46 protein-coding genes and 1 riboswitch are annotated in these 46,053 nt (G+C 73.7%); of the genes, 16 read left to right on the top strand and 30 right to left on the bottom strand.

Annotated elements, in window-relative coordinates; all coding sequences use genetic code 11:
- Positions 1 to 213: 213 nt before the first annotated feature.
- The 7 genes from PV350_RS14325 to PV350_RS14295 form a co-directional block, all read right to left on the bottom strand.
- Positions 214 to 984 (bottom strand): SGNH/GDSL hydrolase family protein, encoded by a 771-nt coding sequence (locus PV350_RS14325; protein ID WP_499510386.1) that lies wholly within the window; start codon positions 982 to 984, stop codon positions 214 to 216.
- Between the two features lie 37 nt (positions 985 to 1,021).
- Positions 1,022 to 2,047 (bottom strand): hemolysin family protein, encoded by a 1,026-nt coding sequence (locus PV350_RS14320; RefSeq protein ID WP_499510385.1) that lies wholly within the window; start codon positions 2,045 to 2,047, stop codon positions 1,022 to 1,024.
- A complete protein-coding gene (locus tag PV350_RS14315; RefSeq protein WP_500334102.1) occupies positions 2,044 to 3,408 on the bottom strand; it encodes a hemolysin family protein in 1,365 nt (454 codons plus the stop codon). Before PV350_RS14315 ends, PV350_RS14320 begins: the two co-directional genes overlap by 4 nt.
- A gap of 181 nt (positions 3,409 to 3,589) precedes the next feature.
- The gene (locus PV350_RS14310) at positions 3,590 to 4,021 is read right to left on the bottom strand and encodes a GNAT family N-acetyltransferase (RefSeq protein WP_499510383.1); all 432 of its coding nucleotides are present in this window, start codon (positions 4,019 to 4,021) and stop codon (positions 3,590 to 3,592) included.
- A gap of 72 nt (positions 4,022 to 4,093) precedes the next feature.
- A complete protein-coding gene (locus PV350_RS14305) occupies positions 4,094 to 5,023 on the bottom strand; it encodes a TIGR03621 family F420-dependent LLM class oxidoreductase (protein WP_500334099.1) in 930 nt (309 codons plus the stop codon).
- A gap of 60 nt (positions 5,024 to 5,083) precedes the next feature.
- Complete coding sequence (locus PV350_RS14300; RefSeq protein WP_500334097.1) at positions 5,084 to 7,651, bottom strand: ABC transporter permease; 2,568 nt, start codon at positions 7,649 to 7,651, stop codon at positions 5,084 to 5,086.
- Between the two features lie 10 nt (positions 7,652 to 7,661).
- Entirely contained in the window at positions 7,662 to 8,447 is a 786-nt protein-coding gene (locus PV350_RS14295; RefSeq protein ID WP_499510380.1) for an ABC transporter ATP-binding protein, read from the bottom strand.
- 243 nt (positions 8,448 to 8,690) lie between these two features.
- Between PV350_RS14295 and PV350_RS14290 the strand changes: the two genes are divergently transcribed.
- From PV350_RS14290 to PV350_RS14280, 3 genes are all read left to right on the top strand, one after another.
- Entirely contained in the window at positions 8,691 to 9,281 is a 591-nt protein-coding gene (locus PV350_RS14290; protein WP_499510379.1) for a DUF3558 domain-containing protein, read from the top strand.
- Between the two features lie 131 nt (positions 9,282 to 9,412).
- Positions 9,413 to 9,640, top strand: coding sequence for a toxin-antitoxin system HicB family antitoxin (locus tag PV350_RS14285; RefSeq protein ID WP_499510378.1), 228 nt, complete (start codon positions 9,413 to 9,415; stop codon positions 9,638 to 9,640).
- Positions 9,637 to 10,008 (top strand): fic family toxin-antitoxin system, toxin component, encoded by a 372-nt coding sequence (locus PV350_RS14280; RefSeq protein ID WP_499510377.1) that lies wholly within the window; start codon positions 9,637 to 9,639, stop codon positions 10,006 to 10,008. Before PV350_RS14285 ends, PV350_RS14280 begins: the two co-directional genes overlap by 4 nt.
- Before the next feature lie 29 nt (positions 10,009 to 10,037).
- On the opposite strand, the gene PV350_RS14275 is transcribed toward PV350_RS14280, so the two are convergent.
- The 10 genes from PV350_RS14275 to bioB form a co-directional block, all read right to left on the bottom strand.
- A complete protein-coding gene (locus PV350_RS14275; RefSeq protein ID WP_500334094.1) occupies positions 10,038 to 12,041 on the bottom strand; it encodes a YehQ family protein in 2,004 nt (667 codons plus the stop codon).
- Positions 12,038 to 13,213, bottom strand: coding sequence for a VWA domain-containing protein (locus PV350_RS14270; RefSeq protein WP_500334092.1), 1,176 nt, complete (start codon positions 13,211 to 13,213; stop codon positions 12,038 to 12,040). Before PV350_RS14270 ends, PV350_RS14275 begins: the two co-directional genes overlap by 4 nt.
- Positions 13,210 to 15,579 (bottom strand): DUF5682 family protein, encoded by a 2,370-nt coding sequence (locus PV350_RS14265; protein ID WP_500334090.1) that lies wholly within the window; start codon positions 15,577 to 15,579, stop codon positions 13,210 to 13,212. The genes PV350_RS14270 and PV350_RS14265 overlap by 4 nt, the downstream gene beginning before the upstream one ends.
- Complete coding sequence (locus PV350_RS14260; RefSeq protein WP_499510373.1) at positions 15,579 to 16,709, bottom strand: ATP-binding protein; 1,131 nt, start codon at positions 16,707 to 16,709, stop codon at positions 15,579 to 15,581. The genes PV350_RS14265 and PV350_RS14260 overlap by 1 nt, the downstream gene beginning before the upstream one ends.
- Positions 16,706 to 20,338 (bottom strand): WGR and DUF4132 domain-containing protein, encoded by a 3,633-nt coding sequence (locus tag PV350_RS14255; RefSeq protein ID WP_500334088.1) that lies wholly within the window; start codon positions 20,336 to 20,338, stop codon positions 16,706 to 16,708. Before PV350_RS14255 ends, PV350_RS14260 begins: the two co-directional genes overlap by 4 nt.
- A gap of 125 nt (positions 20,339 to 20,463) precedes the next feature.
- Complete coding sequence (locus PV350_RS14250) at positions 20,464 to 21,027, bottom strand: TetR/AcrR family transcriptional regulator (protein WP_499510371.1); 564 nt, start codon at positions 21,025 to 21,027, stop codon at positions 20,464 to 20,466.
- 40 nt (positions 21,028 to 21,067) lie between these two features.
- The gene (locus tag PV350_RS14245) at positions 21,068 to 21,745 is read right to left on the bottom strand and encodes a class I SAM-dependent methyltransferase (protein ID WP_499510370.1); all 678 of its coding nucleotides are present in this window, start codon (positions 21,743 to 21,745) and stop codon (positions 21,068 to 21,070) included.
- 143 nt (positions 21,746 to 21,888) lie between these two features.
- Entirely contained in the window at positions 21,889 to 22,620 is a 732-nt protein-coding gene (bioD, locus tag PV350_RS14240) for a dethiobiotin synthase (RefSeq protein ID WP_499510369.1), read from the bottom strand.
- On the bottom strand, positions 22,617 to 23,909 hold the full coding sequence (locus PV350_RS14235) for an adenosylmethionine--8-amino-7-oxononanoate transaminase (RefSeq protein ID WP_499510368.1): 1,293 nt from the start codon (positions 23,907 to 23,909) through the stop codon (positions 22,617 to 22,619). Before PV350_RS14235 ends, bioD begins: the two co-directional genes overlap by 4 nt.
- The gene (bioB, locus tag PV350_RS14230) at positions 23,902 to 25,119 is read right to left on the bottom strand and encodes a biotin synthase BioB (RefSeq protein ID WP_499510367.1); all 1,218 of its coding nucleotides are present in this window, start codon (positions 25,117 to 25,119) and stop codon (positions 23,902 to 23,904) included. Before bioB ends, PV350_RS14235 begins: the two co-directional genes overlap by 8 nt.
- Before the next feature lie 147 nt (positions 25,120 to 25,266).
- On the opposite strand from bioB, the gene PV350_RS14225 reads away from it, so the two are divergent.
- Positions 25,267 to 26,415, top strand: a complete 1,149-nt coding sequence (locus tag PV350_RS14225) for an 8-amino-7-oxononanoate synthase (RefSeq protein ID WP_499510366.1) — start codon at positions 25,267 to 25,269, stop codon at positions 26,413 to 26,415.
- Positions 26,416 to 26,417: 2 nt separating this feature from the next.
- On the opposite strand, the gene PV350_RS14220 is transcribed toward PV350_RS14225, so the two are convergent.
- Positions 26,418 to 26,669 (bottom strand): DUF397 domain-containing protein, encoded by a 252-nt coding sequence (locus tag PV350_RS14220; protein ID WP_499510365.1) that lies wholly within the window; start codon positions 26,667 to 26,669, stop codon positions 26,418 to 26,420.
- 15 nt (positions 26,670 to 26,684) lie between these two features.
- Positions 26,685 to 27,536, bottom strand: a complete 852-nt coding sequence (locus tag PV350_RS14215) for a helix-turn-helix domain-containing protein (RefSeq protein ID WP_499510364.1) — start codon at positions 27,534 to 27,536, stop codon at positions 26,685 to 26,687.
- Between the two features lie 287 nt (positions 27,537 to 27,823).
- On the opposite strand from PV350_RS14215, the gene PV350_RS14210 reads away from it, so the two are divergent.
- On the top strand, positions 27,824 to 28,258 hold the full coding sequence (locus PV350_RS14210) for an ATP-binding protein (RefSeq protein WP_499510363.1): 435 nt from the start codon (positions 27,824 to 27,826) through the stop codon (positions 28,256 to 28,258).
- A gap of 12 nt (positions 28,259 to 28,270) precedes the next feature.
- Here PV350_RS14210 and PV350_RS14205 read toward each other — a convergent pair whose 3' ends face one another.
- The 4 genes from PV350_RS14205 to PV350_RS14190 all read right to left on the bottom strand — a co-directional run bounded on the left by PV350_RS14205 (position 28,271) and on the right by PV350_RS14190 (position 30,926).
- Positions 28,271 to 28,915: a GNAT family N-acetyltransferase gene (locus tag PV350_RS14205; protein WP_499510362.1), complete on the bottom strand. Its 645-nt coding sequence runs from the start codon at positions 28,913 to 28,915 to the stop codon at positions 28,271 to 28,273.
- Between the two features lie 77 nt (positions 28,916 to 28,992).
- Positions 28,993 to 29,466, bottom strand: coding sequence for a C40 family peptidase (locus tag PV350_RS14200; protein ID WP_499510361.1), 474 nt, complete (start codon positions 29,464 to 29,466; stop codon positions 28,993 to 28,995).
- A 3-nt stretch (positions 29,467 to 29,469) separates the two neighbouring features.
- Positions 29,470 to 29,624: riboswitch (cyclic di-AMP (ydaO/yuaA leader) on the bottom strand.
- Between the two features lie 348 nt (positions 29,625 to 29,972).
- Positions 29,973 to 30,278 carry a hypothetical protein gene (locus tag PV350_RS14195; RefSeq protein WP_499510360.1) on the bottom strand — a complete coding sequence of 102 codons (306 nt, stop codon included), beginning with the start codon at positions 30,276 to 30,278 and terminating at the stop codon, positions 29,973 to 29,975.
- A gap of 6 nt (positions 30,279 to 30,284) precedes the next feature.
- The gene (locus PV350_RS14190; protein ID WP_500334082.1) at positions 30,285 to 30,926 is read right to left on the bottom strand and encodes an ATP-dependent Clp protease proteolytic subunit; all 642 of its coding nucleotides are present in this window, start codon (positions 30,924 to 30,926) and stop codon (positions 30,285 to 30,287) included.
- 84 nt (positions 30,927 to 31,010) lie between these two features.
- Here PV350_RS14190 and PV350_RS14185 point away from each other — a divergent pair, with 84 nt between their 5' ends.
- The 9 genes from PV350_RS14185 (at position 31,011) to PV350_RS14145 (ending at position 36,592) form a co-directional block, all read left to right on the top strand.
- Positions 31,011 to 31,304 (top strand): type II toxin-antitoxin system Phd/YefM family antitoxin, encoded by a 294-nt coding sequence (locus tag PV350_RS14185; protein ID WP_500334080.1) that lies wholly within the window; start codon positions 31,011 to 31,013, stop codon positions 31,302 to 31,304.
- A 103-nt stretch (positions 31,305 to 31,407) separates the two neighbouring features.
- The gene (locus PV350_RS14180) at positions 31,408 to 31,545 is read left to right on the top strand and encodes a hypothetical protein (protein WP_499510357.1); all 138 of its coding nucleotides are present in this window, start codon (positions 31,408 to 31,410) and stop codon (positions 31,543 to 31,545) included.
- Between the two features lie 112 nt (positions 31,546 to 31,657).
- Positions 31,658 to 31,960 carry an urease subunit gamma gene (locus tag PV350_RS14175; protein WP_499510356.1) on the top strand — a complete coding sequence of 101 codons (303 nt, stop codon included), beginning with the start codon at positions 31,658 to 31,660 and terminating at the stop codon, positions 31,958 to 31,960.
- 10 nt (positions 31,961 to 31,970) lie between these two features.
- The gene (locus PV350_RS14170) at positions 31,971 to 32,282 is read left to right on the top strand and encodes an urease subunit beta (RefSeq protein ID WP_499510355.1); all 312 of its coding nucleotides are present in this window, start codon (positions 31,971 to 31,973) and stop codon (positions 32,280 to 32,282) included.
- The gene (locus tag PV350_RS14165; protein ID WP_500334078.1) at positions 32,275 to 33,996 is read left to right on the top strand and encodes an urease subunit alpha; all 1,722 of its coding nucleotides are present in this window, start codon (positions 32,275 to 32,277) and stop codon (positions 33,994 to 33,996) included. The genes PV350_RS14170 and PV350_RS14165 overlap by 8 nt, the downstream gene beginning before the upstream one ends.
- 16 nt (positions 33,997 to 34,012) lie before the next feature.
- Positions 34,013 to 34,687, top strand: coding sequence for an urease accessory protein UreF (locus tag PV350_RS14160; RefSeq protein ID WP_499510353.1), 675 nt, complete (start codon positions 34,013 to 34,015; stop codon positions 34,685 to 34,687).
- A gap of 11 nt (positions 34,688 to 34,698) precedes the next feature.
- Entirely contained in the window at positions 34,699 to 35,394 is a 696-nt protein-coding gene (gene ureG, locus PV350_RS14155; RefSeq protein WP_500334076.1) for an urease accessory protein UreG, read from the top strand.
- Complete coding sequence (locus PV350_RS14150) at positions 35,391 to 36,152, top strand: urease accessory protein UreD (protein ID WP_500334074.1); 762 nt, start codon at positions 35,391 to 35,393, stop codon at positions 36,150 to 36,152. Before ureG ends, PV350_RS14150 begins: the two co-directional genes overlap by 4 nt.
- The gene (locus tag PV350_RS14145) at positions 36,149 to 36,592 is read left to right on the top strand and encodes a type II toxin-antitoxin system PemK/MazF family toxin (protein ID WP_499510350.1); all 444 of its coding nucleotides are present in this window, start codon (positions 36,149 to 36,151) and stop codon (positions 36,590 to 36,592) included. Before PV350_RS14150 ends, PV350_RS14145 begins: the two co-directional genes overlap by 4 nt.
- 68 nt (positions 36,593 to 36,660) lie before the next feature.
- On the opposite strand, the gene PV350_RS14140 is transcribed toward PV350_RS14145, so the two are convergent.
- Together PV350_RS14140 and PV350_RS14135 are read right to left on the bottom strand one after the other, a co-directional pair.
- Entirely contained in the window at positions 36,661 to 36,972 is a 312-nt protein-coding gene (locus tag PV350_RS14140) for an antibiotic biosynthesis monooxygenase family protein (protein ID WP_499510349.1), read from the bottom strand.
- A gap of 276 nt (positions 36,973 to 37,248) precedes the next feature.
- Positions 37,249 to 37,857: a LysR substrate-binding domain-containing protein gene (locus tag PV350_RS14135; protein ID WP_500334072.1), complete on the bottom strand. Its 609-nt coding sequence runs from the start codon at positions 37,855 to 37,857 to the stop codon at positions 37,249 to 37,251.
- A gap of 462 nt (positions 37,858 to 38,319) precedes the next feature.
- On the opposite strand from PV350_RS14135, the gene PV350_RS14130 reads away from it, so the two are divergent.
- Positions 38,320 to 39,921: an alpha/beta hydrolase gene (locus PV350_RS14130; RefSeq protein ID WP_500334070.1), complete on the top strand. Its 1,602-nt coding sequence runs from the start codon at positions 38,320 to 38,322 to the stop codon at positions 39,919 to 39,921.
- A gap of 81 nt (positions 39,922 to 40,002) precedes the next feature.
- On the opposite strand, the gene PV350_RS14125 is transcribed toward PV350_RS14130, so the two are convergent.
- The 4 genes from PV350_RS14125 to PV350_RS14110 all read right to left on the bottom strand — a co-directional run bounded on the left by PV350_RS14125 (position 40,003) and on the right by PV350_RS14110 (position 43,112).
- Positions 40,003 to 40,365 carry a cupin domain-containing protein gene (locus tag PV350_RS14125; RefSeq protein ID WP_499510346.1) on the bottom strand — a complete coding sequence of 121 codons (363 nt, stop codon included), beginning with the start codon at positions 40,363 to 40,365 and terminating at the stop codon, positions 40,003 to 40,005.
- A 9-nt stretch (positions 40,366 to 40,374) separates the two neighbouring features.
- Entirely contained in the window at positions 40,375 to 41,205 is an 831-nt protein-coding gene (locus PV350_RS14120) for a TIGR02452 family protein (RefSeq protein WP_499510345.1), read from the bottom strand.
- Between the two features lie 26 nt (positions 41,206 to 41,231).
- Positions 41,232 to 42,302, bottom strand: coding sequence for an NAD-dependent epimerase/dehydratase family protein (locus tag PV350_RS14115; protein WP_500334067.1), 1,071 nt, complete (start codon positions 42,300 to 42,302; stop codon positions 41,232 to 41,234).
- 93 nt (positions 42,303 to 42,395) lie between these two features.
- On the bottom strand, positions 42,396 to 43,112 hold the full coding sequence (locus tag PV350_RS14110; protein ID WP_499510343.1) for a lysophospholipid acyltransferase family protein: 717 nt from the start codon (positions 43,110 to 43,112) through the stop codon (positions 42,396 to 42,398).
- 244 nt (positions 43,113 to 43,356) lie between these two features.
- Between PV350_RS14110 and PV350_RS14105 the strand changes: the two genes are divergently transcribed.
- Positions 43,357 to 44,544: a S1 family peptidase gene (locus PV350_RS14105; protein WP_499510342.1), complete on the top strand. Its 1,188-nt coding sequence runs from the start codon at positions 43,357 to 43,359 to the stop codon at positions 44,542 to 44,544.
- Between the two features lie 12 nt (positions 44,545 to 44,556).
- Here the strand turns inward: PV350_RS14105 and PV350_RS14100 are convergent, their stop codons facing one another.
- A complete protein-coding gene (locus PV350_RS14100) occupies positions 44,557 to 45,930 on the bottom strand; it encodes an MFS transporter (RefSeq protein ID WP_500334065.1) in 1,374 nt (457 codons plus the stop codon).
- Positions 45,931 to 46,053: the final 123 nt, after the last annotated feature.

Raw genomic sequence — 46,053 nt, 5'->3', positions numbered from 1 at the left:
CAGCCGTTCCCATTCAGCATCGCTCAAGTCACCCCGCCCCATGTCCACATCAACGACGCGGACGGCGAGTAGTCACATGATCGTCCGGACAAGTCCTAGACCCCGCACATGACGAAAGCGCCCCGCCGTCCCCTGGGCCGGCGGGGCGCACTCGCGGGTCGGGCCGTGGTCAGGCGTTCCCGCACTGTTGCCCGGGGCGGGACGGCGCCCCGCTCAGAGCTCGAACGGCACCAGTTCGGCGCGCTTGGGCGGCAGGCCGTCGCCGGAGGAGCGGCCGGTGAGGCGGCGGCTGATCCAGGGGACGAGGTGCCGGCGCGTGAAGCGCAGGTCGGCGGCGCGGCGGGCGGGCCACGACAGGGGCACGTACGTGGGCAGCGCCTCGGTCCAGTCGAACTGCGGGGTGTGGCCGAGGGTCTGCCAGACCGCCTCGGTGACGCGGCGGTGGCCCTCGCCGTCCAGGTGCAGCCGGTCGTCCGCCCACAGCCGCGGGTCGCCCAGCACAGGGGCGCCGTACAGGTCCACCACGAGCGCGCCGTGCCGGGCGGCGAGGTCGTCGACAAAGCCGAACAGCTGCTCCATGCGGGGCAGGAACCGCGTCGCGACCGGGCCCCGGCGGGCCGGGCTGCGCATCAGCACCAGTTGCCGGCAGTTCGGCGCCAGCCGCTCCACGGCCTCCTCCAGCAGCGCGCACACCTTCGCCACGTCGCATTTGGGACGTAGCACGTCGTTGAGCCCGCCCACCAGGGTCACCAGGTCGGCCTCCATCGAGGCGGCGGTCTCCACCTGCTCGTCCACGATCTGCTGGATGAGCTTCCCGCGTACCGCGAGGTTGGCGTAGCGGAAGCCCGGGGCGTGGGCGGACAGGCGCCCGGCGAGGAGGTCGGCCCAGCCCCGGTAGGAGCCGTCGGGGAGCGCGTCGGACATGCCTTCGGTGAAGGAGTCGCCGATCGCGACGAAGCTGGTGTGGGTGGCGTTCATCTGCATGGCGCGCGTGATCCTACCGGCCCCGCGGGCCGTCGCTTCAGGCGGCCGGTGCGTGGCCCACGAGCTCCTTCAGCACGTCCTCCATGGTGACCAGGCCGATGCCCCGGCCCTGGTCGTCGACGACCGCCGCCAGGTGCGCGCCGCTGGCCCGCATCGCCGCCAGGACGTCGTCCAGCGGGGTGGCGGCGACGACCCGGGTGATCCGGCGCAGGGCGCCCCGCGGGAAGGGCTGGTCGTGGCGGCTGGGGCCGAGGGCCAGGGCGTCCTTCACGTGGAGGTAGCCCAGGATGCGGCAGGCGTCGTCGGTCACGGGGAAGCGCGAGAAGCCGGACCGTGCGGCCAGGCGCTCCAGCCCCGCCGGGGTCATCCCGAAGCGGGCGGACACCACGCGCTCCCACGGTACGACGACCGCGCGGACCGGGCGGCGGCCCAGTTCGAGGGCGTCCTGCAGGCGGATCGCGGCACGCTCGTCCAGCAGCCCGGCCTGGCCGGCGTCGGTCACCATCCGGGCCAGCTCGTCGTCCGAGAACACCGCCGCGACCTCGTCCTTCGGCTCGACCCGCAGCAGCTTCAGCAGCCCGTTCGCGAGGGCGTTGACCGTGAAGATCACCGGACGCAGCGCCCGCGCCAGGGTGACCAGCGGGGGGCCGAGGACGAGGGCGGTCCGCTCCGGGGCGGCGAGCGCGATGTTCTTCGGCACCATCTCGCCGAGCAGCATGTGCGCGTACGTGGCCAGGGTCAGGGCGATCGCGAAGGACAGGGCGTGGATGGCGCCCTGCGGTACGTGCAGCAGGTGGAAGAGCGGCGCGAGCAGGTGCTCGATGGCCGGTTCCGCGACGATGCCCAGCACCAGGGTGCACAGCGTGATGCCCAGCTGGGCGGCGGCCATCAACGGCGACAGGTGCTGCAGCCCCCACAGCACGTGGCGCGCCCCACGCTCCCCGGCCTCCGCGCGGGGCTCGATCTGGCTGCGCCGGACGGAGATCATCGCGAACTCGGCGCCGACGAAGAAGGCGTTCACGACCAGGGTCAGCGCGCCGATGAACAACTGCAGGAAGATCATCGCGCATACGCCGTCCCGTCGTCCGCGTCCTGCGGGGCGAGCCCGTTCTGCGCGCGCGGCGCCGGGGAGATCAGCCGTACGTGCGCCGCGCGGTGGTGCGAGTCGTCGGTGACCTCGACCATCCAGCCGTTCACCTCGACGGTGTCGCCGGTGGCGGGGATCCGCCCGAGCCGCTCGGCGACCAGGCCGGCCAGTGTCTCGTAGGGGCCGTTCCCGGCGCGCAGGCCGATGTGCGCGAGCCGGTCGGTCCGCACGGCGCCGTCGGCGTCGTAGACACGGCGGCCGGTGCGGTCCTGGTGGATGAAGGCCAGGTCGGGGGTCTCCTGCGGGTCGTGCTCGTCGCGGACCTCGCCGACGACCTCCTCCACGATGTCCTCCAGGGTGACGACGCCCGCGGTGCCGCCGTACTCGTCGATGACGACGGCCATGCTCATCGAGCCGGAGAGCCGGTCCAGCAGCCGGTCCACGCCGAGCGTCTCGGGGACCGGCACCGGCTCCCGCAGCAGCGGGGTGATGGGGTGGCCCTCGCGGCGTTCGTAGGGCACGGCCAGGACGTCCTTGATGTGGACGATGCCGATGACGTTGTCCAGGCCGCCGCGGTGCACGGGGAAGCGGGACAGCCCCGTGGCGCGGGTGATGTCGGCGACGTCCTGGCAGGTGGCGCCCTCCTCCAGGGCGACCACCTGGACGCGGGGGGTCATCACGTTCTCGGCCGTCAGCCCGGCAAGGCTCAGCGTCCGTACGAACAGCTCCGCGGTGTCGGCCTCCAGCGCGCCCGCCCGGGCGGAGTGCCGGGCCAGGGCCACCAGCTCCTCGGGGCTGCGGGCCGAGGCGAGCTCCTCGGTGGGTTCCATGCCCAGGCGGTGCAGCACACGGTTGGCGGTGTTGTTCAGGTGGCGGATCAGCGGGCCGAAGGCGGCGGTGAAGACGGTCTGCGGCGGGGCGACGGCCTTGGCCACCGGCAGCGGCCGGGAGATCGCCCAGTTCTTGGGGACGAGCTCGCCCACCACCATGAGCACCACCGTGGAGATGCCGGTGCCGATCACCAGGCCCAGTGACGCGGCCCCGGCGGCGGACATCCCCAGCGCGCGCAGCGGGCCGGCCAGCAGCTCGGCGATGGAGGCCTGCGCCAGCATGCCGATCACCAGGCCGGTGACGGTGATGCCGAGCTGGGCGCCCGACAGCTGGACCGTCAGGCTGCGCACGGCCCGCAGGGCCGCGGAGGCACCGCGCTCGCCCGCCTTCTCGGCCCGTTCCAGGTCGGTGCGCTCGACCGTGGTCAGGGAGAACTCCGCGGCGACGAAGACGGCGCAGGCCAGGGTCAGCAGCAGGGCGACGGCCAGGAGCAGCACTTCGGTCATCGGGACACCTCGGTCCCATGATCGGTCAGACCGGGGTGGACCGCGCGCTGCAGGCGTGGGCGACGGGAAGGGAGACGTGACGGACTCGCAGGGTCGTCCATACGCCCATCGTAGGAAGCGCCGGCGCAACGGACAGCCCGGGAACGCGGCCAGGGGGTGCGCCCCGGACCCGCCCGGCGCGCTACCGGGTGCGCTGGAAGGGCTTGGTCCAGCGGCGCCAGTGGTGCTCGGGCGCGTAGCCCGCCGAGCGCCAGGCGTGGTGGGCGCGCTCGTTGCGCTCCAGCACCATGGCGTCGCCGCGCCGGCCGCCCAGCGCGGTGAAGCGCTCCTCGGCCGCCGCCAGCAGGGCCCGGGCGATGCCCTGCCGTCGCCGCTCGGGGTGGACCGCCAGCCGGTACAGATGGCAGCGCCAGCCGTCGAAGCCGGCGATGACCGTGCCGACGAGCACGCCGCCGTCCTCGGCGAGCAGCAGGGCCTCGGGGTCGCGTGCGATCAGGCGCGCGACGCCCTCCGGGTCGTCGCTGACGCTGGTGCCCTCGGCGGCCGTCTTCCAGAAGTCCAGCACCCGTTCGGCGTCGGCCGGTACCGCGCTGCGTATCCCGAGATCGTCCATGAGGGTCAGCCAACCAGCCCCCGGGCCCGGGCGGCGAGCGTATTACGCCTCCGCGCGCTCTTACCTGCGCTCTTACCCGTCCTGCCCGTGCACTTCCCCGTGCCCTTCGCCCGGTTCGGCGCGGCGCAGCTCCTCGATCACCGGGGCGAACGCCTCCATCGAGGGTTCCAGCACCGTGACGTAGCTGAAGCCGAAGCGCTCGCGGCCCCGCCGCAACTGCTCCGCGATCTCCGCGACCGTGCCGACGAGCAGCGTCGGCAGGTCGAGCAGCTGCTTCTCGTCCAGATGCGGCGCGTGCGGGGCGAACTCCCCGGCCGCCGCCCCGCGGTCCCCGGTGATCACGACCCGCTGGACGAGGACGTTGAACTCCGGGTCGGTGCCGTACGACGTGGCGAAGCCGCGCGCGGTGGCGACCCGCTCCTCCACGGTCGCGGCGGACAGCAGCCGCAGCGAGCCGTCGTCCTTGGCCGGGTCGGCCTCGGCGCCGGTGAAGGCGACGACGGCCGCGTGCCGTGCCGCCAGGCGCAGCATGCGCGGGCCGTTCCCGCCCAGGAGCAGCGGGGTCAGGGGCGCACCGGCGGCGTCCGCGGCATCCGGCCCCGCGAGCAGCCCGGTCAGCGCCTCGACGGTGCGTTCCAGGTGGTCGACCCGGTCGCGGGCGGTGCCGTAGGCCAGGCCCGCGCGTTCGAACTCGGCGCGCACGTACCCCGCGCCGAGGCCCAGCTCCAGGCGGCCGCCGGTGAGCCGGGCGGTGGTGGCGACCTCGCGGGCCAGCAGGACCGGGTTCCAGAACGCGGCGTTGAGCACGAAGGTCCCCAGCCGTGGGCGCCGCGTGGCGTTCGCCGCCGCGACCAGCGAGGGGAACGGCGCGGGCCAGTCCAGGTGGTCCGGCACCTGCAGGACGTCGTAGCCGAGTGCCTCCACCCGGCGGCACTTGCGCTCCCACGCGTCGCCCTGCGCGGGCTCGAGCAGATTCACACCGAACCGGAACCGTCGCGCCATGACCGCCCCCCTCGTCCCGTCCCGTCCGCCGGTCAACGACCTTCCCCGCCTCCGGGCCGCTCACTCGTGGGCGATCGCGGCGAGGACGTTCATCCTGGAGGCGCGCAAGGCCGGCAGCAACGCCGCGACCAGGCCGACCACCACCGAACCGGCCATGACCGCCCCCACCGTGGTCCACGGGACGGTGAACGCCCGCATGCCCTCCAGCGCCAGCACCTCGTGCGTGACCAGGCCCCAGACCAGCCCCAGGGCGAGCCCCAGCACCGCGCCGAAGACCGCGATCACCACGGACTCCAGCCGGATCATCCGGCGCAGTTGCAGCCGCGACAGACCGATCGCCCTGAGCAGCCCGATCTCCCGGGTGCGCTCGATCACCGACAGGGCGAGGGTGTTGACGACCCCCAGCACGGCGATGATGATCGCCAGCCCGAGCAGGGCGTACACCAGGTTCAGCAGCACGGAGATCTGGGTGCGCACCAGCTGCTTGTAGTCGGCCTGGTCACGGACCTCCACCTGCGGGTAGGGCTTGAGGGCCCGCTCCAGGTTCGCCCGCAGCGTCGGCTTGTCGGTGCCGGGGGCGGCGTTCACGTAGAGCGCGGCGTCCTGGCCGCGGGGGAGGAACCGCTCGGCGGTGGCCAGGCCCATGGTGAGGGTGGCGTCGTCGCCGAGCAGGGTGCTCTGGCTGGTGGTCAGCGCGCGCAGGGTGAACGTCGTGGAGCGGCCGTCGACGAAGCGCACGGGGATGCGGCTGCCCACGCGCAGCCCGTGGTGGGCGGCGTACGTCGCGGACAGGGAGAGGCTGTCGCGGGCCAGGGCGTGCGCCGTGTCGCCCGCGGCGTAGTCCAGGTTGAGCGCCCGGTCCGCGCCGGGGCCGATCGCGGTGCCCGTCAGCTTGGTCGTGCGGTGGTCGGGCAGGGTCATCAGGACGGAGACGTACCGCACCCGCACCACCTCCCCGGCCCCGCGCACCTTCCGCACGCGGTCGGTGATCTCCGGGGCGAACGGCGCGAACTGGTCGCCCTGCACGACGTAGTCCGCGCCCAGGGCCCGGTCGATCTCGTGGTCGAAGGAGCTCGCCATCGAGGTGCCGGCGATGGACATGCCCGTGACCAGGGCCAGCCCGATCATCAGCGCGCCGGCGGTCGCACCCGTGCGGCGCGGGTTGCGCAGCGCGTTGCGCTGGCTCAGCCGCCCCACCGGCCCGAACACGTGGGGGAACGCCCCGCCCAGCACCCGGATCACCGGCCGTACCAGCAGCGGCCCCACGACCACCGCCGCGATCAGCGAAAGACCGATGCCGATCCCCAGGAACGTCGCGGCGTCACCGGTGCTCCCGGCCACCGCCGCCCCGGTCAGCGCCCCCGCGGCCACCAGCGTCGCGACCGCGCCGCCCACCGCCCGCGACCGCAGGCTCCGCGCGCTCCCGGCGACCTCGGCGTCGGACAGCGCCGCCATGGGGGAGACCCGGGCCGCCCGGCGCGCCGGCAGGTAGGCCGCGACCAGCGTCACCAGCAGGCCGACGGCGTACGCGGCGGCCGGCACGCGCCAGCGGATGACCATCTCGGCGGCGTCGATGTTCATCCCGAACACCCCGAGCAGCCGGATCAGCCCCGCCGCCGTGCCGACCCCGCACAGCAGGCCCAGGGTGGAGCCGACCAGCCCGAGCAGCAGCGCCTCCACCAGCACCGACCGCCGCACCTGCCCGCGGTCCGCCCCGAGCGCGCGCAGCAGGCCGAGCTCCCGGGTGCGCTGGGCGATCAGCATCGAGTAGGTGTTGACGATCAGGAAGACCCCGACCAGGACGGCGACCCCGGCGAAGCCCAGCATCACGTACTTGATCACATCCAGGAAGGTGGCCAGGCTCTCCACCGCCGACTTCGCCTGCTCGGCCTGGGTCGTGTACGTGTAGTGCGGACCGAGCGCGGCGGCGATCCGCTTCTTCAGCACGTCGTCGGAGACCCCGGGCGCGGCGTCGGCCTGCACCGAGGTGGCGACCCCGGTCCGGCCCAGCAGGCGCGACTGCGAGGTGGGGGTGTCGACGAACAGCAGGGCGGCGCCGGGATTGGTCGTGGTGAAGGTGGCGATGCCCACGAGCCGGACCGGGAACGCGCCCGGCTGCGCCAGCACCCGCAGCCGGTCGCCGATCTCCAGGTGACGCTTCGCCGCGGTGTCGGCGTCGATCAGCGCCTCGTCGGGGCCGTGCGGCGCGTGCCCGCTGGTCAGCCGGACGGGACTGCGCGGGTTCCCCGACCAGTTGGTGGCCAGGGTGGGCGCGCCCGTGGTCGGGCCGACCGGCTGGTCCGCGGCGTCGACCACGGTGGTGTTGCGGACGGTGACGTCGATCCGCGCGTCGGCGACGCCCCGTACCGCCTTCACCCGGTCCAGCAGGGACGCCGGCAGGGTGCGCACCTGGCCGGAGGCGAACTGCTGGTCCTCGCTGAAGGCCTCCGGGGGGCCCACCGTCACATCGGCGGCCGTCGAGGCGAACAGGTGGTCGAAGGTGCGGTTGACGGTGTCGGAGAAGATCATGCTGCCGGTGACGAAGGCGACCGACAGCAGGACGGCGAGCGCGCTGAGCAGCAGCCGGCCCTTGTGGGCCAGGAAGCTGCGCAGCGTCGCCCGGAGCATGCGCCGTTGCCTAGCCGTGCTTGCGCAGCGCGTCGAACCGCTTGAGCCGTTCCAGGACGCCGTCCGCGGTGGGCCCGTGCATCTCGTCGACGATCCGTCCGTCGCCCAGGAAGAGCACCAGGTCCGACCAGGCCGCCGCGGTGGGGTCGTGGGTCACCATCACCACGGTCTGGCCGAGGGCGTCCACGGCTTCGCGGAGGAAGCCGAGCACCTCGGCGCCCGCCTGCGAGTCCAGGTTGCCGGTCGGCTCGTCGGCGAAGATCAGCTGCGGCCGGGAGGCCAGCGCGCGGGCGCACGCCACACGCTGCTGCTGGCCGCCCGACAGCTGTGCGGGACGGTGCCCCAGCCGGTCGCGCAGGCCCAGCGTGTCGATCACCCGGTCCACCCACTCCCGGTCGGGTCTGCGGCCGGCGATGTCCATGGGCAGCGTGATGTTCTCGGCGGCCGTGAGCGTCGGCAGCAGGTTGAACGCCTGGAAGACGAAGCCGACCCGGTCACGGCGGAGCCGGGTCAGTTCGCGTTCCGCCAGACGGGTGATCTCGGTCTCGCCGATCCAGACCTGCCCCGAGGTGACCGAGTCCAGCCCCGCCAGGCAGTGCATGAGCGTGGACTTGCCGGAGCCGGAGGGCCCCATGACGGCGGTGAAGCGGCCGCGGGCGATCTCCACGTCCACCGCGTCCAGCGCCACCACCCGTGTCTCGCCCGTCCCGTACGCCTTCGTCAGCGCGGTCGCCCGCGCGGCGGGCTCCGCTCCCGCCTCGATGCCCTCTGTGTCCGCTGCCGTCCATGTCGACACGCTTGCCCCCCAAGATGAGGAAGTGCGTACTTGTCCGTATGCGACCCGAGCGTAGGTCGTCGGGTGCGGTGCCGCATCGTCCCCGAGGGTGAGCGCCGGGGGCGCGCGGGCGGCCGCCGTGCGACCGCGAGTTCGGCCGGCCGAAACCGGCCGGCCGTCCCGGTACGTCTGTAGGTGCACCCGGGACGGGCACGGTGTGGCCGGGACGGGGACGAGGACCAGTACCGAGGGGGGACCGAATCGATGGTGCATGCACGTATCCGGACCGGGTCCGGTGGCCGCAGGCGCACGCAGGCCTGGGCGGTGGCGCCCGTGGTGGCGCTGCTGGCCCTGGCGCTCCAGGGGTGCCAGGACCCGGCGGCCGACGACGCCGGCGACAAGCCGTCCGCGACCGCGCCGGGCACCCCGGGCGCGGCGCGGTCGTCCGCGGCGTCGCCGGGGCAGCCGTCCGCGTCGTCGCCGGGTGGGACGGCCGGCGACCCGTGCGCCCTGGTGACGCAGGAGGAGGCCGAGCGGCTCGCCGGTACGGCCCTCGAACCCGGTCGGGACCTGGAGGGGACCTGCACCTACCCCGCGCCGGAGTCGGGCCCGACGGCGCAGGTCGAGGTCTTCGCGGGGGAGTCGGGGAAGAACTACTACGACGCCGAACGCGGGCTCGGCCACGAACTGAAGCCGCTCGACGGCATCGGCGACGAGGCCTGGCTGGAGGACGGATCGGTCTTCCTGCGGGTGTCCGGTCAGTGGGTCGCGATCCGGCTGGTCCGCAACGAGGAACCGTCCCGGTTCGACGAGCCGCTCGAAGAACTGGCGCGCACGGTGGCGGGCCGCCTCTGAACGCGCTCCCCGTGCGCCCCGGAGCCCCGTCGGGCCCCGGAGCCCCGTCGGGCCCCGGGGCGCACGGGCTCCGGGCGGATGCGCCCGGGAGCCGCTTGTCACTGCTAGTGCATCGGCGCTAGCTTGAGGGTATGGCCAAGACGCAGTTGAACGTGCGGGTGGACGAGACCACCGCCGCGGCCGCCCGCGAGCGGGCCGCGCAGCGGGGCGTCAGCGTCAACCGGTACATCGAGGAACTCGTCCGGAAGGACGCGGGGGAAGCGGGCCGCAGCTTCGTCGAGGCCGCCGCCGACTTCATGCAGCGCTACGAGTCCGTCTTCGCCGAGGAGTTCGGCACGGAGCGCGAAGGACGCCGTTGACCCTGCAGATCGACCTCGCCTGGCTGCTCATGGTCGCCGAGCACAACACCCCCGGTGACCCCCAGGTGACCGACTGGGGCGCCCTCGTCGCCGCGGTCGGCCGCCACCAGGCGGAGATATTCGGCGTCCCCGTCTACGCCGACCCCCACGAGCGGGCGGCGTGCCTGCTGCAACTCCTGGTCCATGTACCGGCCCTGGAGCGGTCCAACGCGCTCTTCGCCTCCGCGGTCGCCTACGCCTACCTGGTGGCCAGCGGCCTGAAGGTCGCCACCTCCCCCGAACGGGTGCGCGACCTGGCCCGGCTGGTCAAGGGCGGCACCGCCGACGTGCACGAGATCGCCGACGAACTGCGCACCTGGTGCGTCTGAAGCCCGGCCGCAGACCGGGCCGGCCGTCGTCAGGCATCGGCCTCCTGGTGCAGTTCGAGGCTGACCAGAAAGTGGATCACGGCGTCCACCCACGGAGCCGTCGCTGCCCCGGCTGTTTCCCCGTCCGAGCTCCCGGCGAACGAGTCGAGCAGCGCCGCGGCGGACTGGAGCCCGGTACGGCGGAGCCCTGCGGCCGCCGCTGCGAGGCGGTCGCGAGCGGAAGGACTGCGGCCGCGCAGGCCGCTGTGCGCGATGTCCGCGAGCGCGGACAAGCCCGATTCGAGTGCCTGGGCGATCGGGTCGCAGGTGTGCGGAACAGCCTCGGAGAGTGGCCCCGCGCCCTCGCCTGCTTCGAGGTCGGGTACGACGAGGCCGTCCTCGGTGAGGACGGCCAGCGGGTCGAGCACCGGACGGCCGCCCTCCCGGCCCAGCAGGCCGCTCACGAACCGGACCCGGGGACTGCCCAGTGCCGTGGCCAGCGCGTCCAGGCCGCCGGGACAGGCGGGGTTGTGGTCGGCACGGACCACCGCCGCGTTGCCCGACGGATCCCGGACGACCGCTTCGAGTCGTTGCCGAGCGGCGTCGTAGCCGACGGACTCGACGCGGGCCACGGCCAGTACCCGGGCGGTGTCGGCCTCCACCCTGGGCCGGATCAAGCGCGGTGGCCGGCCCTCCCAGGAGGACAGCGCTGCGGCGAGATCGCTGATCAGGAGGGAGTCGGGGAGATCGGCCCAGGCCGAACCGAGCGGCGTGACACTCGTGGGGGCGATGCGTCCGCGTCCGATGGTCACGGTGCGGCTGGGACTGCGGGAGATGTGCTCGCTGACGACGTTGGCCCCGGACAGCGCCCGCAGCGGGGATCCGAGCAGGCGGCGTGAAGCCAGGTCGTGGCCGGTGAGGGAGTGGCCTTCCGCCACCTCCCAGCGCTTGCGCAGGACCAGGGCGATCCCGGCGGCCGGGTGCGCGAAGTACACCTCGGCGGTGCGCTCCGACGCCGTCCGGCCGGTGACCCGGCAGCCGAGGGAGACCAGCCGCACCCGGCGCAGCGGGGTATCGGCCGGCTCCTGCGTACCGAGCACGCCCGGGCGGTCGGACCCACCCGCGCGACGGCGGGCGTGCAGTTCGGCGAGGAGGTGCGCCACACGCCCGGCCTCGTGGTGCGCATCGCGCCCGGCGTAGGCGTCGACCTGGCGGCGCAGGTCCGCCATGATCGCGGCGGGCCAGTGGAGCGAGGCATCCGACAGCTCCGCGCCGGCGCGGTCCAATTGCGCTGCGAACACCGGGGTCGTGTGCGCGATGCCGTCCAGCAGCAACTCATCGGCCAGGGCGACGGCGGCGTCGAGCGCGTCGTCGGCGTCCGGCGCGGCGGGTGGGCGTCCGCCGACGGCGACCTGCGCGTCCGCGCCGGCTTGGGCGTCGTCGTCCGCGGCGCGGAAGGCCCAGACCGCAAGCGTGATCATCTCCCCGCGGCGCGGGGCCGCGGCGTCGGTGAGGGCGTAGCCGAGCTGGTGCGGGACGGGGAAGCGCACGGTGCACGTCGGCAGATCGGCCGTCGGTACGGGTCGCGCCGCGTTCGGGCGGTGCACGGTCGCCGAGAAGCCGCGCTCCCGGATCCGGCGCGCGGCCAGCAGAGCGGCCCGTCCCAACGCGGCCTCGAGCGCGGCGTCGTCGAACTCGCCCGGCGACCAGGCGGTCACTTCCGGGCCTGTGGGTTCGGCGGTACCGGCCAGCCGCTGGTACGCCAGGACCAGGCTGATCCGATGGCGGCACACGCCGGTCGCCGCGCAGCTGCACTCCGCGGCTTCCAGGCCGGCCCCGACGGGCAGCCGTGTCCGGGTGCCGTCCGGGTAGGTGCCGCGGACGGTTCCGTCGGCCTCGCAGCTGACGTCCGGCCCCGAGCCGGCATCCACATCCTTGGCGGCGCGCTTCACCAAGCCGCGGTTGGCGAGGGAGGCGAGCGTGTCGGTGGTGAGGGCCAGCAGATCCTCACGCGGCGGCGCGCCGGCAGCCGAAGCAGTCGTCCCACCGTTCACCGGGCCACCTTCTCGGCGACGAACTCGGCCAGCCGCCCAGGGGTCATGGCACCCACGTGGGCTCCCTCCTGGGCCAGCCGGGCCGCGAGTGCCCGGTCGTAGTCGGGGTTTGCCTCCTCGTCCAGCGCGGCCAGGCCGAGCACGGTCGCGCCCTGCTGGACGAGGCTGCGCACGGTGCGGACCAGCCGATAGGCATCGCCGCCCTCGTAGAAGTCGGACACGATCGCGACGATGGTGCGGCGTGGGTTGTCCACCAGGTCCGCGGCGTAAGCGACGGCGCGCGCGATGTCCGTACCGCCACCGAGCTGGACCCGCATCAGCAGCTCCACCGGGTCGGTGACGTCCGCGGTCAGATCGACCACCTGGGTGTCGAAGGCGACGAGGTGCGTGCGGAGACCGGGCAGGTTCCACAGACAGGCGGCGGTGACCGCGGAGTGGATGACCGAGCCCGCCATCGAGCCGGACTGGTCCACCAGCAGGATCAGCTGCCACTGCTGGAGGTGCCGCCGAGTCCGTGAGTGGAAGCGCGGCCGCTCGATCAGTATCCGGCGCTCCTCGGGCTGGTAGTGGGCCAGGTTCGCCCGGATCGTGCCCCGGAAGTCGAAGTCCCGCGCCAGCGGCAGCCGGCTGGGGCGGCGCGAGCGGGCGCCGGCGAAAGCCCGGCGCACCTCCGGGCGCAGCCGTTCCATCAGATCCCTGACCACCGCCTCGACGATGCGCCTGGCCATCGCCAGCACCTGCGGGTTCATCAGGTGCTTGGTGCGCAGTACGGCGCGGAGCAGGGTCGCGTTCGGTTCGACGCGGGAGAGCACGTCGGGGTCGGTGACGATCTCGTTGATCTCGTACTGCTCCACGGCGTCGCGCTCGAGCCGCTCGACGGTCTCCTTGGGGAACAGCCGGTGGATGTCGTCGAGCCAGTCCACCGCGGTGATCAGGGAGGCGCCGTCACCGCCCTCCCGTCCTGCGGAGGCGCCACGGCGCACCCCGCGTCGCACCAGGTCCGGGTCGCGGCCGTAGAGCCAGTCCAGTGCCACGTCGCGGGCGGCGGCCTGCGGGCCGAGCGGGCCCGTGCAGCGGTCGGCCGGCGCACCCAGGATCAGCCGCCACCGTTCCAGCCCGGCGTCGGGGAGCTGCGGGGCGGAGCCGGCCGTGGGGTGGTTCCGCGCGGTCATCGCTTCGCCTGCCCGGCTCGCAGACCGTACCTGTCGAGCAGGCGGATCACGTTCTCCTCCAAGGCGCGGGCGCGGGCGAGTACCAAGGGGTCTGCGGACGTGCGCAGCAGTGAGCGGGCCGAGCCGCGTCGGCCGCGACGCTCCAGCAGTTGCTCCGCGATGCGCTCGCGCTCACGGGGCGGGAAGAAGGCGAAGGCCTGCCGCAGCGCGGGCAGGCCGATCAGGAAGTCCGTGTCCGCCATGGAGACGACGATCTCGTCGAGTACGTCCAGCAGGGAGGGGCCCGACCCGTCGGCGAGGGTTCCACCGCCGCCCGTCAACTCGTCCCGGGCCAGGGCGAACAGTCCGGCCAGCCAGTCGCCGAGCTCCTCGGGATCCGAGGTCGCGAGGAGACGTGCCTGGCCGACGGCGTCGTCACCGGCCAGGCCGAGGGACAGCCGCAGGCCCAGAGCCGCGCCACGCAGGTCCGCGGGGGCGGCGGCGTCGGCACCGATCCGCCGGGCCGTGTCGGCCGCCGCCGTCCGGGAGAGCGTCAGCAGGCACTCCGCGTGCCGCAGTGCGTCGCGGGCGGCGGACAGGGCCCGCAGCCGGGCGAAGTCGACCCCTTTGCCTCCGTGCAGGCCCTCGGCCAGCCAGAACACCCGGTCGACCGCCTTGTCGACGACTTCGCCGAGCAGGGGATTCCCGGCCGTGCCGTACACGCGGTCGTGCCGCCACAGCTGGAGCGCGGTGGTCAGCACCTCACCGGCCGGGCCGAGCTCACCGAGCCCGCGCACGCGGGACGCCAGGGAGCCCAGCAACTCGGTGGAGAGCGTGTCCGCACCGCAGAGCACCGCGTCGAAGAGCACCTCCGACAAGGTGGCCGTGGCCGCATCCGGCGACCCACCTGGTGTGCCCCCCGCGGACCGCACGCGCGCCGACAGCGCCACGGCGGCGGCCTCCTCCAGCCGCGCGCCGTACGCACCGGCCTCGATCAGCGCCGCCTCGCGTCCGTGTGCCGGGCCGGGCTCCCAGCGTTCGGCGAAGACCGGGTCCGATCCGGCCGCGGGGCCCGAGGTGCGGACGTGCCCCGGAACGCCCAGGACACGCAGCCGGTGCAGCAACCGGCTGCGGGCGAGGCCGGCCGGATCGGTCAGGTCGGCCGTGGCCCGTTCTCCCAGGACGATCCCGCACTGCTGCAACTGGGCCGCCACATCCAGGACGAGCGGCGGGGCGGGCGTGTCCGGATGCAGGAGGCCGGTCCGGTCGCCGGTGCTCGCGGCGACCATCTCGACCACCGCCGGATCCGTGCCCGGCGTGAGCGTGCCGTGCCCGGTCCAGGGCAACGGCTGCTCCAGAGCATCGCTGAGCACCGTGGCCGCCAGGCCGTCGAGCACATCGGTCCGGGCCGGCAACGGGTGCCCGCGCATCGCGGCCAGACCTTGGGCGAGGCTCCTGGCCGCGATCAGATCGGCGGTCGACACCGGAAGGCGTCGTCCTCGCAGCCGTCCGACGACCTGCTCCAGCAGTCCGTCCGCCGCTGCAGCGGGGCCGTGTTCCCACAGCAGTTGGTAGTAGCCGGGCGAGGGCATGCCGGACTGGTAACCGGCGAAGGCGTCGAGCTGGTGGAAGGAGTACGGCACCAGGAAGCTGCCGCCGACGGCCCCGGCGGGCGGTTCGGGGATCCCGGGCCACGGCGCCGGCGTGGTCCCCGGTGCGTCCGTGGTGCGGACCGGTGGCGCGGCCAGCGCCCGCAGCGCCGGCGTGTGGAATCCGCCGGTGACCACGAGCACCGGCCGCTCCTCCGCCCGGGCGGCCGCGGCGCGGACCCAGGAGGCCATGTACTGCTCCCGCGCCCGGTCCCCCTGTTCGGCCTCGGAGTCGCCCCGTACCAGGTCGAAGTAGGCGTCGAGCCGCCGCTGGAGCCCCTCCGGACCGGCGATCTCGAACAGCCGGTCCCACAGCGCGTCGACGCAGTCCACGTCGAACCGGCTGCACAGGCGCTGCGTCGCCGCCGCGTAGCGGGCCTCGGCGTCGGCGTAGCGGTTGGCCAGCGGCTCCGGGCGCCCGGTGAAGGCCGGGTGCCAGGCGGGCAGGTCGATGAAGCGCACCTGTGCGCCGGCGGCCCGGCCGGACCGCAGCGCGACCCACTCGGGGGAGTAGTCGCACAGCGGTGTCCAGGACGTCGCCGTGCGCTCTTCGTCGCGGTAGTGGCTGAACACGGCGATCGGCAGCTCATGGCCCAGCAGCAGCTCGTCCAGCCGCCCGTTCATGTCGGCCGGCCCCTCCACCAGTACGTAGGCAGGCCGGAGCGCCTCGATGGTGCGGGCCACCAGGAGGGCGCAGGCCGGCGAGTGGTGGCGAACGCCGATGAAGACCGTGGTCATCAGTCGGCCAGCAGGTGTCGTGCCTCATGGAGGGCCTGCCACTGGGCGCCGTGCCGACGCCCTGCCTGCTGGTCGAGGAACCGGCGAAGCCGGGCCAGGTCCTCCGGGCTGTCCTTGGCCGCCGTGCCGGCCAGACAGGTGACCAGATCGGCGGCGTCGCCGGGCTCCCCGCGCAGGAACCAGCCGCGCACGCCCACCGCGTGCGCCACCGAGACGGCCTCCGCCGTGCTCATCACAGCGGAGAGCCGCTCGCCGGACGCCTGCTGCCCGCGCAGCTCGCGAAAGGTCCCCACCAGTACCTCGAGCACGTCACGGTCCGGCGGCGCCTCCACCCCGGACCGGCGCAGCAGGGCTCCCGCCTCCGCTTCGACGAGTGCGAGCTCGGTGTCGAAGTCCGCGATGGGGAAGACCGTCTCGAAGTTGAATCGCCGCTTGAGCGCGGCGCTCATCTCGTTGACGCCCCGGTCACGGGTGTTGGCGGTGGCGATGACGTTGAATCCGCTCCGCGCGAAGACCATACCCTCGGGACCGTCCAGCTCCGGAACGGCCAGGACGCGTTCGGACAGCAGCGAGAGCAGGCAGTCCTGCACCTCCAGCGGACAGCGGGTGATCTCCTCGAAGCGGACGATCCGGCCCTCGGCCATGCCGTGCAGCATCGGCGCGGGCACCAGCGAGCGCGGTGACGGCCCCTCGGAGACGAGCAGCGCGTAGTTCCAGGAGTACTTGATCTGGTCCTCGGTGGTGGCCGCGCCGCCCTGGACGGTCAGCGTCGAGGTGCCGCTGACCGCCGCGGCGATCAGCTCCGACAGAAGCGACTTGGCCGTGCCCGGCTCGCCGACCAGCATCAGGCCGCGGTTGGTCGCCAGCGTCACCAGCGCGCGCTCGACCAGGGAGCGGTTGCCGACGAACTTGCGGCTGATCCCGGCCTCCGCGTCCCCGACGATGAACCGGCGCGCCGCCCGCAGGCTCAGCTGCCACCCCGGCGGGCGAGGGTCCTCGTCCCGGGCCCGGAGAGCCGCCAGTTCCTCCGCGTACCTGACCTCGGCAGGGGGGCGCTGCAGCGGGGAGCCTTCCGGATCCGGGGCCCGGTCGGGCGGCCGGGTCGCGGATGCGTCGTCGACGGCGGTCACCGGGCCGTCACCCCTTCCAGGTCGGCGAGCAGTTCGCAGGCGGCGATCGGGTCGAGGTCGCCGAAGCGCAGTGGGTACTCCCGGCTGGACCAGTGGTCGCAGGGCTCCGTGTCCAGCCAGACCGTCTCGAAGGTCTGGTCGGGGAACATGTCGACGACGCCGACGGCGATGCCCTCGTCCAGGGCGATGACCAGGTGACAGCCCTCGGCGAGCCGCTTGGAGAACCACCGCTCGACACCGGCGTCCTGCGGCTCCCCCCGCTCCCACCCCCGCTTGGTCAGTCCGAGCAGGCGGCCCACCGGCACCTTGCACCCCTCGAACCGGTGCAGGCGGTTGGCGGTCTCCTCCTGCGGCGTCAGCCGAAGCACCGGTCGGCCGAGCTGCGGGAAGGGCTGGAGGATCTCGTAGTCCGCGAACAGCTCGGACCACTGCGGCACCGTGCCGCCCAAGTGCAGCGGATGGGCCAGCCGGACCGTCGCCTCGGCGGCGAGCGTGAACTCGTCGTCGTTGACGTCGGCGAAGCTGCGGTCCTCGGCGACCCTGAAGGCGGTCGCCGCGCCGGCCGTGTCGGCGAGCCAGACCAGCCGGCGCACCAGATGCCGGACCAGGGGGTGCTGCACGAACAACTCACGGAACTCCGCCGCGGTCCAGGTCCGCTGCGTGACCATGGCCGCCTCCAGACGGCGGATCTGGTCGGAGGCGATGGTGCGGACGTCCTTCTTCAACGCCGCGAAGCGCTTGCGCTCGGCCGGGGCGAGCTCCTGGTCGTCCTTGACGCCGGGGGCGGGCAGATCCTTGCGGCGCTTCCCGTCGGCGTCCAGCACGAAGGGACGCAGCTGCTCGTCGAAACCCACCGTGAAGCGGCGCGTGCCGTAGTCGACGACCGTCGTGCCGTCCGGGTCCAGTGCGAGATCGGGCACCAGGCGGTCCGCCAGCTGCTCGCCGCTCAGCCCCAGTCCCTCCGCCACCTCGGAGATCTTCTCCTGGGCCCGGACCTTGAGCGCCTTGAACTTCACCCGCTGGGCGACGCCGTGGAGGTGCATGAGGGCGACGTCGCTGCCGATCTCGGCCAGCACGTTCAGGCCCTCGACCGCGCGGTGGTGCGCACCCTGACCCGGCCAGTCGCGCAGGATCGGAGTGAGCCGTCGCACCGTCCCGTCGTCCCCCAGCCGACCGAGTGCGTGCAGGATCCAGCTCTCCTTGGCCGGCATGGCCGCCTGCCGCCACTCCTCGAACAGGGCCCAGACGAAGTCGGCCAGCGAGTCGGCGCGGCACGTCTCGCCGACGACGGCGACCCCGGGGTACGGGTCACCGGGTTTCGACAGGGCGAGCATGGTCAGCACGTGGCGGACCGCCTCGTCCGGCAGTGCCTCGCCGGAGGTGAGCAGGATCTGCGGGAGCACCGAGGGCTGCACCCAGCTGGGCAGGGCCGGCATCCGGGCGGGGAGCGCGATCTCCAGGGGGTCCGCGGCCAGCGTCTCGGCGACGATCCCGGCCGCCTCGCCGCCGTGTGCCGCGGTCACGGCGGCCAGGACGGCGTCCGTCCCCTCGGCGGACGCGACCAGGCGCAAGGCCTGTTCGGCCGCCTTCCGGGCCGGGCCGGGCTGTCCGACGGCGTCCGGTACGAGCAGCAGGCCCGCGTCGATCCCGTACCGGGCGAACCAGGAGCGGGCCGTCATCTGCACCGACTTGAGCCGGACCAGCCCGTCCGCCATCAACCGTGCCGCGCCCAGGTCGAGGAAGGGCATCAGGAGCGGGGTGAGGTGCGCCGGCTTGGCTGAGGCCACCTTGAGGGCGAGCGGCAGCGCCGCCATGCCGTATTTGGCGACGACAGGCTTGAGGAGGTCCGCGCCACCCCAGAGGTCCTCCGGCGACCACTTCTCCAGCCAGGGCGAGAGCACGTCGAGTGGGCCCTGGACGAAGAAGCGCGTCGATTGCCACAGGCCCGATTCGCGTCCGAGGATCGTGCGGGCCTCCTGGTCCCAGTCGGTCGTCCGGGGGTATTCCCAGCCCCAGGACGGGTGCCCGGCCCAGCGCTCCCTTTCGCCCTCGCGCCACGCCAGCCGCCGCGTGCCGTCCGGCACCAGGCCCGTGAGCACCCGTGGCTTGAGGGGTGTTCGCCTGCGCGTCCAGGGCGGTGAGACGAGCAGCGCCGGCAACACCTCCGGCGCCGCCTCGGTGACGCGCTCGCGCGCACCGTCGAGCGACCGCACCAGTTCCGCCGCCGCAGTGCCGAGTCGCGGCAGCAACTCGGGCAACCGCGCGTTGTTCAGCATCACGTGCGTGTTGAGGAGCTGGCGTGCCGCAGGGGCGTTCTTCCCGTCCTTGAGGCCCGCTTCGGCGAGCAGACGCAGGGCCCGGCCCGGGTAGCGCTGCATGGCCTCCTGTATGGCGGGGCGGATGTGCTTGTTGTCCAGACGGGACAGCAGCAGCCTGAAGGCCTCGTCGGTCGGGAAGTTCGCCACCGCCATGGTGATGCTCCGGAACTGGTCGGCGTCCCAGGACCGTTCGATCGCCTCGTTGAGGAAGGGCACGCACTCCGTGCCCAGGCCGTCGGCGAGCGTGGCGACCAGTGTCACGGACCAGCCGCGCCAGACGAGCTTGGGGGCCGGGCCGAGCCGGCCGACCTGCCCGGGATCGTCGAGCGCGCAGAGCAGCAGCGGCCGGAGCACGTCACCGCCGGATCCGTAACCGGGCTCCTCGGCGATGCACTCGTCGGCCCAGCCGGGCGTGCCCGGCGCGAGATAGGCGGCGACGACCCGGCGCCGCGCGGTGGTGCGGCACTCACGCAGCGCGGTGACGGTCTCCTGGTAGGTCTCGTCGTCCGCGCAGGCGAGCAGCGCACGCACCCGGTCCGCCAGCTGACGTGCGGGTTGGGGCGCGATGTAGTCGGTCAGGCCCCGGAAGCGCAGTGTCGGAATGCCGTGACCCTGTCGATGCCGTTGGCCGGCGTCGATGTCGAAGACCTCCACGACCGCGCGGGCGGCGAAGGCCGGCCCGTGGCTCGCGGCCCACGCGTCGGCGAACGGGAAATCCTCCCTTGCGGCGGGGGGCCAGACGGGCGTCACCAGGTTCGCCAGGACGGCTGCCCCGAGGGGGTCCGGCTTCCCCGCCAGATAGGCGCGCGCTGCCTTGACCAGGGCCGGATTCGCCTGCTGTGCGGCGAGCACCTGCTCGATCCAGTCCAGCTCGGCCGCGATCCGTTCCTGGACCTGGTCGGTGGCATCCGGCGCCGGCACGGCGACGCCCCGCCGAACTCCGCCGCGGCGCGGGTGCAGCACCCGGCGCCATGAGCCGGGCAGGACGAACGTGTCCTCGTCGGGAAGTGCGCCCTCCGGCGGCGCCTCCGGCTCGGGCTGCGATTCCGGCTTGGCCGCTGCCGCTACCGCTGCCGCTGCCGGCTCCGGCGGCTGTGGTGCCGACGAACCGACCTCGAGGTAGCCCTTGCGCTCCTTCTCGGCGACCAGCTTGCCGAAGTGCGCCGATGCCGCTTCGGCCGACCCCAACTCCTTCTCCTGGAGCCGCCCCTCGGCACCTATCCGTCCGTAGCGCACGGTCACCAGCGCGCCGTCGACCGCTGCTTCCCAGAATTTCGCGGATCCACCACCGACAAGTTCCCAGCGCCGCACAGCAACCCCTCCCACCCACGACCGCACACCGGAGGCATCACTCGTCCGGTGATCAACGGGCGTCACCCTAGTAGTCGCCTGTGACAAGCGGTCCGGCGCAAGGGCTGTCCCTCGCCGGACGCCGCTCAGGCCCGCTGTGCCAGCAGGGCCAGCGCGCCGCTGACGGCCTGGTCGAACGGCGCGGCCGAGCCCGCCGCGCGGGCGAGCACGTAGCCGCCCTGGAGCACGGCCACGAGCGTGGCCGCGATGTCGCCGGTGTCGAGGCCGGGCGCGATCTCCCCACGCGCCTGGCCCTCGGCGAGCGCGTCCGCGAGCCGGCCGCGCAGCCACTCGAAGGTCTCGTCGAGCGGCGCCCGCAGTTGCGGGCTGGCGACGACCTCCGGGTCCTGGGTGAGCCGCCCGATCGGGCAGCCGCGCAGCACGTCGCGCTCGCGGCGCAGGTAGCGCGAGACCCGCTCGACCGCCGTGCCCGGGCCGGCGAGTTCGCGTTCGGCGGTCTGCCGCATCTGCTCGGCGGTACGGCGCACGGCGGCGAGCGCGAGCTCCGGCTTGCCCGAGAAATGGTGGTACATGCTGCCCTGGCCGACGCCGGAGCGCTGCTGGATGGCCTTCGGGCTGGTGCCGACGTAGCCGCGTTCCCAGAGCAGTTCGCGGGTGCTCTCGATCAGGCGTTCCGACGTCGTCTCCATGCCGGCAGTGTACATACCAGTAGGTACAGAGCGGTGGAGCTCAGGCGGGGCGGCGCGCGGTGGCCAGGATGTGCGGGGCGCTCGGCACGGGCAGGGTGAGGCCCTTGGCGCGCTCCGGAACGCGGAAGCGGCGCAGCTCCAGCACCTCGAACCCGGCCGCCTCGACCGCGGTGAGCGTGTCCCGCCCGGTCCGGCAGCCGCCGAACAGCAGCGGCCACACGGTGCGGTCCACCGCCCACTGCAGCGCCGCGTGCGCTCGGCCCTCGGCCCGGCAGTGCTCCAGCAGCCGCAGTTCCCCGCCCGGGCGCAGTACCCGGCGGAGCTCGGCCAGGGCGCGCTTCTGGTCGCGTACGGAGCACAGCACCAGCGAGGCGACCGCCGCGTCGAAGGCCTCGCTCTTGACCGGCAGCGCCTCGGCGACCCCGGGTACGACGTCCACCGGCACCTCGGCGTGCTGCGCGGCGTCGACGGCCAGCCGGCGCAGATGCCGTTCCGGCTCGATCGCCACGACCTCGGCGACGGTGCGCGGGTAGTGACGGAAGTTCAGCCCCGAGCCTGCGCCGATCTCGATGACCCGGCCGGTGAGTCCCGCGAGCACGGTCCGCCGGTGCGCGCCGAAGCCCGCGCGGGCGTCCATCACCGGGCCGCAGCGGGCGTAGAAGCGGGCGAACAGCGGGTGGTGGACGGCTTCGCCCGTCGCGCCGGTACGGCTCCTCATGGCCGGACCTCCTTCGTCTCGGCACCCCCCACTTCCGATTCTGCCGCTTCGGAGCCCGTCCCAAGCCTCCCCGTTCCGGGGCGGATCCGGCGTGTCGCCCGCCGTCCGTCCCGGACGCGCCCGGGGCCGGACGGCGGTGCGGGTCAGGCGGGGTCGGCGGGCGCCCAGTACGAGGTGAAGGCGGCGGCGTCCCAGATGCCGCCGATGCGGGGGGAGAGCCAACCGGGTGCCGCCTGCCGGAAGTCGGCGGGGTCGAGGGCGGCCGCGCCGGCGGGCAGGGCGCCCACGAGCGGGGCGCCGGTGACCTCGGGCAGGTCGGCGAGGTTGCAGCGGGCGGCCAGGTCCGCGTCGTCCGGCCAGCTGCCGATGACGACGCCGGCGCACTTCAGGTCCCGCGCCTTCAGGGCCTCCGTCGTCAGCGCGGCAGCGTTGAGGGTGCCGAGCCCGGCCGGGGCGACGACGAGCACCGGGGCCGCGAGCATCCGTGCCGCGTCCGCCAGCGTCGAGCCCGTGTCGTCGAGCCGGACGAGCAGCCCGCCCGCGCCCTCGACGAGGACGATGTCGTGCACCGCCGCCAGCTTCGCCGCCGCCTCCGCGATGTCGGCCGGGCCCACCGGGGCGAGTCCGGAGCGCCGTGCGGCCGTGGCGGGGGCCAGCGGCTCGGGGTACCGGGCCAGTTCGACGCCGGTGACCTCGGGACCGGCCAGGCGGGTGACCTCGGCGGCGTCGCCCGGCTCGCCGGGGCCCACCCCGGTCTGCGCGGGCTTGAGGTACGCGACGCTGTACTCGCCGAGCAGCACCGTCGCCGCGATCGCGGCCGTCGTCACCGTCTTGCCGATCTCCGTGCCCGTACCGGTCACGAACAACACCGTCATGCCGCCTCCGCCGCCGCGCGCACCGCCGCGCAGATGCGCGCGATGTCCTCGTCCCCCGTGACGTACGGGGGCATCGTGTAGATCAAGTCCCGGAACGGCCGCAACCATACCCCGCTGCGGGCGGCGGCCCGCGTCGCGGCGGCGAGGTCGACCTGGTGGTCCAGCTGGACGACACCGATCGCGCCCAGCACCCGCACGTCGCGTACCCCGGGGAGGCCGGCGGCGGGTGCGAGCCCCTCGCGCAGCCCGGCCTCGATCCGCTTGACCTCCTGCGCCCAGTCCTGGCCGAGCAGCAGGTCGAGCGAGGCGCAGGCGACGGCCGCGGCCAGCGGATTGCCCATGAAGGTCGGGCCGTGGGCGAGCACCGGCACCTCGCCCCGGGAGATCCCGTCGGCGACGCGCGCGGTGCACAAGGTGGCGGCCATCGTGAGGTAGCCCCCGGTCAGGGCCTTGCCGACGCACATCACGTCCGGCGAGACGCCCGCCTGGTCGGCGGCGAACAGCGTCCCGGTCCGCCCGAAGCCGGTGGCGATCTCGTCGAACACCAGCAGCACGTCGTGCTCGTCGCAGGCCTCGCGCAGCACCCGCAGGTAGGCGGGGGAGTGGAAGGTCATGCCGCCCGCGCCCTGCACGACGGGCTCGACGACGACCGCGGCGAGTTCGTGCGCGTGAGCGGCGATCGTCTCCCGCAGGTGGCCGGCGTACGCCTCCTCGTACGCGGCCGGCGGCGCGTCCGCGAAGACCTGCCGGGGCAGGACGCCGGACCACAGCCCGTGCATGCCGCCCTCGGGATCGCAGACGGACATCGGCTGCCACGTGTCGCCGTGGTAGCCGCCGCGCCAGGTCATCAGACGCTGCTTCTCCGGCCGCCCGAGCGAACGCCAGTACTGCAGGCACATCTTGACCGCGACCTCGACCGACACCGAGCCGGAGTCGGCGAGGAAGACGTGCCGCAGCGGATCGGGGGTGATCTCGACCAGGCGGGCGGCCAGCCGCACGGCGGGCTCGTGGGTGAGCCCGCCGAACATCACGTGGCTCATCCGGTCCAGCTGGCCGCGGGCCGCCTCGTTGAGCACCGGGTGGTTGTAGCCGTGGATCGCCGACCACCACGACGACATCCCGTCGACGAGTTCGCCGGCGCCCTCGAACGGCTCGGCAAGCCGCAGCCGGACCCCGGCCGCGGACTCGACGACGAGCGGTTCCTGACGGCCCGGCATGGGCCCGTACGGATGCCAGACGTGCTCCCGGTCCAGTGCCAGCAGCTCGCCCGGGGTGAGCGGCTCAGGCATTGGGCGGCAGGTCCGTGCCGGTGCCGCGGCGGCGCACGGCCACCAGGTCGGTGCGGGCGGCACCGGCCGTCGCGGGCTGCGCGAGGTCGCCGTGGGTGTCGCCGTGGCCGTGGCCGCCGCAAGGGCCGCAGCCGCCGCCCTCGCCGTGCGAGTCGCAGCCGGCGGAGGCGTGGGAACCGCAGCCCCCGGCCGGGGCCGCCACGTCCGCCCGGTGCTGGGGCAGGGTCACCTCGCCGGCGCCCTCCACCTCGAAACCGGCGTCCGCGATCATGTCGAGGTCGGTCTTGCCGGCCTGGCCCTCGCTGGTGAGGTAGTCGCCCAGGAAGATCGAGTTCGCCAGGTGCAGCGCGAGCGGCTGCATGCTCCGCAGGTGCACCTCGCGGCCGCCCGCGATGCGGACCTCCACATCGGGACAGACGAACCGCACCATCGAAAGAATCCGCAGGCACCGCTGCGGGGTGAGGTTCCACTCCTTCGCCAGCGGGGTGCCCTCGAAGGGGATGAGGAAGTTCACCGGGACGGAGTCGGGGTCCAGCTCGCGCAGCGCGAAGACCACGTCGACCAGGTCCTCGTCGCTCTCGCCCATGCCCGCGATCAGCCCGGAGCAGGCCGAAAGGCCCGCCGCCTGGGCCTGTTGCACCGTTTCGACCCGGTCCGCGTAGGTGTGCGTGGTGGTGATGTCCCCGTAGGTGGCCTCGGAGGTGTTGAGGTTGTGGTTGTACGCGTCGGCGCCCGCGCCGCGCAGCCGCTCGGCCTGCCCGTCGGAGAGGAGGCCCAGGCAGGCGCAGACCTCGACGGCCTCGTTCTGCTCCTTGATGGCCTCGATCGTCTTGGAGACGCGGTCCACGTCGCGGTCGGTCGGGCCGCGTCCGCTCGCCACCAGGCAGACCCGCTTGGCACCGCCGGCGACCCCCGCCGCCGCGGCGGCCGCCGCCTCGTCGGGCTTGAGCCAGGTGTACTTGAGGATCCCGGCCTCCGAGCCGAGCCGCTGCGAGCAGTACGAGCAGTCCTCCGGGCACAGTCCCGACTTGAGGTTGACCAGGTAGTTCAGCTTCACCCGGCGGCCGAACCACGCGCGGCGCACCTTGCCGGCCGCGGCCACCACGTCGAGGAGTTCGTCGTCGGAGGTCGCCAGCACGGCGAGCGCCTCCTCACGGGTGGGCAGCTCGCGGCGCAGGCCCTTCTCGACCAAAGCATTCAGCAGATCCATGTCGCGATCCTGGCGTACCGCACGGGCCCGGGCCAATGGGGCATCCCACAAGACCGCTCGCTCAGGGTGTGTGCATCACCACACCGTGCGAGACGATCCGGCACACTACGGTGGCGCCGAACCCTCCGCCGACCCCAGGGGACGACCATGACCCGCGACCCGTTCGACTGGATCGACGCGCACGCCGAACGGCGTCGCGCGGCCGGGCTGGTGCGCACCCTGCGGCCGCGGCCCGCGCGGTCGCCCCTGCTGGACCTCGCCTCCAACGACTACCTCGGGCTCGCCCACCACCCCGAGGTGACCCGGGCCGGTGCGGACGCCTGCCTGCGCTGGGGCGCCGGCTCGACCGGTTCACGGCTGGTCACCGGCAGCACCGAGCTCCACGCCGAGCTGGAGGCCGAACTGGCCGCCTTCTGCGGCTTCGAGGCGGCGCTGGTCCTGGCCTCCGGCTACGCCGCCAACCTCGCCGCCGTCACGGCGCTCAGCACCGAGCCGGACACGCTGCTCGTCTCCGACAGCGGCAACCACGCCTCGCTCATCGACGGCTGCCGGCTCTCCCGCGCCACCACCGAGGTCGTGCGGCACGCCGATCCGGACGCCCTGCGCAAGGCGCTGACCGGCCACGACGGCCCTGCCGTGGCCGTCACCGACTCGGTCTTCTCGGTGGACGGCGACGCGGCCCCGCTCGGCGCGCTGGCCGCCGCCTGCCGCGAGCACGGAGCCGGGCTGCTGGTGGACGACGCCCACGGGCTCGGGGTGCTCGGTCCCGGGGGCCGGGGGGCGGCCGCGGAGGCGGGACTGGCGGGCGCGCCCGGACTGGTGTGCACCGCCACGCTCTCCAAGTCCCTGGGCAGCCAGGGCGGCGTGGTGCTGGGACCGGCCCGCGTCATCGAGCACCTGGTCAACGCCGCGCGGACGTTCATCTTCGACACGGGCCTCGCCCCGGCGGCCACCGGCGCGGCGCTCGGTGCGCTGCGCCTGCTCAAGCGCGAGCCGGAACGCGCCGTACGGGCCCGGGCGGTCGCCCGTGAGCTCTACGAGCGGCTGGTGGGGGCGGGGCTGGACGCCACCGCGCCGGACGCGTGCGTGGTGTCGGTGCGGGCGCCGTCGCCCGAGGCGGCCGTCGCCTGGGCCGGGGCGTGCCGTGAGGCGGGTCTCGCCGTGGGCTGCTTCCGGCCACCGTCCGTGCCCGACGGGATCTCGCGGTTGCGGCTCACCGCGCGGGCGGACCTGACGGACCGGGAGATCGGCGACGCCGTGGGGACGATCGTCCGTACGGCGCCGCCGCGCCCCTGAGTTCAGGGGCGTTCGGTCAGGCTCCCCGTCGTCACGGCGGCGAGGAACTCCGCCCAGGCCGCCGGGGGGAAGAGCAGGGCGGGGCCGCGCACATCCTTGGAGTCGCGTACGGCGAGCTGTCCCGAGAGCGGCCCGTCCCCGATGAGGGCCGTCTCGACGCAGTTGTTCGCCGCCGTGCTGTAGCTGCTGCGTCGCCAATTCACACCTGAGAGGGACGCACTGGAGGTGACGTACTGAGGCAGAGCGTTGGACATGGGGGGTGTGCCTCCTTACGCGCCTTTGCCGATGCCGGAGATGAAGGACAGCGACTGCTCACTCGACAGGGCATGGGAGCGCAACCGATTGAAGGCAGCACCGTACGCCCTGACGTCCTCGTGCTGATCCAGATAGAGACTACTCGTCAAATGGTCGAGAACAACCACGTCGAGATCAGCAATGCGCGGAAATGAGAAGATTACGAAAGGGCCTGTGACGCCTATATGCCCACCGGCCGAGAAAGGCAGCACCTGCAGATGCACATGAGGCAGTGAACCCAGCTCCACAAGATGGCTCAATTGCGCCGCCATCACTCCGGGACCCCCGACCCTGCGGCGCAGCACCGCCTCGTCCAGCACCGCCCACAGCTCCAGCGGCGGATCGGCGCGCAGCACCGCCTGGCGGGCCATCCGCACCTGCACCAGGGTCGCGATCTGCCGCGGTCCGAGCTGCGGCAGCACGGACCGGGTGAGCTCGCGGGCGTAGTCCGGGGTCTGCAGCAGTCCCGGCACCACCGTGGTCTCCAGGGTCCGCGCCCGGCAGGCGTCGGTCTCCAGGGAGATGAAGTCCCGGTAGGCGGAGGGGAGTTCCTCGCGGAACTCATGCCACCAGCCGCGCCGGTCGCCCTCGCCCGCCAGCGCGGAGAGCATCTCCCGCAACCGCTGGTCGCGCACCCCGTACACGTCCAGCAGCGCCGTGACGTCCTCGGGGCGCACTCCGCTGCGGCCGGTCTCGATCCGGCTGACCTTGGACTGGTGCCATCCCAGGCGCTGGGCGGCCTCACCGCTCGTGAGCCCCGCCGTGTCGCGCAGACGGCGCAATTCCGAGCCGATCTTGCGGCGGCGTACCGCCGGCACCTGCTGCATGGTGTGTGCACCTCCCGGTTCCGGCACCCCCGCCGGTCCCCGGGCGAAGTCTGCCGCGCAAATACGTTCTCTCGTAGCAGAGTTCACCGCTTTGGGCGACAGATATATGCATATAGCTGTGGTGACACCCGATTAAGGGCACGATGAGTGACACTCTGGCGCGTGAGTGCCGAACGGGGACGTGCCGCGCGGAAGGCGGGGCACGGCGCCGCCGGCCGTCGCGCGCGCGGCCACGGGCGCGGCAGGCGCCGGCGTCCTGGTCACGGCGGGAAAGGGACAGCGTCGCCATGGCAGACCACCAGGAAGCATCCGTCACCCTGCCGAGCGACCCTGCCTCGGTCCCCGCGGTACGTCGCTACGTGAGCGAGCTGCTGGTGGAGTGGGGCATGCCCGAGGACTCGGACCCCGCCGACTCCGTCCGGCTCATCGTCTCCGAGCTCGCGACCAACGCGGTGCTGCACACCCTCGGCCAGTCCCCCACCTTCACCCTCGACGTCCAGCTGGACCGGGACGAGCAGCTGCGCATCGGGGTCACCGACAGCCACCCCCGGTGGCCCCAGCGGCTGCCCGCCGCCGTGCAGCAGGACAACGGCCGCGGCATGGTGATCATCCGTCACCTCACGGCGGAGGCCGGCGGCACGCTGCTCGTCACCCCCACCGCGGAGGGCGGCAAGACGGTCTGGATCAGCCTGCCCTGGGCCACCGCCGCCGCCGTCGAGTGACCCCGGTGGCCCTCAGCCCTCCCCGGTGAGCAGCAGCGCCTCGGCGCCCATCGGCACGAAGCCCGCCGCCGTGAACGCCCGCACGCTCGCCGCGTTGCCCGGGGCGATCTGCGCCCACACCGTCCCGCCCTCCGGGACGAGATGACGTGCCGCCAGCGCGAGCCGGCGGCCGAGGCCCCTACCGCGCGCCCCCGGATCGACCTCCACGGCCGCCTCCCAGCGGCCCGCCACACCCCGGCCCGTCAGCACGGTGCCCCCGGGCACCGTCCACGCCCGTACCCCGTCACGGTGGCGCAGGGCCCGGACGATCCGCGGATGACCCCGGTCGGCGGTCTCCCGCAGGGGCAGGTCCAGGGCGGCCGGCGGCGGCCCCGGCAGGGCCGGCGCGGCGGTCAGCAGGTCGACGTTGTTCACCGTGCGGTCCAGCAGCCCGCACAGCGCGGTGAGGAACGGCGGATTGAGCGGCGCCGAGAGGTCGCCGGGCGGGAGCAGCCCGCGGATCCGCTCCGGATCGGCGTCCGCGAAGACCACGGCATGGGCGGTGAAGGCGATCACCCCGGCGTCGCGCGGCGCGGGCTGCGGCAGGACCGTCACCGAGCTGTCGGCGGGCGGGAAGACGCCCGCGGCGGCGTCGGCGAGGATCCGTATCAGGGACACACCGGCACGCTACCGGCACGTCCACGGCGCCGGTCGCGTTGCCCGGGAGCCCCGGCTCCCGGGCAACGCGACCGGGGTCACTTCACCCGGCCGTACCAGACGCTGCGGCTCCAGATCTTCTCCAGCCGCACCCGCCCGCCGGGTTTGGGGGAGTGCCAGATCTTCCCGTGCCCGGCGTACATCCCTACGTGGTACACGTTGCTCCCGTAGTGGAAGAAGACCAGGTCACCACGGGTCCGTGCGGACTTCCGGATGTGCCGGACGCTGTTGTACTGGGCGCCCGCGGTGCGGGGGAGCTTCTTGCCCGCCTTCTTGAAGGAGTAGAAGGTGAGCCCGGAGCAGTCGAACCTGCCGGGGCCGGCGGCCCCGTACTGGTACGGCGCGCCCCTCTTGGACGCCGCGATCTTCAGCGCCTTGGCGGAGACCGCCGCCGCGTCTGCCTGCTGGGCGAGCTCCGGCAGTACGGCGGGACCGGCCACGGCGGCCGCCGTGAGGGCGGAGACCGCTCCGAGCCGGCACAGGACCCCGGACATGGCTGTTGGCGCACTCATGCGCAACCCTTCGTCGTCCGCCTGCGAAGGATGACCTGTCGGGTTCGGGCAGGCGAAGATGCCCGGCCGCGGCTGCGGCTTCACCCCAAGGGTCCGGCGAACCGGACCCGTACTGCTCGGGTCCTCCGCTCCTGCCGATGAGTCGTCGTCGACCTGGCATCCGCGCGGCGGCAGGATTCGGCGTCCGCACGGACCGCCCCGCCGGGATGACGGGGGCTTGTCGTCGAAGGGATGATCACCCACCGAAGCGGCCGATTCCCAGCACAACCGGTCGAATGTGAGTCTGTTCACGACTCACCTATTCGGGTGGACTCCGCGACACGGGGCCCGGACTGACGACTCGAAAGGAGTCGAACACCAGGGACGGAGCGTGAGATTCCGGATGTGTGCGGCCATATCGCGCAACTCGGGGCCACTCGGCCGTCCACAGCAGATACAACGATCGGGCGAGTCCATTCGGTTCGAGTTGGCGCCGCCCGAACGGACCAGTGTGTCGTGACGCTCCGTCAGGATGGCCGTGACGACGGCAAGCTGACCTGACCGGTGCGCCGTTCGCCGTCCAGCACCCGCAGCGCCCGTTCCATCGTCGCCGTGTGCACCTCGCTCTCCCCGCGCATGTGCATCAGCGTCAGCGCGTCACGCAGCTCCGTCGCCCTCCCCACCAGGGCCTGCGCGGCGCGCAGCGCCCCGTAGGTGTCCCGGGAGCGGGACGGGTTGATCCTGCCCAGCAGGTCCACGGCCTGCAGATAGGTGTCGATCAGCTCGCCCTCGGCCCGCGTCAGTGCGGGGAGCGGGGGCAGTTCGGGCACCACAGCCGGTCACCGCAGGGCGCGCGGAGCGCGGACGGCGCCGTCCTTGCGGCTCAGCGTCAGCCGGTCCACCAGGCCGTAGGCGAGGGCCGACGGAGCGTCAAAAATGGTGTCCCGTTCGATGTCGGCCCCGATCCGCTCCGGTGCCTGACCGGTGTGGCGTACCAGTAGCTCCTCCAACTGCTCCCGACGGCGGAGCAGTTCCCGGGCCTGGATCTCCAGGTCCGCGGTGGTGCCCTGGATCACCTCCGCGAACGAGGGCTGGTGGATCAGCACCCGCGCGCCGGGGGTCATCAGCCGCTTGCCGGGCGCTCCGGCGGCGAGCAGGACGGCCGCCGCCGAGGCCGCCTGGCCGACGCACACCGTCGACACGTCGCAGCTGACGAACTGCATGGTGTCGTAGATCGCGGTCATCGCGGTGAAGGACCCGCCGGGAGAGTTGATGTAGAGCGAGACGTCCTGCTCCGGGGCGGCGGCCTCCAGGTGGATGAGCTGTGCCATCACGTCGTTCGCCGAGATGTCGTCGATGGGCGTCCCGAGCAGGACGATCCGCTCCTGGAGCAGCTTGGAGTACGGGTCCATGGTCCGTACGCCCTCGCTGGTGCGCTCGGTGAACTCGGGCAGGACGTGGCGGGCGGTGGGTCGAAGCATCGCTGCACCTCCGTGGGCACCCGGGCAGGGGTGCCCGTCGCTGTAAAAAATGTACAGGACGTACATCTCGTTATGATGGGGAGCATGGCCCACGAAGTCCCGGTGACACAAGCGCGTGCGGAGCTGGCGGAACTGATCAACCGCGTCGTCTACGGCGGTGAGCGGGTGGTCGTGACGCGTCACGGCAAGCCGCTCGTCGCCTTGGTATCCGCCGCTGACCTGCAACGACTCCAAGAACTGGACGCCGCTCCCGAGGAGGCGGTGGTCAGTACGGTCTCCTCGGTGCGCGGGGTGGTGTCCGCCACGGGCGAACGCCGCCGGTTCGGCATCGCCGCGGAGCACCGCGGTACGACGGACGCTCGCCACGACGGGGCCTGAGCGGTTCGTGGGGGCGCGGACCTGTGGAAAGCCGATCCGCCGGCCTTCCCGGAGAGGGTCGTGTGCCGGCTCGCCGAGCGGCCGGGGCAGGGGGTGCGCCCGGGTGGTCGCCGGACTCGTGTCGTACGCCGAGGAGCGGAAGCGCCGTGACATGCTGCCGGAGGACGCCGAGCCCGACGAGGTCGCCCGCACCCCGCTCCCACGCGCGCCCGCCGGCTTCACCCCGGAGCCCGGGAGTTAACGCGGACGAAACGCCGCCGAACTAGCCTGCGGCTGCCGGACAACGGCAGGGCGAATCCGCCGGCCGGGGCCCCCGCGGGTCCGTTCACCCGGGACGACTGCGAGGTGTGGCCATGCAATTGACCCCCCACGAGCAGGAACGCCTGCTCGTCCATGTCGCCGCGGACGTGGCGGAGAGGCGGCGGGCCAGGGGCCTGAGGCTCAATCACCCGGAGGCCATCGCCCTGATCACCTCGCACCTCCTCGAGGGCGCACGGGACGGCCGCAGCGTCGCGGAACTCATGGCCTCCGGCCGCAAGGTGCTCACCAGGGACGACGTGATGGAGGGCGTGCCGGAGATGATCCACGACGTCCAGGTCGAGGCCACCTTCCCGGACGGCACCAAGCTCGTCACCGTCCACGAGCCGATCGTCTAGGGGGCGCCGCGTGATTCCCGGGGAGATCCTCCACGCGGGTGAGCCCGTCGTGCTCAACGCGGGCAAGCCGGTCACCCGGCTGACCGTGCTCAACTCCGCCGACCGGCCGGTCCAGGTCGGTTCCCACTACCACTTCGCCGAGGCCAACCCCGGTCTCGTCTTCGACCGCGCCGCCGCCCGCGGCAAGCGCCTGGCCGTCGCCGCCGGGACCGCCGTGCGCTTCGAGCCCGGCATCCCCGTCGAGGTCGAGCTCGTGCCGCTGGGCGGCGCGCGGATCGTGGCGGGGCTGCGCGGAGAGACCGGAGGTGCCCTCGATGGCTGAGCTCTCGCGTGCCGTCTACACCGACTTGTTCGGGCCGACCACCGGGGACCGTATACGGCTCGCCGACACCGACCTGCTGATCGAGGTCGAGCGGGACCTGTCGGGCGGCGCCGACGGCTCGGGCGACGAGGTCGTCTTCGGTGGCGGCAAGGTGATCCGCGAGTCGATGGGGCAGGCCCGGGCCACCCGGGCCGAGGGCACCCCCGACACGGTGATCACCGGCGCCGTCGTCCTGGACCACTGGGGCGTGGTCAAGGCCGACATCGGCATCCGCGACGGGCGGATCGCGGCGCTGGGCAAGGCCGGCAACCCCGACACCATGGACGGCGTCCACCCGGACCTCGTCATCGGGCCCGAGACGGAGGTCATCGCCGGCAACGGCAGGATCGTCACCGCCGGGGCCGTCGACGCGCACGTCCACTTCATCTCCCCGACGATCGTGGACGAGGCGCTGGCCTCCGGCATCACCACGCTCGTCGGCGGCGGCACCGGCCCGGCCGAGGGCACCAAGGCCACCACCATCACGCCGGGGCCCTGGCACCTGGCGCGGATGTTCGCGGCGCTGGAGCACTACCCGGTCAACATCGGCCTGCTCGGCAAGGGCAACACCGTCTCCCACGAGGCGATGCTCTCCCAGCTGCGGGGCGGGGCCGTCGGTTTCAAGATCCACGAGGACTGGGGCGCCACCCCGGCCGCCATCGACGCCTGCCTGACGGTGTGCGAGGCGACCGGCGCCCAGCTCGCCGTCCACACCGACACCCTCAACGAGGCCGGCTTCGTCGAGGACACCCTCGCCGCCATCGCCGGCCGGGGCATCCACGCGTACCACACCGAGGGCGCGGGCGGCGGGCACGCGCCCGACATCATGACCGTCGTCGCCCACCCCAACGTCCTTCCGTCCTCGACCAACCCGACCCGGCCGCACACCGTCAACACCGTCGAGGAGCACCTCGACATGCTGATGGTCTGCCACCACCTCAACCCCTCCGTGCCCGAGGACCTCGCCTTCGCCGAGTCGCGGATCAGGCCCGGCACGATCGCGGCCGAGGACGTCCTGCACGACCTGGGGGCGATCTCGATCATCTCCTCGGACTCGCAGGCCATGGGCCGGGTCGGCGAGGTCGTCCTGCGCACCTGGCAGACCGCGCACGTCATGAAGCGGCGGCGCGGGGCCCTGCCCGGCGACGGACGGGCCGACAACCTGCGCGCACGTCGATATGTCGCCAAGTACACGATCAACCCCGCCGTCGCCCAGGGCCTCGACGGCGAGATCGGCTCGGTCGAGAGCGGCAAGCTCGCCGACCTGGTGCTGTGGGACCCGGCGTTCTTCGGCGTCAAACCGCACCTCGTGCTCAAGGGCGGCCAGATCGCCTACGCGCAGATGGGCGACGCCAACGCCTCCATCCCGACCCCCCAGCCGGTCCTGCCGCGCCCGATGTTCGGTGCGATCGGCGGCGCGCCCGCCGCCAACTCCTTCACCTTCGTGACGCACACCGCCCTCGAGGACGGCCTCGCCGAACGCCTCGCCCTCGGCAAGCGGTTCCTCCCGATCCGCGACACCCGGCGCGTCACCAAGGCGGACATGCGCGAGAACGACGCCATGCCGCACGTCGAGGTCGACCCCGACACCTTCACCGTCCGCATCGACGGAGACGTCGTCGAACCCGCCCCGGCTGTGGAACTCCCCATGGCCCAGCGGTACTTCCTGTTCTGAACGGAGCAGGGGGACGATGAACCGCGCCGCGCTGCTGCTGCTCGCCGACGGCCGCTTCCCCGCCGGGGGCCACGCCCACTCCGGAGGGGCCGAGGCGGCCGTCACGGCGGGCCGGATCACCGGCCCCGGCACGCTCGAGGAGTTCTGCCGGGGCAGGCTGCACACCACGGGCCTGGTGGCCGCGGCGCTCGCCGCCGCGGCCGCCGCGGGCGCCGACCCGCTCGCGCTGGACGAGGCCGCCGACGCCCGTACCCCCTCGCCCGCGCTGCGGCAGACCGCCCGCCGCCTCGGCCGCCAGATGACGCGGGCCGCCCGCGCCGCCTGGCCGTCGCCCGCGCTCGACGCGCTCGCCGCCGCCCGGCCGCGGGGGGCCCACCAGCCCGTCGTGCTCGGCGTGACCGCCCGGGCCGCCGGCCTCACCCCGCTGGACGCCGCCCACGCGGCGGCGTACGAGGCCGTGACCGGCCCGGCCACCGCCGCCGTACGCCTGCTGAGCCTCGACCCGTTCGCGGTGACCGCCGTCCTGGCCCGGCTCGCCCCGGACCTGGACGAGGTCGCCGCCCGGGCCGCCGACGCCGCCCACCGCTGCCTCACCGAGGGCACCGACGCCCTGCCCGCCGCCTCCGCGCCGCTGCTCGACGTGTACGCCGAGGCCCACGCCGGGTGGCCCGTCCGCCTCTTCGCCTCCTAAGGGGACCCCTCATGCACCTCGACCACGACCACACCGTCTTCCCGCAACGGCACACCTGGGCCACCCCCACCGCCCGCCCCGACGGCAGCCGCCGCGCCCTGCGGATCGGTCTCGGCGGCCCGGTCGGCTCGGGCAAGACCGCCACCGTCGCCGCGCTGTGCCGTGCGCTGCGCGAGGAGTTGTCCATCGCCGTCGTCACCAACGACATCTACACCCGCGAGGACGCCGACTTCCTCCTGCGCAAAGCCGTCCTGCCGCCCGAGCGGATCGCCGCAGTGGAGACCGGCGCGTGCCCGCACACCGCGATCCGCGACGACATCTCGGCCAACCTCGAGGCCGTCGAGGACCTGGAGGACGCCGTCGGGCCGCTCGACCTCGTCCTGGTGGAGTCCGGTGGCGACAACCTCACCGCCACCTTCTCCAAGGGCCTGGTCGACGCCCAGGTCTTCGTGATCGACGTGGCCGGCGGCGACGACATCCCGCGCAAGGGCGGCCCCGGGGTCACCACAGCGGACCTGCTGGTCGTCAACAAGACCGACCTCGCCCCGTACGTCGGCTCGGACCTCGGCCGCATGGCGCGCGACGCCCAGCGGCAGCGCGGCGACCTGCCGGTGGTCTTCACCTCCCTCGTCGCCGAGAACGGCGTCGCCCCCGTCGCCGACTGGATCCGTACGCGGCTGGCGGCCTGGGCAGCGGTCCCCGCGTGAGCGGCGTCCACGCCACCGCCCGGATCACCGCCGTCCCGGACGGCCGCGGCGGCACCGCACTGCCCGAACTCACCGGCGAGGGGCCGCTCGCGCTGCGCCGTACGCGGGCCGCCGACGAACGGGCGGCCCGGGTGACGGTCGTCGGCGCCATGAGCGCGCCGCTGGGCGGCGACCGGCTGGCCGTGCACGTCACCGTCCGGCCCGGCGCCGTGCTCCACGTGGACGCGGCGGCGGCCACCGTGTCGCTGCCCGGCCGGGGCGGGGAGCAGGCGCGGTACGACGTACGGCTCACCGTCGGCGAGGACGCCGTGCTGCACTGGCTGCCGGAGCCGCTGATCGCCGCGGAGGGCAGCGACCTGCTCATGACCACTACGGCCGAACTCGCCCCGGGCGCCCGCCTCGTGCTGCGCGAGGAGCAGATCCTCGGCCGGGCGGGGGAGCGGCCGGGCCGGCTCACCACCCGCCTCACGGTACGGGTCGGGTGCCGTCCGCTGCTGGACCAGGAACTCTCCTTCGGGCCGGGCGCGGCGGGCTGGGCCGGGCCGGCCGTCCTGCACACGCACCGGGCGGCGGGCCAACTGCTGCTCGTGGACCCCGCGTTCACGGACAAGCCGGTGGAGGCGCGGGTGCCGGTGCGGGACGCGGAACAGGGCGAGGCCGTGCTGACCCCGCTCGCCGGTCCCGCCGCGCTGCTGACCGCCCTCGCGCCGGACGGGCTGTGCCTGCGCCGCATCCTGTCGGCTAGCGTGGCCCCGTGACGTCGATAGACACCGAGAACCCGGGCCGTTACGGCCCCAGTGCGACCACCGAGGCCCAGCCGGAGCAGGTCGGCCCCGTCCGCACCGAGTACGCCCCCGCCCACGACGGCGACCCCGACCCGGGCGAGATCGTCTGGACGTGGGTGCCCTACGAGGAGAACGACGGCCGCGGCAAGGACCGCCCGGTCCTCGTCGTCGCGCGCGAGCGGACCGACACGCTGCTCGCCGTGCAGCTGTCCAGCAAGGAGCACAACGACGACCGCGAGTGGGTCGCCATCGGCTCCGGCCCGTGGGACAAGTCCGGCCGCCCGTCCTGGGTGAACGTCGACCGCGTGCTGCGCGTCCACCCCGACGGCATGCGCCGCGAGGCCTGCGCGCTGGACCGGGGCCGCTTCAACATCGTCGTGAACCGGCTCAAGGAGCTCTACCGCTGGCGCTGACGCGCACGCGGACCGGCCCCGGGGACGACTACCGCCCCCGGGGCCGGGGCCTTCACGGCGTCACGGCGTCATGGCTTCACGTCGGCGACGACCGCGTACTGCGTCGACTCGTGCTCCACGATGCACTCGCGCAGCCCGACCCGCCGCGCCTTGAAGTCCTCGCTCGCCAGGTACGCGAGGTACTGGTCGAGCGACCGCCACTCGCTGGTCACGATCCAGCTGTCCGGGTCCGCGTGGGACCGGCACAGCTGCGAGCTGATGAAGCCGTCTGCCGAGACGATGCCTTGGTGCACGAGGTCGTATGCCGCCGCATACTGATCCCCCTTGCCCTCGTGGAGGCGAATCCGCAGAACGACGCGGGTCTTCGGTGTGCTGTCCATGGGACCTCGATCCTTGGGGGCGCGAGGACCGTGCGCACGCCGCAGCCGCGCTCAGGACGGTGGCGTGGGGCCCGGGCGGGCCGTTCGATCGCACGGGGCGGCGCGGGAGTCGCGTGGCAGGGGCCGTCGAGCGCGGGTCCCGGGACGGTCGCCCGGGGGACCGCCTCGTCCATCCCGGGGGGATGGGGCGCCCAGTTACCGCCGTCCCTCGACTGTGCGGCCGTCACCTGGGCGGGGCAAAAGGCGCTGGGCCGAACGGGTGAGCCCCATCCGCCGCTACGGGACGGGCGCCCCGGTCAGCAGGCCGGTCAGCACCGCCGCCGCCCCGCCCGCGCCGCCGCGGTGCAGCACCTCCGTACGGTGGACCAGCCGCGGCGCGGTGAGCGGCACCACGGCGACGCCGGCCGCCCCCTCGGCCGCGGAACGCGGCAGCAGCGCCGGACCGAGCCCCGACCTGACGAGTGCCAGCACCGTCCGGACCTCGGGTCCCTCGTGCCGCACCCCCGCCCGGAGGCCCTGCCCGGCCGCCGCCGGATGCAGCAGCGCCGGTGGCAGCGCGGCGGTCGGCGCGTCCCGCAGGGCGTCCGCGAGGTCCGCCGGCCGCACCCCCGCCGGCGGACCGGCGGATGATCTTCCGCCAGGACCACCGTCAGGTCCCCCCTCGGTGCAGCGCACCGCGTGCAGCGGGCCGGCCTCGGGCAGCCGCAGCGGATCGCCGGGCGCCGCCTCGGCCGCGGAACGCGGCAGCAGCGCCGGACCGAGCCCCGACCTGACGAGTGCCAGCACCGTCCGGACCTCGGGTCCCTCGTGCCGCACCCCCGCCCGGAGGCCCTGCCCGGCCGCCGCCGGATGCAGCAGCGCCGGTGGCAGCGCGGCGGCTGGCACGTCCCACAGAGCGTCCGCGAGGTCCGCCGGCCGCACCCCTGCCGGCGGGCCAGCGGATGATCTTCCGCCAGGATCACCGTCAGGTCCCCCTCGGCGCAGCGCACCGCGTGCAGCGGGCCGGCCTCGGGCAGCCGCAGCGGATCGCCGGGCGCCGCCGCGCCGTCGGCCAGCCCGAGGCCGGGCTCTCCCGCCGCCACCCCGGCGACGACCTCCGCGCGGTCCAGCACCCGCAGCGTCATCCGGGCGCGCGGGCGCACTTCCCGCAGCCGTGCCAGGGCCCTCGCCGTCCGGGCACCGGCCGCCAGGGGCGAGGCCCCGCGCACGCCGCCAACCGGCGTTCCCGCCTTATGCGTTGGTAAAGAAACACTCATAAGATCTTCTCTCCGGGGCCTCCGGGACGAAAGGATCCCCCTGCAGTTGCGTTCAGGCCGCCACAAGCGGCACCAACAGCAGGGGGAGTTCATGGTGAGACGCACGGCCGTGCTCGGGCTGACCGCGGCCCTGATAGCCGGCACCGTCGCCACGGCGGCACCGCAGACCGCGGTCGCCCGCAGCGCGCCGAAGGCCCACGGTCACAGCGGCGCCGCCGAGGCCCGTGGCGTACGGATCGCCGCTGCGCACGCCGCGAAGAAGGGCATCGACTGGGCCGCGTGCCCGGCCGACTGGGGCATCGCGAACCCCGTCCAGTGCGGCTGGGTGACCGTGCCGGTCGACTACGCCAAGCCCTACGGCAAGACGATCAAGATCGCCGTGGACCGCATCGGCAACACCGGCACCGCCGCCGAGCGCCAGGGCGCCCTCATCTACAACCCGGGCGGCCCCGGTGGTTCCGGCATGCGGTTCCCGCTCCGCGTGACGACCAAGAACCCGATCTGGGCGGCGACCGCCAAGGCCTACGACTTCGTCGGATTCGACCCGCGCGGCGTCGGCCACTCGGCGCCCATCTCCTGCGCCGACCCGCAGGAGTTCGTGAAGGCCCCCAAGGCCGACCCGGTCCCCGACGACGAGGCCGACAAGCGGGCGCAGCGCAAGCTGGCCGCCGAGTACGCGCAAGGCTGCAAGGAGCGCACCGGCGCCGCCGTGCTCTCACAGATGACGACGGCCAACACCGCCCGCGACCTCGACGTCGTCCGTGCCGCCCTCGGCGAGCGGAAGCTCAACTACCTCGGCGTGTCCTACGGCACCTACCTCGGCGCCGTCTACGCCACGCTCTTCCCGTCGCACGTGCGCCGCATGGTCGTCGACAGCGTCGTCAACCCCGACCGCGACCAGATCTGGTACCGGAACAACCTCGACCAGGACGTCGCCTTCGAGGGCCGCTGGAACGACTGGAAGGCCTGGGTCGCCAAGTACGACTCCGTCTACCACATCGGCAACACCCCGGCGAAGGTCCAGGCGAAGTGGGAGCAGTTGCGGGCCGCCGCCAAGGCGCACCCCATCGGCGGGGTCGTGGGCCCGGCCGAACTGCTCGGCCTCTTCCAGAGCGCGCCGTACTACGACTCGTCGTGGGCGGCCGTGGCCGGCATCTGGAGCGCCTACCTCGCGGGTGACACCCAGGCGCTGGTCGACGCCGCGGCGCCCGACCTGTCGGACACCGCCGGCAACATCGCCTCGGAGAACGGCAACGCGGTCTACACGGCGGTGGAGTGCACCGACGCCAAGTGGCCCCGTGACTGGCGCACCTGGGACCGCGACAACACCCGTCTGCACGCCAAGTACCCGTTCCTGACCTGGTCCAACGCATGGATGAACCTGCCGTGCGCCACCTGGGGCGTCCCGCAGCAGAACCCCGTGGAGGTGCGGACCGGCCACGGCCTGCCGCGCGTCATGATCGTCCAGAGCACCCGTGACGCGGCGACCCCGTACACCGGCGCCGTGGAGCTGCACAAGCGGCTCAAGGGCTCGCTCATGATCACCGAGAAGGGCGCCGGTTCGCACGGCGTCACCGGCCTGGTCAACCCCTGCATCAACGACCGGGTCACCGGCTACTTCGTGACGGGCAGGCTCGACCGGTCCGACGTGACGTGCGCCCCGCACGCCACGCCGGTGCCGCCCACGAGCTGACCCTGCGCGGTACACAGGCGGACGGCCCCGCGGCGCCCACAGGGGCGCGGCGGGGCCGTCCGGCGTTCCGGGCCCGGGCGGCTATCCGAGCCGCACCCCGGTCGTGCCCGTGCCCTCGTTGCCGTCACCGGTGTTGACCGTGCCGCGCGGCTCGAACATCAGGATGCGGGTGCCCTCCTCGGCGCGCGGGCGGTGCGGGACACCGCGGGGCACGGTGAACACCTCGTGCGGGCCGAGGGTCACCGTACGGTCCGGCAGTTCCAGGTGCAGACGGCCGGCGAGGACGAGGAAGAACTCGTCGGTGTCCGCGTGCGCGTGCTCGGCGAAGTCGCCCTCGACGTTGGCCACCTTCACGTCGTAGTCGTTGACCTCGGCGAGGACGTGCGGCATCCACTTCTGGTCCACGGCGTCCATCACGGTGTCGATGTTGCGTTTGTCGCTCATGGGACTCCTCTACCCGGGGAAGGCGGCGGCGAAGGCCGCCCGGGTGGGCGAGTCCGCGCGCCGGTCCAGTACGGCGAAGACGACCCGGCCGAAGCGGTCCGCGAACCGGCCGCCCGGCCCGAGGTGCTCGCGGAAGGCGGCCGCGACCGCCGCCGGGTCGTTGCGGAACACCCCGCAGCCCCAGGCGCCCAGCACCAGGCAGGGGTAGCCGTGCGCCGCGGCGACCTCGAGCACCCTGCCCGCCCGCGCCGTCAGCGCGGCCGGCACCCGGTCCGCGGCGCCGGGGTCCTGGCGGGCGATCACCCCCGCGTTCGGCGCGGCGGAGGTGAGGAAGCCGGCCTCGAAGGGCTCGTCCAGCAGGACGCCGTGCTCGTCGCGGAAGACCGGGACGGCGGGGGAGTGGATCACCCGGTCGCTGTAGAAGGGGCTGCGGTCGGCCCGGTGCCAGTCGTAGAACCGCCTCGCCGTGAGCAGCGTCGTGTACAGCGCCGACGCGCGGCACACCGCCTCCTCCTGGGCCTGCGCCCCGTTGAGGTAGCCGCCGCCGGGGTTGCGCGCCGAGGCGAAGTTCAGCACGGCGACCGGGACTCCCGGTGCCTCCCGCACCAGGCGGCGCGCCGCCTGCAGGCTGTCCTCGCCGGTCACCTCGAAGGCCGTGGGCCCGGTGCGTTCCGCGCGGGGGCCGGGATCGACGGGCCCGGGGCCGTACATCCGCGTCCCCCGTACCGCCCGCGCGACGGCCTCCCCGATCGCCACCTCCACGCCGCGTGCCGTGCGGTACCGGCCGGTCGCGACGAGGCCTTCCGTCTCCTTGGCGAGGGCCCGCAGCCGCGCACTCATGTCCGGTCCTTTCCCACGCCCTGAGGCTAGTGGGGCTCCCCGGGCCCGGCGAGCGGTTTTCCGGCGGCCAGCCAGCGGTCCTCGGCCTCGTAGTCGAACAGGTCGCCGAACCGGTCGTACGTCGACGCCAGGACGGGGAAGGCCTCCCGCCAGTCCCGCCCGCCGAGCCGCTCGACCAGCCAGGCCACGTTCTCCGGCAGCGACTCCGCGTAGCCGGTCACGGCGTGGTAGCCCAATTCCCGCTCCGCGGCCGACATGTCCAGCACGAAGGGGTGGGCCGTGGTCCACGGGGTGTCGCCGACGTTCTTCGCCGGGGGAGGGCCGTCCACGGTGTACGTCTGCGTCTCGTGGCCGAGCGCCGCACCGATGGCGTCCGCGATCTCCGCCACCGTCGGGGCGTACGGGTCACCGGCGTTGAGCACCCGGGAGCCCGGTCGGCGGGCGGCCAGCCGCACCAGTTCGGCGAGGTTCGCGGCGTGCACCGGGTGGAAGCGACTCTCCCCGCCGTACGCGAGCACCCGGAACGGCCGCCGGTCCACGGCCCGCTTGACGAAGTACAGCTCCCTGGGCCGCAGGCTGTGCGGGCCGTGGACGGCCCCGGCGCGCAGCAGCGTGACGGGCAACCGCCCCTCCGCCGCGAGGAGGTCGCGCTCGAGCGCCACCTTGCGCGCGGAGTAGCCGCCCTCGCCGGGGGCCAGCACGGCTTGCGTCTCCGTCACGGGCACCGGGAAGACGGGCGCGCCGCCGGGCTCCCCGTCGGTGTCCAGGCTTCGGCCGTGGCCGTCCTCGTAGACGGAGCAGCTGGACACGACGACCGCGGAGCCGATCCGGTCCGCAAGGTCCGTCAGCTGCCGTGCGTGCTCCGGCCCGTAGGCGACGCAGTCCAGCAGCACGTCGCAGCCCTCGCCGAGCGCCGCCGCCAGGGCCGCCGTGTCCTCGCGGTCCACGGCCACCGGCCGGACCCCGTCGGGCCAGTCCACGTCACCGCCGCCCCCGCGGGAGGCGGCCCGCACCTCCCAGCCGTCCTCGGCGAGGGCGCGTACCGACGCCCGGCCGATCTGTCCCGTCGCCCCGATCACGAACGCAGTTCTCGTCATGACCGCGACGCTAGGCGGGCCGGCGCCGGCGGGGCCAGGCGCGTTCGCCGTGCGCGGATCCGCCCAGGGCGCAACCGCCCAGGGTGCGACCGGTCAGGCGCTGCGGCGCAGCCGGGAGCCGATGCCGGACTGGCCCTGCTGCTCCGCCTTGACCTCGGAGGCGTACCGGTCGACGTACTCCTGGCCGGACAGGCCGAGGATGGCGTACATGATCTCGTCGGTGGCCGAGCGCACCACGAAGCGCTCGTTGTCCATCCCCTCGAAGCGGGAGAACTCCAACGGCGCGCCGAAGCGGATCGTCACCGGCTTGATGCGCGGCAGCCGCCGGCCGGCGGGCTGGATCTCGTACGTGCCGATCATCGCGCACGGGACCACCGGGACCCCGGCGCGGATGGCCATGGTGGCCACGCCGACCTTGCCCTTGTAGAGGCGTCCGTCGTGGGAGCGGGTGCCCTCGGGGTAGATGCCGAGGAGCTCGCCCTTGGCGAGCACCTTCAGCCCCTCGCGGACCGCCGACTCGCCCGCCTTCCCGCCGGAGCGGTCGACCGGGATCTGCCCGATGCTGTGGAAGAACGCCGCGGTCAGCCGTCCCTTGATGCCGGTTCCGGTGAAGTACTCGGCCTTCGCCAGGAAGGTGATCCGGCGCGGCAGGATCGCGGGCATCAGGAAGTGGTCGGAGAACGACAGGTGGTTGCCCGCGACGATCGCCGCGCCCTCCTCCGGGATGTTCTCCATGCCCTCGATCCTCGGGCGGAACAGCACCCGCAGCAGCGGGCCGAGGACCACGTACTTGAGCACGTAGTAGAACACGGACTGACTCCCAACTGGCGCCGATCGGCTCCGGGGCGGCGTTCTGCCAGGTCACAACGCGGTTCGAGGATGGTCAGTCTAGGCGCGGCGGGTGCCGTGCGTCACCGGGCCCGTACGCGCGCGCCGAGTGATTGGTATGGACATGACTAGTCGTCACCTCTAGGCTCGCGGCGACGTCAGTTTTGAGAGCGCTCTCACGACCTCCCCTGCACCACTTCCTCCCACACCAGTTAGGGGAACTGCCATGAGACGCAGGATCAGCGCGCGTGCCGCCCTGTCCGTGCTGCTCGTTCTGGCGGGACTGGGCGCGACCTCCACCGCGCCCACTCCCGCCGCCGCCTCTCCCGCCGGGAGCGCTCCCGCGTCCGCCGCCGGCACGCCGTCCGCCGGGCTCGTCCGGGCCCTCGCCGGCGACCTGGGCCTGAGCGAGGCGCAGGCGCGCGAACGCCTGCGCGACGAGGCCGCCGCCACCCGTCTGGAGCCCGCCGCCCGGCGTGCCGCGGGCGCGGACTACGGCGGGTCCTGGTTCGACGCGCGCACGGGCACCCTCGTCGTCGCCGTGACCGGCGAACGCAAGGCCGCGGCCGTCCGCGGGACCGGGGCGGCCGTACGGGTCGTCGAGCACTCCGCGGGCGAACTCGACGCGGCGAAGGCGGTCCTGGACCGCGGGGCCAGGGCGGGGGCCGCTCCGGCGGCCGTGACCGGCTGGCGCGTCGACCCGCGGGCCAACCGCGTCGTCGTCGACGTCCGCGCGGGCGCCCGGGACACCGCGGCGGTGCGCGCCTTCGTCGCCCCCGCCCGCGGGGCCGCCCCCGGCGCCGTCGTCACCTCGGTACGCCGGGCCGCGCAGGCACCGGAGACGCTCTCCGCGGGGACGGTCGGCGGGGACCCGTACTACAGCCACAACATCCGCTGCTCCATCGGCTTCTCGGTGTACGGCGGCTTCGTCACCGCCGGGCACTGCGCCCAGCCCGGCGCCGCCGTGTACGGCTGGGACGGCTCCTACGTCGGCGCCTTCCAGGGCGGCACGTTCCCCGGCAACGACTACGGCTGGGTCAACGTCGGCAGCGGCTGGTGGACGGTCCCGGTGGTGCTGGGCTGGGGCACCGTCCCCGACGCCCTGGTGCGCGGCTCCGCCGAAGCGCCGGTGGGGGCGTCGGTCTGCCGCTCCGGGTCGACCACGCACTGGCACTGCGGCACGGTCCTGGCGAAGAACGAGACCGTGAACTACAGCCAGGGCAGCGTGTACGGCCTGACGAAGACGAACGTGTGCGCGGAACCGGGAGACTCCGGCGGCTCGTTCATCAGCGGCGACCAGGCCCAGGGCGTCACCTCCGGAGGCTGGGGCAACTGCTCCTCCGGAGGCGAGACCTGGTTCCAGCCCGTCAACCCGATCCTGGCCCGTTACGGCCTGACCCTGCACACCGCCTGAGGCGGGTGCTCTTCAGTGTCCCGTCGCGCCCTCGCGGGCGCGGCGGGGCATCAGGAAGGCGGCCGCCAGGGCCGCGACGAACGCGGCCGCGGCCATGAGCGCCGTCCACTGGGTCGCGGGCACCGTGCCCCCGTCGGCCGCGTAGGAGAAGAACGCCGTGCCGAGCACCGCGACACCGACCGAACCGCCCAGCTGCTGCACGGCGTTGAGGACGCCCGAGGCCGAGCCGGTCTCGCGCTCCTCGACGTCGGCGAGGGCGATGTCGAAGAACGGCGCCATGACCAGGCCCATCGCGAAGCCGTTCAGCAGGAGGGCGGGCAGCAGCTGCCAGGTGGTGGCCCCCTGGCCCGCCAGGTGCACGGTGAGCGCCAGCGCGGCGACGGCCACCGCCGACAGCGCGAAGCCTGCCTGGATGGTGCGCCGGCCGTACTTCGGGCCGAGGACGGCACCGGAGAGGACCGCGCCGACGACCGTGCCGGCCGACCAGGGGATCATCGACGCCCCGGCGTGCAGGGCGCTGTAGCCGAGCCCGACCTGCAGGTGCAGGGTGAGCACGAGCATCAGCCCGCCGACCGCCGCGAAGAAGGCCACGCCCACCACGAGCGCCGCGGAGAAGCCGCGGTGGCGGAAGAGCCCCGGCTCGACGAGCGGGGAACCGCCCCGAGCCACCAGCCGCCGCTGGTACCAGGCGAAGAGGCCGAGCACCGGGACCGCGCCCGCCATCGACAGGTACGTCCACAGCGGCCAGCCCAGATCGCGGCCCTGGACCAGCGGGTACACCAGCATGAGCACCCCGAGGCTGACCAGCGCCGACCCCGGCAGGTCCAGCCGCGGCGCATGCGGCGAGCGCCCCTCGGGCAGGATGCGCAGCGCGACGGCGAAGGCGACGACGCCGATCGGGACGTTGATCAGGAACACCGAGCGCCAGCCGGAGCCGAACAGGTCCGCGTCGGTGAGGAAGCCGCCGAGCACCGGCCCGGCGACCGCGGCGAGCCCCATGACCGGCCCGAACGCACCGAAGGCCGCCCCCTGCTCCTTCGGCGGGAACATCTGGCGCAGGATGCCGAGGCCCTGCGGCACCATCATGGCGGCGAACAGCCCCTGCGCGGCCCGCCCGCCGATCAGCATCCCCGCGGAGCCCGCGGCCGCGCACAGCGCGGAGCACACCGTGAACCCGGCGAGCCCGACGAGGAACATCCGGCGGCGGCCCACGATGTCGCCGAGCCGCGCCCCCGTGATCATCAGTACGGAGAAGGCCAGCGTGTAGGCGGCGGTGATCCACTGGATCTGCGTGGAGCTGCCGCCGAAGTCCGCGCGGATCGAGGGCGAGGCGACGCCGACGATCGTGGCGTCGAGCAGATCCATGATCTCGACGTGACGGATCACGCCCAGCCCTGCCCCTAACACCAATCTCCGACCCCACGAGCCCTCTCTCCACCCTGTTGCCCGTCTCCTGCTTAAAAAAAAAAAAACGCAGCTTGCAAACATACGATCGCCGAACAAAAACAA

This window comes from Streptomyces sp. PA03-6a (assembly GCF_033792765.1).
Taxonomy (GTDB): Bacteria; Actinomycetota; Actinomycetes; order Streptomycetales; family Streptomycetaceae; genus Actinacidiphila.
This window is presented reverse-complemented; position numbering and strand designations above follow the sequence as displayed.

Excerpts from the sequence above, each read along its gene's own strand:
- ureG (WP_500334076.1), top strand. The coding sequence starts at position 34,699 with ATGCACCTCGACCACGACCACACCGTCTTCCCGCAACGGCACACCTGG.
- PV350_RS14265 (WP_500334090.1), bottom strand. The coding sequence starts at position 15,579 with ATGACCACGGTCTTCATCGGCGTTCGCCACCACTCGCCGGCCTGCGCC.
- PV350_RS14125 (WP_499510346.1), bottom strand. The coding sequence starts at position 40,365 with ATGAGCGACAAACGCAACATCGACACCGTGATGGACGCCGTGGACCAG.
- PV350_RS14215 (WP_499510364.1), bottom strand. The coding sequence starts at position 27,536 with ATGCAGCAGGTGCCGGCGGTACGCCGCCGCAAGATCGGCTCGGAATTG.
- PV350_RS14220 (WP_499510365.1), bottom strand. The coding sequence starts at position 26,669 with ATGTCCAACGCTCTGCCTCAGTACGTCACCTCCAGTGCGTCCCTCTCA.
- PV350_RS14250 (WP_499510371.1), bottom strand. The coding sequence starts at position 21,027 with ATGGAGACGACGTCGGAACGCCTGATCGAGAGCACCCGCGAACTGCTC.
- PV350_RS14315 (WP_500334102.1), bottom strand. The coding sequence starts at position 3,408 with ATGACCGAAGTGCTGCTCCTGGCCGTCGCCCTGCTGCTGACCCTGGCC.
- PV350_RS14245 (WP_499510370.1), bottom strand. The coding sequence starts at position 21,745 with ATGAGGAGCCGTACCGGCGCGACGGGCGAAGCCGTCCACCACCCGCTG.
- PV350_RS14105 (WP_499510342.1), top strand. The coding sequence starts at position 43,357 with ATGAGACGCAGGATCAGCGCGCGTGCCGCCCTGTCCGTGCTGCTCGTT.
- PV350_RS14190 (WP_500334082.1), bottom strand. The coding sequence starts at position 30,926 with ATGCTTCGACCCACCGCCCGCCACGTCCTGCCCGAGTTCACCGAGCGC.
- PV350_RS14310 (WP_499510383.1), bottom strand. The coding sequence starts at position 4,021 with ATGGACGATCTCGGGATACGCAGCGCGGTACCGGCCGACGCCGAACGG.
- PV350_RS14130 (WP_500334070.1), top strand. The coding sequence starts at position 38,320 with ATGGTGAGACGCACGGCCGTGCTCGGGCTGACCGCGGCCCTGATAGCC.
- PV350_RS14140 (WP_499510349.1), bottom strand. The coding sequence starts at position 36,972 with ATGGACAGCACACCGAAGACCCGCGTCGTTCTGCGGATTCGCCTCCAC.
- PV350_RS14210 (WP_499510363.1), top strand. The coding sequence starts at position 27,824 with ATGGCAGACCACCAGGAAGCATCCGTCACCCTGCCGAGCGACCCTGCC.
- PV350_RS14305 (WP_500334099.1), bottom strand. The coding sequence starts at position 5,023 with ATGGCGCGACGGTTCCGGTTCGGTGTGAATCTGCTCGAGCCCGCGCAG.
- PV350_RS14320 (WP_499510385.1), bottom strand. The coding sequence starts at position 2,047 with ATGATCTTCCTGCAGTTGTTCATCGGCGCGCTGACCCTGGTCGTGAAC.
- bioB (WP_499510367.1), bottom strand. The coding sequence starts at position 25,119 with ATGGATCTGCTGAATGCTTTGGTCGAGAAGGGCCTGCGCCGCGAGCTG.
- bioD (WP_499510369.1), bottom strand. The coding sequence starts at position 22,620 with ATGACGGTGTTGTTCGTGACCGGTACGGGCACGGAGATCGGCAAGACG.
- PV350_RS14185 (WP_500334080.1), top strand. The coding sequence starts at position 31,011 with ATGGCCCACGAAGTCCCGGTGACACAAGCGCGTGCGGAGCTGGCGGAA.
- PV350_RS14325 (WP_499510386.1), bottom strand. The coding sequence starts at position 984 with ATGCAGATGAACGCCACCCACACCAGCTTCGTCGCGATCGGCGACTCC.
- PV350_RS14235 (WP_499510368.1), bottom strand. The coding sequence starts at position 23,909 with ATGCCTGAGCCGCTCACCCCGGGCGAGCTGCTGGCACTGGACCGGGAG.
- PV350_RS14300 (WP_500334097.1), bottom strand. The coding sequence starts at position 7,651 with ATGCTCCGGGCGACGCTGCGCAGCTTCCTGGCCCACAAGGGCCGGCTG.
- PV350_RS14290 (WP_499510379.1), top strand. The coding sequence starts at position 8,691 with ATGGTGCATGCACGTATCCGGACCGGGTCCGGTGGCCGCAGGCGCACG.
- PV350_RS14160 (WP_499510353.1), top strand. The coding sequence starts at position 34,013 with ATGAACCGCGCCGCGCTGCTGCTGCTCGCCGACGGCCGCTTCCCCGCC.
- PV350_RS14285 (WP_499510378.1), top strand. The coding sequence starts at position 9,413 with ATGGCCAAGACGCAGTTGAACGTGCGGGTGGACGAGACCACCGCCGCG.
- PV350_RS14120 (WP_499510345.1), bottom strand. The coding sequence starts at position 41,205 with ATGAGTGCGCGGCTGCGGGCCCTCGCCAAGGAGACGGAAGGCCTCGTC.
- PV350_RS14200 (WP_499510361.1), bottom strand. The coding sequence starts at position 29,466 with ATGAGTGCGCCAACAGCCATGTCCGGGGTCCTGTGCCGGCTCGGAGCG.
- PV350_RS14175 (WP_499510356.1), top strand. The coding sequence starts at position 31,658 with ATGCAATTGACCCCCCACGAGCAGGAACGCCTGCTCGTCCATGTCGCC.
- PV350_RS14225 (WP_499510366.1), top strand. The coding sequence starts at position 25,267 with ATGACCCGCGACCCGTTCGACTGGATCGACGCGCACGCCGAACGGCGT.
- PV350_RS14165 (WP_500334078.1), top strand. The coding sequence starts at position 32,275 with ATGGCTGAGCTCTCGCGTGCCGTCTACACCGACTTGTTCGGGCCGACC.
- PV350_RS14115 (WP_500334067.1), bottom strand. The coding sequence starts at position 42,302 with ATGACGAGAACTGCGTTCGTGATCGGGGCGACGGGACAGATCGGCCGG.
- PV350_RS14270 (WP_500334092.1), bottom strand. The coding sequence starts at position 13,213 with ATGACCGCGCGGAACCACCCCACGGCCGGCTCCGCCCCGCAGCTCCCC.